Here is a 55,940-nt window from a genome sequence, read left to right as displayed (position 1 = left end):
CGTGTCTTTCACCGAACGCCTGGTTCACGCCGTCGGTTATGAAGTGTTCGCCGTGTTGCTGTGTGCGCCGTTGTTGTCCTGGATCATGGGCAAGTCGCTGGCGACAGCAGGGACGCTGGCGGTGACCCTGTCGGTGATCGCGATGCTGTGGAACATGGTCTACAACGCGCTGGTCGATCGCTATGTGCAGACCGAGCGGATCCACTGGAAGGCCCGCGCACGCTTCGTGCACGGCCTGGGCTTCGAGGCCGGGCTGGTGGTGTGGTGCCTGCCGGTGGCGGCGTGGATGCTGGATATTTCGTTGCTGCAGGCGCTCATGGTGGAACTGGGCTTCTTCGTGATCATCTTGCCCTACACCGTGCTGTATAACTGGGCCTTCGACAAAGCCCGACACCTGCTGATACAGCGTCGCTTTGCATAAGCCCGTCCCTGTGGGAGCGGGCATGCCGGCGAACACCGGCGGAGCCGGTGCCACCCACCGAGTCGCCTGATTCGCGGGCGCGCCCGCTCCCACAGGGACATGTTTGGAGCATAAGTCCGCAAAAAAAGGGCATGCCATCGCTGGCATGCCCCTTATTTCAAACCGCTATATCGTCTCAGGCGACTTTGACGATCCAGCCTGCCGGTGCTTCCACATCACCGCTCTGGATACCGGTGAGCTCGTTGTAGAGCTTCTGGGTAACCGGGCCGACCTTTTCCAGGTCGTGGAACACGTGCAGCTTGCCGTTGTACTCGATGCCGCCGATCGGAGTGATCACCGCAGCGGTACCGCAGGCGCCGGCTTCGATGAAGCGGTCCAGCTTGTTGATTTCCACATCGCCTTCGATCACGGTCAGGCCCAGGCGCGATTGCGCCAGTTCCATCAGCGACAGGCGGGTGATGCCTGGCAGCACCGAGGCCGATTTCGGGGTGACGAACTCGTTGTTGCCGGTGATGCCGAAGAAGTTGGCCGAGCCGACTTCCTCGATCTTGGTGTGGGTCAGCGGGTCGAGGTAGATGGCGTCGGCGAAGTTGGCTTTCTTCGCTTCAGCGCCCGGCTGCAGGCTGGCGGCGTAGTTGCCACCCACCTTGGCCGCACCAGTGCCTTGCGGGGCGGCGCGGTCGAAGCTGGAGATCTGGAAGTTGTGCGGCTTCATGCCGCCCTTGAAGTACGAGCCAACCGGGATGGCGAAGATCGAGAAGATGAACTCGGGCGCGGTGCGCACGCCAATGTTGTCACCGGTGCCGATCACGAAGGGGCGCAGGTAGAGGGCGCCTTTGCCATGCGGTGGTACGAACTTCTCGTTGGCCTTGACCACTTGCTTGCACGCCTCGATGAACACATCGGTCGGCACCTGCGGCATCAGCAGGCGGGCGCAGCTGCGCTGCATGCGGGCAGCGTTCTGGTCCGGGCGGAACAGGTTGATCGAACCGTCCTTGCAACGGTAGGCCTTGAGGCCTTCGAAGCACTGCTGGCCGTAGTGCAGGGCCGTGGAGCCTTCACTGATGTGCAGTACGTTGTCTTCGGTCAGGGTGCCTTTGTCCCACTCGCCATTGCGCCATACGGACAGGTAGCGTTTGTCGGTCTTGATGTAGTCGAAACCAAGCTTGTCCCAATTAATGCTTTCGTTGCTCATGACACCCTCATTGTCTTGCAAGTGCCCGATTGCTCGGGCTGCTGTTATATGCGCACCACGCCACCATAATACATCCGTGGCGGATCGGGAACGGCCAGTCACGAATTCCGTGAGCGCGCCGCGGACCCTGTGGGAGCGGGTTCACCCGCGAAACAGGCGACGCGGTGGATGGCACGGGCTTCGCCGCTTCGCCCAGTCGCCGCGGTGGCTCTGCCAGCAGGCTTCTTCACTGTCGAACCGCACATCCCAGGCGCAGTACCGGTATGACGGGGGCGAGGGGCATGGGGCGTCCTTTACTGGGGCTGAGGCCACTACTGTAACCCAGTTGTACCGCTTGTGGTCGCCCAGCCCGGCAGCAATGGTTGACCACCCGCCAGCCACTGCGTAGCCTTGCCACTTCGAGGTTCTTCGGCCAGGCCGAAGCTAAGACGGGAACGCGGTACAAGCCGCGGCTGCCCCCGCAACTGTAAGCACCGATAACGGATCGACACAGCCACTGCGCCTGCGCGCGGGAAGGCGTCATCCCGCCAGCCTGCTGCACCAGCGGGCACCTGGAACGGTGCGAGCCAGGAGACCTGCCTCGTCACGTTTTCGACTTTCAACCGGGCGGGGTGATCCGGTGGCGAACAAGCCCGGCCGGCCTGGCCTGCGGCTGTCGTCCTGCATGCCCGCGCCAATCTGCCAAGGGCAATGCGACATGAAAACACTGGCCAAGCTTCCCGTCACCATCGTCACCGGCTTCCTCGGCTCGGGCAAGACTACCTTGCTGCGCCACATGCTCGACAACGCCCAGGGCCGCCGCATTGCGGTGATCGTCAACGAGTTCGGCGAACTGGGCATCGACGGCGAAATCCTCAAGCAGTGCAGCATCGGTTGCACCGAGGAAGAAGCCAGCGGTCGGGTCTACGAACTGGCCAATGGCTGTCTGTGCTGCACCGTGCAGGAAGAGTTCTTCCCGGTGATGCGCGAGCTGGTGGCACGCCGTGGCGACCTGGACCATATCCTCATCGAAACCAGTGGCCTGGCCCTGCCGAAACCGCTGGTGCAAGCCTTCCAGTGGCCGGAAATCCGCAATGCCTGCACCGTCGACGCGGTGATTACGGTGGTCGACAGCCCGGCCGTGGCCGCCGGCACCTTCGCCGCCTACCCGGACCAGGTCGATGCCCAGCGCAAGCTCGACCCCAACCTGGACCACGAATCGCCGCTGCACGAACTGTTCGCCGACCAGCTGGCCAGCGCCGACCTGGTGGTGCTGAACAAGGCCGACCTGATCGACGCCGAAGGCCTGGCCAAGGTCCGCGCCGAGGTGGCCGAAGAGCTGCCGCCGGCGGTCAAGGTGGTCGAGGCCAGCAGCGGCAAGCTGCCGCTGGAAGTACTGCTGGGCATGGACGCCGAGTCCGAGGCACACATCGATGGTCGCCGTACCCACCATGACTCGCACCATGATGGCGATGACCATGACGATCATGACCACGATGCCTTCGACTCCATCTCCATCGACCTGCCCGAAGCCGACGAAAGCCTGCTGCTCGACGCCCTGACCCAGCTGGTGGTGGAGTTCGGCATCCTGCGCGCCAAAGGCTTCGCTGCCATCCCGGGCAAGCCGATGCGCCTGCTGGTGCAAGGCGTGGGCAGCCGTTTCGACAAGCACTTCGACCGCGCCTGGCGCGCCGACGAACCGCGCATCACCCGCCTGGTGCTGATCGGCCAGGACCTCGACGCTGCCCAGCTGGAAGCGCGCCTGCGCCAGGCCCTGGGCGCCTGACCCATGCACCTGCTGCGGACCCAGCCCGGCGGTTTCGTGCCGGATGACAGCATTGCCGACCTCGGCCAGACTCCCGCCGAGCTGGTGATTCTCTGCAGCGGCGATTCGCACCTGGCGTTGCTCGCCGATACCGCCGAGCAATTGCCCGAGGACTACCCCAGCCTGCGCCTGGCCAACCCGATGCAGGTGCAGAACCATGCCTCGGTCGACCTGTACGTTGACCAGGTGCTGCGCCATGCCAAGGTCATCCTGGTGTCGCTGCACGGTGGCGTCGGCTACTGGCGCTATGGCATCGAGCAACTGGTCGGGCTGGCCGGCCGTGGCGTGCAACTGATCCTGGTGCCGGGCGACGACCGCCCGGACCCGGAGCTGACCAGCCTGGGCAGCGTCAGCGGCGCGCAGGCCGAGCGCCTCTGGCACTACTTGCGCCAGGGCGGCAAGGCCAACGCCATCAACCTGTTCAACTGCCTGGCGAGCCAGTGGCTGGGCCGCGACTACGCCTGGGACGAGCCGCAGCCTTTGCCGCGCACCGCCGTGTATCACCCGGCCAAGGGCAACGCCACGCTGGAGGACTGGTACCCGCAGTGGCACCCCGAGCAGCCGGTGGCGCCGCTGCTGTTCTACCGCTCGCACCTGCAGGCGGCCAATACCACGTTCATCGACGTGTTCTGCCAGCGCCTGCAGGCCGCCGGGCTCAACCCGTTGCCGATCGCCGTGGCCAGCCTCAAGGAAAGCGCCTGCCTGGAGCAGGTCGAAGCCTGGCTGGACGAGGTGGGTGCCGAGGTGCTGGTCAACACCACCGGCTTTGCCCTCTCCAGCCCCGAACGCCCCAACCTGCGCCCGTTCCGGCGTGACATCCCGGTGCTGCAGGCCATCTGCGCGCAAGACAACCAGCCCGGCTGGGAAGCCAGCGAGCAGGGCCTGGGGGCGCGTGACCTGGCCATGCACATTGCCTTGCCCGAACTGGACGGGCGCATCATCACCCGCCCGGTCAGTTTCAAGGACATGGCCTGGCGCAGCGAGCGCAGCCAGTCCGACGTGGTCTGCTACCGCGCCCACCCCGAGCGCATGGACTTTGTCGCCGAGCTGGCCCGCCGCTGGGTCGAGCTGGCGCGCCTGCCGAATGCCCAGAAGCGCGTGGCCCTGGTGCTGGCCAACTACCCGACCCGGGATGGCCGCATTGGCAACGGCGTTGGTCTGGACACCCCGGCGGCGGCGCTGAACATCCTCAAGGCCCTGCAGGCCGAGGGCTACCCGCTGGCCGACTTGCCGGGCAGCGGCACGCAACTGATCCGCCAGTTGCTCGGTGGCGTGACCAACGACCTCGACCAACTGGACCTGCGCCCCTGCGCGCAGAGCCTGAGCCTGGCCGATTACCAGGCCGCCTTCGAGCGCCTGCCCGAGGCCAACCGCCAGGCAGTGCTGGAGCGCTGGGGGCCACCGCAGCAGGACCCGATGTACCGCAGTGGCCGGCTGATGGTGGCCGGTCTGCGCTTTGGCCTGACCTTCGTCGGCATCCAGCCGGCGCGGGGCTACCAGGTGGACCCCAGCGCGGTGTACCACGACCCGGACCTGGTGCCGCCGCACGGTTACCTGGCGTTCCACTTCTGGCTGCGCCATGCCTTTGCCGCCGACGCGGTGATCCACGTCGGCAAGCACGGCAACCTCGAATGGCTGCCCGGCAAGGGCGTCGGGTTGTCGGCGCAGTGCTGGCCGGACGCCTTGCTCGGCCCGCTGCCGAACATCTACCCGTTCATCGTCAACGACCCGGGCGAGGGTGCCCAGGCCAAGCGCCGTACCCAGGCGGTGATCATCGACCACCTGATGCCACCGCTGACCCGTGCCGAAACCTATGGCCCGTTGCGCCACCTGGAGCAGCTGGCCGACGAGTTCTACGAAGCACAACTGCTCGATCCACGGCGGGCCCGCGAGTTGCAGCGCGACATTCTCGAGCTGGTCAAGGTCAACCACATCGACCGCGAACTGCAGCTGGAAGGCCAACTGGACGATGCCGCCGTGTGGCTGCCGCGCCTGGACACCTATCTGTGTGACCTGAAGGAGTCGCAGATTCGCGATGGCCTGCATGTGTTCGGTCAATCGCCTGAGGGCCGGCTGCGCCTGGATACCTTGCTGGCGCTGGTGCGGGTCGAGCGTGGCGACGGTCGCGGCGGCAATGCCAGCCTGCTGCGGGCCCTGGCCAGGGCGCTGGTGCCGGGTTTCGACCCGCTCGATTGCGAACTCGGGCAGCCGTGGCAGGGCGCGCGCCCTGAGCAGTTGCAGGCCATGAGCAGCGAGCCCTGGCGCACCTGTGGCGATACTCGCGAGCGCCTCGAACTGTTGGCGCTGCAGGTCATCGACCAGGCGCTGGGCGGAACCGTACCGTTACCTGCCCTGAGCGAATGGCAGCCGGTGCACGACGTGGTGCAGGCGCTGCGCGAAGCGGTGGCACCCAGCCTGGACGCCTGCGGCAGCGCCGAAATGAACGGCCTGCTGGCGGCGCTGGCCGGGCGCTTCGTGCCCGCCGGGCCCAGTGGCGCGCCAAGCCGTGGGCGCCTGGACGTGCTGCCCACCGGTCGCAACTTCTATACCGTGGACGTGCGCAACCTGCCCACCACCACCGCCTGGCGCCTGGGCTTCGCCTCGGCCAACCTGATCCTCGAGCGCCACCTGCAGGACCACGGCGATCACCTGCGTCAGCTCGGCCTGTCGGTGTGGGGCACGGCAACCATGCGTACCGGCGGCGATGACATCGCCCAGGCCATGGCGCTGATGGGGGTGCGACCGGTGTGGGCCACCGGCAGCCAGCGGGTCGACGATTTCGAAATCCTGCCGCTCAGCCTGCTCGACCGCCCGCGGGTGGACGTGACCTTGCGCGTTTCCGGTTTTTTCCGTGACGCCTTCGGCAACCTCATTCGCCTGTTCGATGCCGCCGTGCAGGCGGTGGCCGCACTGGACGAACCCGACGATCTCAACCCCCTGGCCGCCCGCGTGCGTAGCGAGCGTGCCGCGCTGCAGGCGCAGGGCGTGGACGCCGAGCAGGCCGCGCGCCAGGCCGGCTGGCGGGTGTTCGGTGCCAAGCCCGGGGCCTATGGCGCCGGGGTGCAGAACGCCATCGACGGGCGCCTGTGGCACAGCCGTGACGACCTGGCCGAGGTTTACCTCAACCACGGCGGCTATGCCTACGGCGCCAGCGACGACGGCACCCCGGCGCGCGCCCAGTTCGCCCAGCGCCTGGCCAAAGTGCAGGCGGTGCTGCAGAACCAGGACAACCACGAGCACGACCTGCTCGACTCCAACGACTACTACCAGTTCCAGGGTGGCATGCTGGCGGCGTCGGAAACCCTGTCCGGTGCGGCAGTGGCCAGCTACCACGGCGACCACAGCCAGGCCGATCGGCCGCGCATCCGTACCCTCAAGGAAGAGTTGAACCGGGTCATCCGCGCCCGGGCGCTTAACCCGAAGTGGATCGACGGGGTCAAGCGCCATGGCTACAAAGGCGCCTTCGAGATGGCCGCGACAGTCGACAACCTGTTCGCCTTCGACGCCACCACGCAGCTGATCGACGACCATCATTACCAGGCGCTGGCCGATGCCTACGTGCTCGACCCGGCGACCCGCGATTTCATGCGCGAGCACAACCCCGAGGCCCTGCGCGACCTTACCGAGCGTTTGCTGGAGGCCCAGCAGCGCGGCCTGTGGCAGGCGCCTGGCGACTACCGCGAAGCCCTCGAGGAACAACTGCTCGACGGCGAGGAACAGGCTTGAAATGAGTGAACCCGTGCAATTTCCGCTGGCCGCCGTGGTCGCTGCGGACGACCTGAAACTGGCACTGTGCCTGACCGCCATCGACCCGAAGATCGGCGGCGTGCTGATCGAGGGGCCGCGTGGCATGGCCAAGAGTACCCTGGCCCGAGGCTTGGCCGACCTGCTCGGTGAGGGCCCGTTCGTCACCCTGCCACTGGGCGCCAGCGAAGAACGGTTGGTCGGCACCCTCGACCTGGATGCCGCGCTGGGGCAGGGCAAGGCCCAGTTTTCCCCGGGGGTGCTGGCCCAGGCCGATGGCGGTGTGTTGTATGTCGATGAAGTCAACCTGCTGCCTGACACCTTGGTAGACCTGTTGCTCGACGTGGCCGCCAGCGGCACCAACCGCGTCGAGCGCGATGGTATCTCGCACCGGCACAGTGCCCGTTTCGTGCTGATCGGCACCATGAACCCGGAGGAGGGCGAACTGCGCCCGCAACTGCTCGACCGCTTTGGCCTGAACGTGGCGCTGGAAGGCTTGCCCGAGCCCGAGGCACGGCAACAGATCATTCGCCGTCGCCTGGCCTTCGACAGCGACCCGCAGGCCTTCTGCGCGCAATGGGCCGAGGCCCAGATGCAATTGCGCGAGCGCTGCCAGGTGGCGCGCCACGCCCTGGCCGGCATTGCCCTGGACGACCAGGCGCTGGCCTGGATCACCGAACGCTGCTACGCCGCCGGGGTCGACGGCCTGCGCGCCGACCTGGTCTGGCTGCGCGCCGCACGCGCCCACTGTGCCTGGCGCGGTGGCGCGGCCATCGAACAAGCCGATGTCGATGCAGTGGCCGAGTTCGCCTTGCGCCATCGCCGCCGCGTTACGCCCCAGGCCAACCCACCTTCGGCGCCGCAGCAGCCTGAGCAGCAGCCCGGTCAGCAAGGCGCAGGCAACCCTGGTGAACAGGGCGGGCAGGGTGACTGGGGCGCAATGCCGGCGCAGCCGGTGGCCAGCGGCGCCCGTCGTGAGGTGCCGAACTGGGCAAAAAAGCCCTGAGCATCCCCCAGCCACCAGCCAAACGGGCGGATGCCAAAGCGGGCGCAGGTAAGCAGTACGGTGCCAGCCGGGGCCGGGCGCGCAGTGCCGCGGCCGGTCGGGTGGCCTGGCTGCCGACCCTGCTCAAGGGCCGGCCAAGCCAGCGTCAGGACCTGTGCTGGCAGCAACGCCAGGCCAAGCCCGCAGAACTGTGGTTGGTTATCGTCGATGCTTCGGCCTCGACCCGCCGCCACCAGACGCTGGCGCAAACCAAAGGGCTGCTGGCGGCGCTGTTCGACCAGGCCTACCGCCAGCGTGCCCGGCTGGCGCTGCTTACCGCCAGCGGAAGCACGCCGCAGTGGCAGCGCCACGGCCTGAAGGCCTCGGCCGCTTTGCAACCTTGGCTGCAAGCCTTGGGTGCCGGTGGCGGAACGCCGTTGATCGCTGCACTGGAACAGGCTCGACACTGGTTACTGGTGCGGCAACGGGCCCACCCCGAAGAGGCGCTGCGCTGTCTGGTGTTTACCGATGGTCGCCTGCAGCACTGGAACGCCGTGCAGCCGATGCCGTGTGCCACTTTGCTGGTGGATATGGAACTGGCGCCGGTGCGCCTGGGCCGCGCGCAGCGTCTGGCGCAACAACTACAGGCTGATTACCAGCACCTGCAACAGTTCAGGCTGATGAATTGAAAAGTATCGATGCGACACTATGTCGCAATAAGAAAAGTTGCCAGAACAGCAACCCGGAAGTTGTACAAGTGCGTGGCTGCGCACGCACTTGGTTTGCCGGCCGATATTATTTCGGCATCGACCACGGTTGCAGGTCGTAACCTTTTTCGCACAGTTCGGCGCGCACTTCTTCGATCAGGCTGGCCCACCGGGCCGGGTCGGAGTAGATACGCGAGGATACTTGCTTGCTGCCGATGCGGGTGCTGGTCCGGTCGATCACTGCCAGGCTCAGCTCACCAGTACCGTTGGGTGCATCCCAGGCTACGCACTGGAAAGGTTCGAAGGCGTGGTCGGCAATCAGCAGTGCTTCGTTGACACGGAGCGGGGCATTCATGGTTCGGTCTCTCTATGGTCCCAAACAGCGAAGTGAGGTCCGCGTTGCTTCAAAGTCGCCTCGGTTATCGCGAAGTGCAGCGCGGGGTTATGTGTACTGATGCTCGTTGTCCGGGGGCAAGTCACACATTGGATGTAAAAAATTTTTGCAGGGTCAAATCCGTTCTTGCCTATGCCGCCATGTGATGTCGATAAAGTGCGAAAATTCCCGTCACGCATTGTAAAAAAATGATTCGGCAGACAGACGGTACTGGGAACCGTCAACTTCGTTGCTACTGTTAATCGGGCGCCACAACTTGCTGTTTTATTTCACAAAACCGAAAACTGGCGCCAAGGACTGGTCATGCAGCAACCTGCCGCCCAACGCCGTTTGCTCATCGTCGACCCCTGCGATGACTGCCACCGTTTGTTGCCTGGCTTGCGCAGCGCAGGCTGGGATGTTGACAGCTGCATGCTCGGTGCCGCGCTGGATCATCCTTGCGATGTGGGCCTGTTGCGCTTGCAGGCGTCGCACCTGAGGCGCCCGGACGGGGTCAGGGACTTGATCAAGCGCAGCAACACCGAATGGATTGCCGTGCTCAGCGCCGAACAGCTGCGCATGCCGGCTGTCGGCGATTTTGTTTGCGAATGGTTCTTCGATTTCCACACCTTGCCGTTCGACGTTTCCCGCGTGCAGGTCACCCTGGGCCGGGCCTTCGGCATGGCGCGCCTGCGTGGCAAAGGGGCGGCAAGGGTGGAAGAAGCGAGCCACGAGCTGCTCGGCGAGAGCCGCCCGATCCGCGAGCTGCGCAAGCTGCTGGGCAAGCTGGCGCCCACCGAATCGCCGGTGCTGATCCGCGGTGAAAGTGGCACCGGCAAGGAACTGGTGGCGCGCACCCTGCACCGCCAGTCGCAACGCAGCGAGCAGCCGTTCATTGCCATCAACTGTGGAGCGATCCCCGAGCACCTGATCCAGTCCGAACTGTTCGGTCATGAGAAGGGCGCTTTCACCGGTGCCCATCAGCGCAAAACCGGGCGCATCGAAGCGGCCCATGGTGGCACGTTGTTCCTTGACGAAGTTGGCGACCTGCCGTTGGAGTTGCAGGCCAATCTGTTGCGCTTTCTGCAGGAAAAACACATTGAGCGGGTGGGCGGCAGCCAGCCGATCCCGGTGGATGTGCGGGTACTGGCGGCTACCCACGTGGACCTGGAAAGGGCCATCGAGCAAGGGCGCTTTCGCGAAGACCTGTATTACCGCCTGAACGTATTGCAGGTAGTGACCGCGCCTTTGCGCGACCGGCATGGCGACCTGTCGATGCTGGCCAGTCATTTTGCCCATTTTTACAGCCTGGAAACCGGGCGCCGACCACGTTCGTTCAGCGACCATGCCCTGGCGGCCATGGGCCGGCATGACTGGCCGGGCAATGTCCGCGAACTGGCCAACCGGGTACGGCGCGGGCTGGTGCTGGCCGAAGGCCGGCAAATCGAGGCGCAGGACCTGGGGTTGCAAACCCTCGACCAGGTGCAGCAACCGCTGGGCACGCTGGAGGAGTACAAGCTTCGGGCCGAGCGCCAGGCGCTGTGCGATGTCCTTAGCCGGCACAGTGACAACCTGAGCGTGGCGGCCAAGATGCTGGGCATTTCCCGGCCGACTTTCTATCGGTTGCTGCACAAGCATCAGATGCGCTGACTGGCAGCGCAAAGGTCATGTATTGGTGCGCTCCCACAACGGCCGCGCAGGCTTCAAGGTCTTTGATTCAGGTCATTGCTTCTACAGGCCAGGGCCTTGCGCGATCCCTGTGCGAGCGGGTTCACCCGCGAATCAGGCACCGCGGTGGATGGCACCGGCTACGCCGGTGTTCGCGGGTAAACCCGCTCCCACAGGTACTGTACCGACCGTGAGGGTTGGCGCAGTTCCTGTGGGCGGCTTTAGCCGCGAAAGGGCCCTTACAGGCCAATGATCAGTGCGGCCCGCGTGGAATGGTCTTCAGCAGGTCTTCCGGGCTGATATGCCCCACTACCTGGGCCACCGCGCTGCCCGGGGTCGGCAGGTCGATGATGTGGCTTTTCATCTTGCCGATCACATGCATTTCGCACGGCTTGCAGTCGAACTTCAGGGTCAGCACTTCATCACCCTGAATCAGCTGCATCGGCGCCACCTTGGTGCGCACGCCGGTCACGCCCTTGGCCTGCTTGGGGCACAGGTTGAAGGAGAAGCGCAGGCAGTGCTTGGTGATCATCACCGGCACTTCGCCGTGCTCTTCATGGGCCTCGTAGGCCGCATCGATCAGCTGCACGCCGTGGCGGTGGTAGAAGTCGCGGGCCTTCTGGTTGTACACGTTGGCCAGGAACGACAGGTGCGACTCGGGGTATACCGGTGGCGGCGTGCTCTCGGCCTTGCGCCCGCCACGCGGGTGCGCCTGCAGCCGTGCTTCAGTCAGCGCCTCGATGGCTTCGCGGCGCAAGGCCTTGAGCTGCGAGTTGGGGATGAAATACGCCTGCGGGGCGTCCAGCTCGATGCTGTCGGCGTGGTACAGGGTGGTACCCAACTGGCCGAGCAGGTCGTGCAACTGGTCCAGCGCCTGCTGCGGCTTGTTGGCCGGGCCGAACGGGCCGTCCAGTGCCACTTGCGCGCTCACGCCTTCCTCGCTGGTGACGGTCAGCGCCAGGCGTTGCTCGCGCAGTACCGCGTGCCATTGCACGCCGACGCGGCGCTCGGCCGAGGTGCGTTGCAGGGCCTGCTGCCAGTTGTGGTCAAGGTTGCGCGACAGCGGGTGGTTGGGCCGCAGCTTGTGCAGGCCTTCGGGCATTTCGTTGGGCTCGACGCGATAGCGGTAGCGCTTCTCGCCGTCTTCCTCGAACTCGCCACGCGGTTCGGCGATGTTGGCGCGGAAGCCCACTACTTCACGCTTGACCAGCACATTGAGGCCGTCGCCGTTGGTCAGCGGCGCCTTGGTGACCACTTGCATGTCACGCTTGCCGACCTTTTCCACTACGCCCACCGGCAGGCCGGTGAAGGTTGGCGAGTCGAAGGCGCCAATATCGACCTTGCGGTCGGTGACGAAATAGTCGGTGCTGCCGCGGTGGAACGTCTTGTCCGGGTCGGGTACGAAGAAGTGCTCGGTGCGGCCGCTGGAGGCACGGGCCAGTTCCGGGCGCCCTTCGAGGATGGCGTCGAGCTCCTTGCGGTAGTGGGCGGTGATGTTCTTCACATAGGCCATGTCCTTGTAGCGGCCTTCGATCTTGAACGAGCGCACGCCGGCATCGACCAGGTCAGCCAGGTTGGCGGTCTGGTTGTTGTCCTTCATCGACAGCAGGTGCTTCTCGAACGCGACCACGCGGCCCTGGTCATCCTTCAGGGTGTAGGGCAGGCGGCAGGCTTGCGAGCAGTCGCCACGGTTGGCGCTGCGGCCGGTCTGCGCATGGGAGATGTTGCACTGGCCGGAGAACGCCACGCACAGCGCACCGTGAATGAAAAACTCGATTGCGGCGTCGGTTTCGGCGGCGATGGTACGGATTTGCTGCAGGTTCAGCTCACGGGCCAGTACCAGCTGGGAAAAGCCGGCCTGGTCGAGGAACCTGGCCCGTTCCAGGGTGCGGATGTCGGTCTGGGTGCTGGCGTGCAGTTCGATCGGCGGGATGTCCAGTTCCATCACCCCCAGGTCCTGCACGATCAGCGCGTCGACACCGGCGTCGTAGAGCTGGTGGATCAGCTTGCGCGCGGGTTCCAGCTCGTTGTCGTGAAGGATGGTGTTGATGGTGGTGAACACGCGTGCATGGTGGCGATGGGCGAACGCGACCAGTTCGGCGATATCGCTGACTTCGTTGCAGGCGTTATGGCGCGCGCCGAAGCTCGGGCCACCGATGTAGATGGCGTCAGCGCCATGCAGGATCGCTTCACGGGCGATGGCCACGTCACGGGCAGGGCTGAGCAGTTCCAGGTGATTCTTTGGAAGGGACATGTCGTTATAGGTTCGGGCTGTCACGGTTTAGGCGGGCATTGTAGCGGCGAAACGGGCTGGCGGCATCATTGGGGTGCCGAGAGGTGTACTGCCGGCAGCGGCCTCATCACCGGCAAGCCAGCTCCCACAGGGAGAGCATATGGCTGGCTGATGCGGTCGAGGTGGGAGCTGGCTTGCCGGCGATAGGGCCCGTGAAGGTGAATCAGCGCTTGGCGGCCATTGCGGTCACTTCCACGCGCATGCCTTCGAACGCCAGTGCAGCCACACCCACGGCGGCGCGTACCGGCCAGGGCTTGCTGAAGAAGCGCTGGTACACCTCGTTGAACGCGGCGCGGTCGGCCATGTCGGTGAGGTAGATGGTCAGGTGCAGCACCCGGTCCATGCCGCTGCCGGCCTTCTCCAGCGCCACTTTCAGCGCCTGCAGGGTGCACTCGCTCTGCGCGACGATGCCGCCCAGTTCCAGGCTGCCATCGGCGTGGGTCGGAATCTGCGTGGTAACCAGCACGCCGTTGAATTCGGCGACGTCGGAGGAGATCGACTCGGCGTCCGGGTCCGGGGTGTAGATGATGTCTGCATGTGCCATGGTGTGTTTTGCCTTGCTACGGAAGGATTGTTATTCGCCTAACTTTCAGTGACCATCTGTCAGGCCCAGCATTTACAGTGCTTTCGTCCTGATATGGCTTCACTATACCCCCACTATTGGGGAGTGTATATAGCGTTTTCTGGTGGTATGATGCCAGTCTATCGTACCCCTATGTCGCAGTGGATACCCCCAGTGTCAGAACAGCCATCGCCAGAGAAGCCTCGCGCCAACAGCGACGCCGCCGCCCGCAGTATCGACAAGCCGGGCAAGTATCCCTCGGGGTCGATCCCTAGCATGTACCTGCATGTGAAAAAGGCCTCAAAAGTCTGGTTCCTCAAATACCGGCTTCATGGTGTCGAAGGCACCTATACCATCGGCGGGTTCCCTGATATCAGTCACGCCAGAGCTTGTGAGCTGGGGCAGGAGGCCCGTACATGGGTTGCCGAAGGGCACAAGCCGAAAGATATGAGGGATGCGCGGATTGCGGTCGAACTTGCCCAGCAGGGTGAGACGTTTGAGAAGGTGTGCGGCGAGTGGTTGGCTAGCAGGGGGGATCTGGCTCACAAGACGCTGCTGAACTACCGCAGTACGCTGGACCTCCACGTACTGCCCGCGCTGGGTGCATTGCCAGTCCATCTGGTGCAGTACCGTCATGTGAAGAAGGTCTTGGTCGATCTTGGTCAGCACCCTGCAGCCGCCAATCACGCGCTTGTCACCATCCGTGCCGTGCTGGACTACGCGGTGGAGGCGGAACTGATCGACGACAACGTGGTGGCGCGGCGCGGCAAGGGGCTGATCCGAAAACGCAAGACCGTCCACCACGCAGCCATCGAGCGTCCAGACGACCTCAAGGAATTCTTGCGACGCCTCGAACAGCAGGCCCCCGCCGGCAGTCCGACCACCTGGGCGCTGTGGATGCTGGTTCTATTGCCTGTACGGCCCAGCGAGCTGGCGAAGATGCGCTGGGAGGATATCGACATGGATGGAGCTGAATGGCGTTACACGGTGCCCAAGACCGGCAAGCAGCATGTCGTGCCGCTACCCGGCCGGGCTATCAGCATGCTTGCCATGATCCGGGAGCATCGTGCACAGGCGGTGGCTGCAACTGTGCCGTCACCCTTCGGGAGTATTGCCAAGCCAGAAGTGGCGACAGGTTGGGTGTTTGCTTCTACCCGTGGTGCCGGCAAGTCCATCTGTTCTACCACAATGCTCAACGGGATTCGGGCGCTGGGATATGAAAAGGGCGAACTGACTTCACACGGGTTCAGGTCGACATTCCGCAGTCTGGCTCACGAAAAGCTGGGTATTGAGGCTATCGTCCTGGAGCTTTGCCTAGGGCACAGGATGCCAGGGACATTGGGTGATACCTACGCCAGGGCGCACCTGCTGCCGCAACGGCGGGAGGCGATGGAGAAGTGGGCGGCGTATGTGGAAGACCTGTGGTTCGAGGTCGTGCACGGCGTTTCCAGGTCGCAGGCCGAGGCTGCGCTTACGGGGCTGTAGGCGGGTAGGGTGGGGCGGTTTTATCGGGATTCTTGGGTCTTCGGCATGATGGTGCAGCGGGATTTTATTAGGTTTGCGGGCTGCTTTATTAGGTTTGCGGGCACAGGTAATAACGCTGAAAGGCCCAGCACAGAGCGGTCGCTTATTACCTTTATTACTTTTATTAGGTTTTCTATTAGAGAGAGAGAGAGAGAGAGAGAGAGTACAGGTGTGCACTGAAAAGCGCATAAGCGTAATAGCGCTGTGCTGATAGCTGGGCGACGGCGCCGGGTGGTGCTAGTTCGGTAATAAAGCTAATAAACTAATAAAACCCCCCTCTAGCACGCGGGTTTGAGCCTTATTAGGTTGCTTTATTAGTCTGTTTATTAGGTTTGTGCCATCCATGGCCCGAGAACCATTCTCACAGCTCGAACTGGTCGTAGGTATCTGCCACATCCTGTGCAGTGAGTCCGATGTAGGTCATGGTCACAGCCGGGCTTGAATGGTTCAGCACCTTGCAGATCAGCTCAATCGACAGACCCGCCTTGTGCATCATCCATCCCCGTGTCTTGCGCATGCTGTGGGTACCCAGCGCAATGCCCAGCTCATCACCCACGGCCTTGAACGCCTTGGCCACGGCCACGCGGCTTACGGGCTTGCCCTTGGCGCGGTTGCTGTCCACTTCGAACAGGTACACCGCCCCGGGCTTTGACCTGGCCTTCACAACGGCCATGGCTGACTCGTTCAGCTTGATTGTGCGTGGCTTGCCGGTCTTGCCCTCCACCACCCTCAGCTGCCCCGTCTGTGCCTCCTGCAGCGTGATTTCCAGCAGGTCGCTGATGCGCAGCGCTACCTGGATACCGAACTTCCAAATGTCCGCGTACAGCGTGTTGTCTCGGGCGTTGAGGGTCAGCTTGCGCTGGACCAGATCGATGTCCGCTTGTGTCTTCACCGCTTCGACTAGTTGCATGGCTGACCCTCTGATTTTGCTGGCTTCGCTAGTTAACACAATATTTAGGCAAGGCCAGAATGCGCCCGCCTTTGGTGGAAGTCAATAGCAACAGGGGCTGGCTAGTTAACAGAATTGTATTGTGTCAATTAGAGGGATCACCCCCTCAGCGCCCGAATACCCTGCTCGATGCCCTCAGCATTCGCATCCAGGGTCTGCAGGGCGACCATCACGCTATCGCAAGTGGGGATAGATCCACGCTGTTTGATCCATAGCGATAGCTCTTCAATGCCTGCGCGCAAGGCTTGCTGGTTGAGCAGGATCAGTTCAAGGGTGTCTGCGGTCACTGTCGCTTTGTCCATGGTCGCTCCAGGTGAATGGCTGTCGACCGAGCGTAGCGCCTGGCTGGTAGCCAGGAAAAGTGCCCGGGGTGGGGGATTCGACCCGTACGGCGGGTATGCAGGTCTTTTGGCTTCACGCAAATACGTATACGAGGGGTGAGACCCTACAAAATTTTTCCAAAATTTCTGACCAAAAATCCAAGCCCCGCGCTTCCATCCCGCCACCTAAACCCCCATAAAAAATAAATTTAACGTTCCGTTCGTAATCCCAAATTAATCGCAAAGTTAAAATTCCTGTGCTGTTTCAGCAACTTACATAAACCCTTACTTAAAATAAACGCAACGGTATCGGGATAATTGTCCCGGTAACTGTGCCGCTCGCAATCGCAACTACCTGGAACTCTTACCCGCAACTAAAGCGCCAATATGCAAGAATCATACCGCTCGTCGGAAAGTTATTGTATATACAGGTATTCAATATTAAGTTGAATGCACTCAGCGAAACATCCGGGGGGGATGCGCCGATGAACTTCCAGCCAACTTCCAGTGCAACAGCCGCAGCCACCAGCCAACAACTGGCCGACCTGCTCGCCCTGACCCCCAGCGCACTGAGCCGCCACCCCGAACTGCCACAGGCCCACCTTGTGCACACCGGTCGCCAAGGCAAACCACAACACGCCTTCGGCTTGGACCTCTTAGCCGCATTCGCCTACGACCAGACCGCTCACCTCACGGAAGCCGAATGCCGCCTGCGCCTGGCCCTTGCCGGCCGCACTGAGCCTTCCCGCACGACCAAGCGCAGTCCGGCCAAGCCCGGCCGCTTCTACCTGCGCGACAACGGCGACGGCACCCACGAAATGGTGCCCATCCTCGAACCCAGCGAACTCAGCTTTGACGAACAGGTCGAGCTGCGCGCCGCCGTTACGGAGAAGCAACCATGAGCATCTACCACGACTATCGCCGCCTGAACGTAGGCGATACCCACCCCGGCACCGGGGAGGTTGTTACCCAGGACGCTATCGACCGCGACAACTTCGAGCGCCTGCTGCAGATGGCTGACGATGCCGAAGAGCGCGCCAAGCAACTGCGCCGTACCGCGTACGAACTCAAGTTCGCTGCGTACAACCGCACCCGCCAACAGGAGCAATCGAAATGAACGACTTCATCCCCGGCTCGATGGCCGAAGCCATTGCCAACGCGCCACTCGACTCGATGGCCACCCTGATGACCGTGTGCGACAACGCCCCGGCCCTGCCGCCTGAAATCCAGGCCGAGGCCGATGCCGCCCACGCCGCCACCATGGCGCTGGTCACAGCACTGTGCCGCTCGGTCTTGGCACCGGGTAACGACACCACCCACTGATAAACGCCTGGCCGTCGCGCCAGGGGAGCAAAGGAGCATGACCGGTTTCATCGACGCACTTAACCAAGGCGTTGGCGCCTTAACGGGCACGCAGCTCGGTCAACTGGGGCTGCAGATGCTCATGGCGTCCGGGCCACAGCAAGGCAACCCCGGATTCGGCGCACGCTTGGGTCAAGCCGCCGCTGGCATGAGTGAAATGCAACGTGTGCAGGCACTGGGCGAGTACCGCAACAACCTGGCGCGGATGCAGCAGGAACAGTTGCAGATGCAGCAACAAGCCGCCCAGACCAAGGCTGACCAGCAACGGCAGTACCAACAGCGCTTGCAAGACCCGAACTTCCTCAACTCCCTGTCGCCCATGGCCCGCCAGATGGCCCAACTCGGCGTCGACCCGGCTGACCTGATCCGAGCCACCAACGCCGACAACCTGGCCCAGCACCGGCAGGCCCAGCTGCAACAACAGCAAAGCCAGTTCGATACCCGCGAAAGCCGTATCGGTGTCAACGCCGGATCGTCCGGGCCGCGCATGCCGACCCAGCGCCAGGTGTTGGAAAAGCCCCTCGGTGGTGGGATGGTCCAGCGCTATGTGCTCGACCCGCAGACCGGCCAATACCAGGAATACGGCCAGCCCTACCCGCAATACAGCCCTGGCCGTAAAGCCGCGACCGGTGCTGATGCCGCCACTGAGGCGATCATGGGCGCCGAAGCCGAATCCGCAGCGGGCACCAGCAGCCTGCCGGGTACCGGTGGACTCGACAGCTACATGCCGAAGCCGCAACAGCCCGTAGGCGTCCTGCCGATGGCAGCCGCTGGTGGTAACGCTGCGCAGAAGCCCGCGCCCAAAGCTGGCATGCGTGTACCTGGACAAGCGCAGATCGCCCGCCCGATGACCAAGGCCGAGTACGACCAATTGCCTCCAGGCACTCAGTACATCGACCCCAAAAGTGGCAAGACCGCCACTAAGCGAGGTTAATGTGCAATGGCCATTAGTGCTTTCGGTGACGAAATCCCCGACGACCCAGTGGCGCCTGCTCCTGCAGCGCGCCAACCGCAGAGGCCGCCAGCGCAGCCACAGGTAAGCGCTTTCGGCGATCCCATCAGCGCATTCGGTGACGCTCTGGATGATGACAGCCCGGCGCCAGCTACCGCGCCTGTGCAGCCGGCTGCCCAGCAACCCGCGCAAGATGACGGCCTCGACCCGTGGGAGCTGTATCGAGGTGCAGCACGCGCTGTAGACCAGATGGGCCTGGCCGCTGGCCGCATCGTCGGTATCCCTGCCGCGCAGACCTTCGACGCCGCACGCGGATTGTTCACCGACGACGACCCGAACATGGCGCAGAATGCGCTTAATCAGCATGTGCTGACCCCACTACAGCAACGTGCTGACTCGCTGGCACCTGCGCCCGACGCATCGTTCGGTAACAAGCTGCTGAATGCAGGCGGTGGCTTTGCCGGGAACCTAGCAGCGATGCTGGCAACGGGTGGTTTGTCTCGCGCTACGGCTGCCCTTCCTGCAGTAACCCCCACATCAGCTTTGCCGGGCGTGGTAGGCCAACTTGGCCAAGCTGCCAAGACCATGGCCGTGCCCGCCACGACCAATGCAATCAACACCGGCCACGACGTAGCCGCCGAAACCGATAGCGTCTCCGAAGGCCTGAAAGCTGCAATCGCCGCCGGTGCGGGTGATGTGGCAATGGGGCTGATCCCCGCCAATCTGCCCGGCAATCTGGCAACGCGCCTGGCTAGCGGTGCTCCCCTTGGCGTAGCGACGGGCGAAGCATCGCGACAACTGCGCAACGCTGCCGTCCCGAGCAGCATGCAGACCCCATTCAACGCCCAAGACGCGATGGTTAACGCTGCCATGGGTTCGGTGCTGGGCGGTGTGCTGGGTCGTGCTCCTGACCCCGCTGCCATGCCGGCCCAGGCCCAGCAGCCCGTACAACCGCAGGTCGACCCGCGTATCGAAGCCGCCCGCGCAGCTGTGCCCGCTGCCATCCGCAACTACCTCAACCCCGAGCAGGCAGCCCCTGCGCCGGCAGTCCCGCCAGTTCCACCGCAGCCGCAACCTGCGCCCAAGGTGCCGTTTGCCGGCAGCCAAAATGTGCGCCCGTTGTTCGAGTCGATGGGCATGGATCAGCAGCAGATGGACAGCAGCCTGGCCCTGCTCGCTGATGACGAACCGGATATCGAAGCCGCACGCCGTGGCACGATCAGTTGGGAAGAAACCGGCCGCCTGGCTGCCCTGACCGGCACCACGGTGGAGAAGCTGCGCAAGCATCGCCTGGGCGTGGCGTTCAATGCCGAGGAACAGGTTGCCGCTACGCGCCTGCTCAAAGACCAGACCGTCAAGACCCTCGACCTGAGCCAGAAGATCAGCAGTGGCAACGCTACCGAACTGGAGCAGGCCAACTTCCTGCAGGCACTGAACGACCTGCGCACCACGCAGAAGGCTGTCATGTCCAGTCGTGCCGAGATTGGCCGGGCGATGTCCGCCATGCGCGCCGATGTGACCACCATGAAGCAGGCCGGCCACATGCTGGACTCGGTAGGCGGTGCACAAGGCGCCAAGGCCATTGCCGACGCCCTGAACAATGCCGCCCGTATCGGCGGTGTGGAAGCGGCCAACAAGCTGGCCCGCCAGGCTGGCAGCGACGGTTTCTGGACGTTCTACAAAAGCATGCTCTTGTCCTCGCCGGACACCCACTTCGTCAACGTGTTGTCGAACTTGGGGACCAGCCTGATGCAGCTTCCAGTACGCGGGTTGGCTGGCGGTATCGGTGCTGCTAAGCGCATGGTCGGCTTGAACGGTGAAACCTATATCGGCGAATCCGTCTACCAGCTGGGTGGAATGCTCGAAGGCGCTATCAACGGTGCCCGAGGTGCCGTCAGTTCGTGGAAGACTGGCGAAGACGCATTCGGCAACGAGAACAAGGCCGAGGTCTACCGCAACGATTACCCCGGCCAAAAGGTGTGGGGCATGCCACTGCGCGCCCTGCAGTCGGAAGACCAGTTCTTCAAGTACCTGAACGATGGCATGGCTCGTTATGCCATTGCCTACCGCATGGCCGTCAATGAGCTGAAAGGCCAAGGCCCTGCAGCGGTGCACAAGCGTGTACAGGAAATCATCGCCAACCCACCCGCAGAACTGCTGGAGGCAGGCGAGGACGCGGCCCTGTTCCACACGTTCAACAATCGTGCGGGTGAAATTACCCAGGCGGTGAACAACCTGCGCCACAAGCTGCCGTATGGCACGGGCAATCTCGCTGTGCCGTTCCTAAAAACTCCAGCAAATTTAATAGTTTACGCGGCGAAGCACAGCCCGGCCGCCCCTATCTTCAAGGAGGTTCGGGCAGACCTTAAAGCCGGTGGTGCTCGCCAGGAAGAAGCGCTGGCCCGTATGGGGATCGGTGGCCTACTGATGGCATTTGGCGCTGTCGGTGCTCTGAATGGCACCCTCAGTGGCGGCGGCCCCGAAGATCCCGACGAGCGCAAGGCCTGGCTTGCCGCTGGCAACCAGCCTTACAGCATCAAGATCAACGGGCAGTGGTACCAGTACAGCCGCATCGAGCCTATGGCGACTCTGGTCGGCATCGCCGCTGATATCGCGACCGGCGTTGAAAACCAGCAGCTCGGCTTCGCCAGCCTCATGAAAGCGATTGCCCGCAACTTCACCAGCAAGACCTGGCTCCAGGGCCTTTCCGGCGTGATGCAGGCGATGACCGATCCCGACCGCTACGGCGCCAGCTGGGTGAATCGCAGCGCCGCCACCCTGGCGCAACCCGCCACCGTGCTCAGCCATGTCGGCCGTTACATGGACCCGTACCAGCGCGAAACCGACCGCGACAGCTTCACCGACCAGCTCAAGTACCGCTTGCCATTCCTGCGCGAAAGCCTGCCGATCAAGCGTGACCAGTTCGGCGCACCGCTGATGGAGCCGCAACGGCAGATCGGCCGCGCCGGCCCTATCCCGTCCACTGTGCCAAGCGATGACCCGGTGCGCCAGGAGACTGCGCGCCTCGGTTGGGCACCCGGTGCCATGCAGAACCACTTCTCTGTCCCCGCAAGAAAGGGAATGCCGGCGCGGCGTTTCGACCTGACCGACGACCAGCACCGCGAACTCAACGAGCTGGCGAATAGCAGGATGCACGCAGCCGCCCGGAACCTGATGCGCAGCGCGTACTGGAAAACATTGGGCGACGACGAACGCACCGAACAGCTCGACAAGATCATGAGGCAGGCCCGAGGTTCCGCGAAGGTCGCCTTCGTGCCCTACCTGGTGAGCGGTAAACGCGGCCTGATCGACCTGTACCGCAAGCAAACCAGCAACTGGAAACGCGCCGATGGGGGCAAGAAATGAACGAATTGAAACAAGCCCAACAAGCTGTGCAGGCCGCCCGCGTCCGGGTAGACGACCTCGAACACGCGCACGCCATGCTGACCGAACAGCTGCCAAAGGCACGCCAGGAACTGGAAGCCGCACGCGCAAAACTGCGCAGGCTGAATCAGCTGGACGGCACCGCCGCAACTCTGTGCCAACAGGCCGAAATCGACCGACTCACCGCCGCCATCATCGCCGCTAACGGAGGCACCCAAAATGTATGACATCGAACACCTGAACCGCCTGCGCGCCGATGCCGACATGCACAACATCGACACCACCCGCGCCAAGCTGACCACTACCGTGGATGGTGAGTACGTCATCACCTTCGAGAGGCCGGTCGTGGACCTTGGACCGTGGGCTGAGTCCGCACCAGAGCGCACCGTCACCGCCCGCAGTGCCGAGAGCTGCGAGATTCGCATGCTCGACGGCCTGATCAAGTTGCATGTGTGCGAGCGTCGTCGTGTGCGTACCGGTGTCGTGGTCGGCTGGAGCGGCGCCGACATCAACCGCAAGCCGTTGACTGCCGAAGAAATCGCCGCGTTCAAGGCCAGGACCAACCCGGCCAGGAAGATCGAGAAATTGCAGGAAGAGCTGACCGAAGCCCTGGCCCGGCAAGCCGCCCGCGCTGCAGCCGCACAAGGCGCCGCCGACCTGGCAGAGCGCTACGGCCTGGCCGCAGCCGCACCTGTGCAAACCAGCAAGCCCACCGGCACCGTCAGCGGTCGCCCAAGCAAAGCCAAGCGCGCATCGCGCCCCGAGGTGAACCATGAGTGATACCAGCATCCAGGTCGAAGACTTCGACGGACCAGACGAACCAGTGCCGGTCGATAAACTTGCCGCGCTCCTGACCGACTCGGTGGGCATCCCCAACGATGCCGACGACAGCACAGCTGTGCCTAACGCTACCGCTGATGAGGTCGAGCAGTACCAGGAACACGTCCAGCAGCGGGACCAATACCTGAACGAGCAGCCAGACGATGGCGAAGGCGAGCAGGTCGACCAGCCGCACAACGGCCGCAAGCAGTATGTGCCACTCGGTGCCCTGCAGGAAGAACGCACCAAGCGGCAGGCCCAGCAGGAAGAAAACCGCGTACTGCAGGAGCAGTTGGCCGCGCATCAGGCACAGCTGCAGCAGTTCCAGCAGTGGCAACAGCAGCTGGCTGCCCAGCAGCAACAGGCTCAACAGGAGGCCGAAATCCCGGCGTTCGTCGATGACCCCGAAGGCCATGTCAAGGCGCTTACCAAGCAGTTCGAGCAGCGCCTGAACGACATGCAGGGACAGCAGCACCAGCGCCAGATGCTGGAACAGGCTGGCGCGCAGATCCAGCGTGATGCCCAGCAGATTGCCCCGTTCGTCAACGAGGTGGAGCCAAGGTTCAAGGCGGCGCACCCGGACTACGACGATGCCCGCGAATTCGTCTTGTCGAACGTGCGCAACCAACTGGTAGCACAGTACCCCGGCGCGACGGCTGCGCAGATCCAGGACATCGAGCAGATCGCCACCCTTGGTTTCCTGCGGCAGTGCCAGGCCAACGGGATCGACCCCTGTGCATACGTGTACCAGCGTGCGCAGGCACTGGGGTTCCAGACCCGAAGTCGCGTTGCTGTGCGCCAGGGGCCTACCAGCCTCAGCAGCCTGCCAGCTGACGGCAAGGCACCGGACCAGCGCGGGCGTCTCTCCGCCGCCAACGTGGCATCCCTCAGTAACGAGGAATTCGACCGGCTGTTTGAGCAGATGCGGGCCGCTGATGAACCACGATTCGGGTTCTGACCATGGGTGTCATATCGCGGGAACAGCAGATCAGCCAGCGGCTGGCACAGCTGCAGTTGCGCATTGAGCGCAGCAACTGTGCCGAGACCCGGCGCCACCACCGCGCATTCCTTCGGGGTGTGCGTGTGGCACTGTGGTGCGTGGCCATGCGGATGACGCCCACGCAGATCGAGCAGGAGCTACGCGCCGAGTTGTTCGGTGACGCACTGCCACCGGCTGAGCGCACAGCTCCAGGGCCTCGCCCACGCACAGAGGCCGGGCAAGGTATCGAGAGCCAAACGTGAACAGCGGGAGGGGTGACGATGTGCACAGGGTGGGCAGGGAAGCCTCTTCAATTAGTTGCGAGGGTTAGGCCCCGAACAAAATTCAGCCCAGTATCGGAAACCGTGTACGCAAACGTGTCTATTCTCCTATCACCCGCCAAATCTTCGTACTCAATCCAAATCTCGCCAGTTTTGGGATTCTCTAGCAGTAAGATACTGAACGTGATTTCCTCGGAATGACCCTCTGGGAAGGCGCCCAGGTTTATCACTTCACCTGCCTCGGCGGTTTGGTCCGAACCCAGTACCACTTTAAGGGCTTTATTACCTTCGTTTGTAATCCGGACGTTACTTTGGACCTTTCTTGGCCCGCCGCTGCCGTCTTCTGGCTCGTAGATGAGTGGGCTAGCCTCGAAAGTGAAAAGCGCTTTGATGGCCCTGTCGTGCTGCTCCCTAGTTACTCTAACCATCGCTTTATGTTGATCGACAGTGTTTTTCAGCTCTTCGCTCTGCATTAGGAAACCCAAGACCAGCCAGAGGAATGCCACCGGGCCGAATGCACCAGCTAGGAAGTCACCCACTTCGTTCAAGGGCATATCGCCAAGGGTGCCAATGCGATCCCCCGTCAACGCAGCGATGCCAGCCAGGTAGATCAGTGTGGCGGCGCTGCCAACCTCCACCATGTGCTGCCGCAGATGCCACTCCGGTTCATTGCGCTTTTGGGCGATGCGGACCGCTACCACCCCAATTGCGATAGCTGCGACTAGCAGCACAATGGTTGCTGGCCAATGCGGCCATACTTCATCCGGCACCACCACAGCTGGTGGCGCGCTCCAGAACACTCCGCCCACCGGCTCCCACAAATCCGCCATTGGAACCCCTTCGCTATATCCGTGGCACATGGCCGGCGATGATAGCGGCGTCGATGTGCATAGGGAACTCTTGCTAGGGTGGGGTGGATGTCTTTCTCTTAGCGGCTACGTCCAGAAGCTAGCTGCCTGTCATGGTGCATTTTGAAGTGAATGTGGCCGACCTCGCGTCACCACCGCCAATGGGGTTCAGATCGTGGAAAGTGAAGAACCCCAGCCCAACTACAGGGTAGATGGTGAAAACTGCTACCTGGTCGGTAAGGGTCTCAATTGCCGAGAGCATTGTACTTGAGATACTCACAATTTGAGCTGTCCGCGCCCCACGATTAGCTATCCCCAGGTCTATCGCTGGCCTCGTGTTGTTGAAAAAGTATGTGATGTGGGCCACGTCAGAATCATCCAATATGAAGGTTGGATGTACCCCGGTAAATGAGTCCTCGGCAACTTTAAACCACTTGGTAGCAGTTCTGTCGATGTCGATCCGAGAACCGGCGGGTTCTTCACAGATGATCGTCACAAGGGGTTTCCCGTGCACGAGACCGGCAGCTATCGTAAGCGCGGCGAGTAGCGCCCCCTCTAGTTTTCCGAGTCCCATATAGCTCTCCGCTTCAAGGCTAGCGTAGAGCGTAGTTCAGTCCACGCCTCGATGATGGTATGGTCGAGGCGACGGCACACTACTCGTCATCTGGTTCCGAGCAGTAGTTCCAGTAGGCACGCTTGGCCGCCGCGTACTCGTCACCTTCGCTGATATCCATGTGCGATTCGACCACATAGCACAGCTCATCACGCTTGGTGGTAGCCTGCTGCGCCCAGTGGTACAAACCAGCGACCACCAGGACGGCGAGTCCGATTTTCAGCGCATTGGCGTACCAGTCGATCCAGCCCCATTTCATACGTCACCTCCCACATCAAACTCGCTCAGGTCGATGTCCAGGTGGTGGCCCTGTTCAGGGGTCACGTCACGCTCGATCCTCGGCGAGGCCTTGCCTTCCATCTCCAGCGCGGCGTTTCTGGTGGACAATGCCGCCAGCACATCCAGCAGGTCACGGGCGCGTGCTTCCTTGCCTTGGGGATCGTCATCCGCCTCGACTTCACGTGGCTTGCCAACACCCCGGTTCATCACATCGTTGCGCAGGTCGCGTCGCAGCTTCGGGTCGGTCTTGTCGTCGAGCGCCTCGGCAATGTGCTTGTCGAGCATGATCAACGTGTACTCGGCTGCCTTCAATTCCGCTTCTTCCTTGAGACGGCGAATCTTGGCACGGTGGGCGGCGGCATCGTCTTTTGCCCGCGTGGTGGCGTCCCTCTCGATCCGACGCGCAGCGGAACCGTACACCTCCAAGCAGAACGACACGGGCGGCAGGGCCGGTGGATTCACCGACCCCGAAATGGATTCACTCATGGTTTTCCCCTCCGTAAGGTGGCATGCCCTCTGGCGCGACCTGCGTATTCAAATAGTCATTCCACACGCTCGCCAACTGGCCGTCCCACCAGTCGGTGTTGCAGAAACACCACACCTTGGTATCTGGGTTCGTCGATGGCTTACCGTCTTTGCCAGGCTTGAACAGCTGTTTGAAGCCCAATGCCTTGAGCATCTTCGGTAAGGTGCTGGGGGTGATCCCGTAGTCCCGCACCAGTTCGGGGTACTCCCCCTTGAGCTTGATGTAGATGTCGTTGCAGCGGCCGATCTGCAGCGCAAAGGCACCCTCGCGGGCGGCTGCGCGTTCCTCCAGGAAGTTAATGCCGTGTCCACGGGCAGCCAGCTGCATATCCCTGGCCGCTTCGGTTTCCGGCGCCGGTGCGTGTGGATTCCAGCCTTTGAAATCCCAGGTCGCCAGCACATTGGCGAACACGCCAGCGCCGGGGCCGTCGATCCAGGCCACCAGTTCTTCGTAGTACGCGTCCGGCTTGCGTGGCGCAAGGCAACGCATGACGTTGATGCGGCCTTCGTTTTCCGTCAGCGGTAGGGCGTCCTCATGGTTGCTGGTCAGGATGTAATGCACAGTGTTGCGGACCTCGCGGGCCGGCCGGCCTTTCGGCTCGATCACGACGCGCTCGGCCGACACCTTGTTCTTGAACACTTCGAAGTTCGTCCGTTCCTTACCAGTCAGGCGCACCTCATTGAGGAAGGCGATACGCCGATCAAGCAGCGCGTCATCGAACTTGCTGGTGAGCAGCTTGCCGTCACCATCGGTCAGGACCATCGACTTTCCGAACACCCGTGCCAGCAGTCGGCCGACCAGGTTCTTGCCGATACGTCGGTTCTCCGAATAGAGCAGCCAGGCGGTGGGGATCTTGTCATCAGGGTGCTGGTACAGCCACGCCAGCCAGGATACGAAGCGGACCACCGTTGGTACGTCGCCGTCGCTCAGGTAGAGCAGGTGACTCCACAGAACGGCCATGTCGTCGAAGGTGGCGGCGACGGTGCGTTCGGCCATTTCCAGCTTGCGGATGTGCCACAGATTGAATACGTCCGGGTCGTCTTCGCCCTCGGTCAAGGCGGTCGGCTCCATGACCAGGTACATTACAACCCGACGCTCGTGGCCCTTCCAATCCCACCAGATGTCACCAGCTGGAAGCGATTTCCACTCGACCCGACCGTCATCTATTTTCGCGACCTGCTCGATGGTGCCATGGCGCTTGGCGCACTGGTGACGCATGCCTTCCTTGGTCAGCCGGCAGCCGCGCTTGATGTAGTAGGCGTACACCGCGCCGTCCCCCGTCACCAGGATGAAATCCTCACTGATGTAACGCAGAATCTCGCGGGACTCGGGATCGATGTCACCGACCTTGAACGCCGAGTGACCTTCGGCCTTGGGTACCATCTTCACCACGTTGGCCGGCCTTTGTGCAGCTTGCGCGGCTTCTTGCTGGCTCTGCTGCATGCTGGCCAACAGGCTGCTGGGGTCGCCCGCCTGGAGCTGTACCTTGTCTACGCCAAACCTGATCGTTCCAGACGGCACAGGTTGCGCGACGGCCTCTGGTTCATTGATCGCAGCAGGGACGCACGACAGCGTAGCGGTGCCGGTGAAGGTCTTCGACGGCTCGACAGTGATGGCGGACTTCTGTGCCTGCCTGGCGGCTGCCGCGGCAGCCCTGTCGGCGTCATGCCGGGCGATCATTTCGAGGGCGGCCCTTGCAGCCTCGCCGCCGTCTGATAGTATATTTTTATCCATAGGAAACACCCCCTAGCCCTGGCCTGAACCGCCGGGGCTTTTTCTTTTCAGGCTGGCAGGTTTTCGGTGCGGGGCTTTTTTGCCGCGTCACGCTCGGCCTTGCGGGCGAGGATCCAGGCGTCTATTTCACTTCTCAGGAAAGCGACACGGGATACCTTGCCGCTGCCTCGCATCTGACCGATCACAATGGGAGGCGGGAAGTGGCCGGCCTGTACCCAATGATCGAGGGTCGCCCGGCTGATCCCCAGTGCCTGGCACAGGGGGGTAGGGTGCACCAGCGCGTCAGCTATCGGTGCAGGTACTTCAATTCTAGGGTTGCCCATCGTCGTCGCTCCCACAGGTGGCATATTTGGGGGTTTACGGTCGGATGGTCTTTTCTGAATGCCCTGAGTTAGCTGGGGCGGGGTAGGCGGGTTAACACTTGCTACGGAAGGAAAGCGGCAAGCCTACGCGAGCGCGCTGGCCCGGTCGAGGGCGCCCTGGTGTTTGAAATGCGCGGCGTTCGCCGTCAGAATCGCGCCCCATTGCAAAGCCAGGGGTTTACCTTGAACGAACAAACTTTGTCCAGGCGCCTGGAGCGTGTGGCAGCCCATGTGCCGCAGGGTGCGCGCCTGGCCGACATCGGCTCGGACCACGGCTACCTGCCGGTGGCCTTGATGCTGCGCGGGGGGCTGGAAGCGGCGGTAGCGGGCGAGGTGGCACAGACGCCGTTCGCCTCGGCCCAGCGCAACGTGCACAGGAACGGCCTGGAAGGCCGCGTCACCGTGCGCCTGGCCGATGGCCTGGCGGCGGTCGAGCCTGACGACCGTATTTCGGTGGTCAGCATCTGTGGCATGGGTGGCGACACCATGTGCGAAATCCTCGAAGCCGGCAAGCAGCGCCTGACTGGCGTCACGCGCCTGGTGCTGCAGCCCAATGGCGCCGAGTGCGAACTACGCCAGTGGCTAGTGGGCAATGGTTACCGGATCGTCAGCGAAGAACTGCTGCGGGAAAACCGTTTCGACTATGAGATCATCGTCGCCGAGCCGGGGGTGGCGGCGTACACCGCTGAACAGCTGTACTTCGGCCCGGTGCTGATGCAGGAGAAAAGTGAGGCGTTCCTGGTCAAGTGGCGGCGCATGCTGCGGCAGAAGCAGCAGACCCTGGCCAACTTCGAGCGAGCCCGTGATGCGGTGCCTCTGGCGAAAATCGACGATTTCAACCAGCAGGTCGGCTGGATCACCCAGGTGTTGGCCTGACTCACTGCTGCGAGCAGTTGCCCATTTCCCGGTAGTCGACTTCGCGCTTCTGGCCCTGGTGGTCGACATACACCATGTGCGCGGTGCCAACCTGGCAGTCGGCAGCGTTGCTGGCCGGGGTGATGGAGATGACTTTGGCCACGTCCAGTGGCATGCCGTATTCGTAGTTGCTGCTGCTGGCCGGCTGGTTGCTGCCGGTGTCGGCGAAGGCTCCGAACGAGGCGAGGGTAGCGGCAACGGCAAGCACAGCGATCGAACGTTTCATGGCAGGCTCCTTTTTCAATGGGTGACTTATGATCCATTCATTGGTCATCCACAATAAATGGGCTAACCCGTGATAGATTCCTGCCTGTAACGCAAGAATAAGACCGAACAAGGAGCAGACCTTCATGGACATGCTGCATGCCATGCGTACTTTCGCCCGTGTGGTGGAATGCGGCAGCTTCGCTGCGGCCGCCAATGCCCTGGACATTTCCGCGGCGCAGGTTTCGCGCATCGTTGCCGAGCTGGAAAACCAGCTGCAGACCCGCCTGCTGCACCGCACCACGCGGCGCTTGCGCATGAGCGAGGCGGGCGAGCGGTTTCTCGAGCGCTCGCGGCAGATCATGCTGCTGACCGAAGAAGCGGTGGACGAAGCCCGTGGCGCGCATCTCACGCCTCGTGGCCGCCTGCGTTTACATTGCCCACATGGGCTGGGCCTGCTGCTGATGCCCTTGGTGGCCGGCTACAACGCGTTGTGTCCGGAGGTGGTGATCGAGCTGACTCTGTCCCAGCGTAACCCTGACCCGCTGGCCGAGGGCCATGATGTGGTGATTACCATTGACGGAGCGTTGCCGGATTCGCAACTGATCGCCGTGCCGCTGGGCAACATTTTCAGCATCCCCTGCGCAGCGCCGAGCTACCTGGAGGCCCACGGCGTGCCAGAGCACCCGGAAGACCTGCACCAGCACCGTTGCCTGCGCATGGCTTATCCGATGTACGAAGGTGACTGGGTGTTCCCGCAAGGGGTGGACCAGTGTGTGATCGCGCCGAACGACAGTTTCTCCACCAACGTCGCCGACGCCATGCTGGTGGCCAGCGAACTGGGCATGGGCATCGGCCTGCTGCCGTTCTACACCGCCAGCCAGGCGATCGAGCAGGGGCATCTGTGCCGGTTGCTGGCACCGTATCGCCTGCGCGAGAATGCGCTGTATGCGATCTACCCGTCACGGCATTACCTGGATGCCAAGGTGCGCACCTGGATCGATTACCTCAAGGAGCAGCTGCCGGCGCTGTTCGAGGGGCATGCCAAGGTGGTGGATGATTCGCGCTATTGGCGGTAGGTGAGTAACGCTTTCGTAAGCGTGTCACTCACCCCTGTGGGAGCGGGTTTACCCGCGAAGAATGCGACGCGGTGTATGGCACCGGCTTCGCCGGTGTTCGCGGGTAAACCCGCTCCCACAAAGGGCCGCATTCTCAGCGAGATCGTGTTACAGCGGATAGTGCTTCAACTCCCGCGCAATCAGCATCCGCTGGATCTCGCTTGACCCTTCATAGATCTGCGTGATCCGCGCATCGCGGTAATAGCGCTCCACCGGGTAATCCTCCAGGTAGCCATACCCGCCATGCACCTGGATCGCCATCGAGCACACCCGCTCGGCCATTTCCGAGGCGAACAGCTTGGCCTGCGAGGCCTCCGACAGGCACGGCTTGCCGGCGCTGCGCAGGCGTGCGGCATGCAGGATCAGCAAGCGAGCGGCATTCACCTGCACCTGCATGTCGGCCAGCAGGTTGGCGATGCTCTGGTGCTCGTTGATCGGCTTGCCGAACTGCACCCGGTCACGCGAGTAGACCAATGCCGCCTCGAACGCGGCGCGAGCGATGCCCAACGCCTGGGCAGCAATGCCGATACGGCCGCCCTCGAGGTTGGACAGGGCGATGGCCAGGCCCTTGCCACGCTCACCGAGGATGTTGGCGGCAGGGATGCGGCAGTTGTCGAAGGTGACCGCGCAGGTGTCGGAGGCGCGGATGCCCATCTTGTGCTCGCTGCGGTCGACCTTGAAGCCCGGGTTGTCGGTGGGCACCAGGAACGCCGACAGGCCCTTTTTGCCCAGCTCCGGGTCGGTCACCGCGAAGACGATGGCCAATCCGGCGCGGCGCGCATTGCTGACGAACTGCTTGGCGCCGTTGATCACCCACTGGCCATCCACCAGCTCGGCGCGGGTGCGCAGGTTGTGTGCCTCGGAACCGGCCTGTGGCTCGGTCAGGCAGAAGCAACCGATTACCTCGCCGGTGGCCAGGCGTGGTAGCCACTGCTGTTGCTGTTCGGCCGTGCCGTAGGCCAGCAGCGGGCCACAGCCCACCGAGTTGTGGATGCTCATCATCGCTCCGGTGGCGCCGCAGCCGGCGGCAATCTCTTCGACCGCGAGGGCGTAGGCGACGTAGTCGGTGTAGCTGCCGCCGAAGTCTTCCGGCACTACCATGCCCAACAGGCCCAGTTCGCCCATCTTGCGCACTACGCCATCGTCAATCCAGCCGGCCTTTTCCCAGGCCTGGGCATGCGGGGCGATCTCGCCACGGGCAAAGTCCCGGGCCATATCGCGGATCATGATTTGTTCTTCGCTCAGTTCCAGGTCTTGCATCTGTGTACTCCCGGGCTCACAGGCCTTCGAAGAATTGGTCGACCCGCTGGCGTTGCAGTGCGGCCAGGGTCGGCGGGTTCCAGCGTGGCTGCTTGTCCTTGTCGATGATCAGCGCGCGCACGCCTTCGATGATGTCGCCGTGCCGGAACCACTGACGGTCCAGGTGCAGCTCCATGGCAAAGCAGTCGTCAAGGCCCAGCTGGCGACCACGGCGCAGCATCTCCAGAGTAACCGCCATGGCCAGCGGCGAGCGGCTTTCCAGCTGGTCGGCGGTGGCCACAGCCCAGGCGTGGCTGTCACCAATGCTTACCGCGCGCAGTTGCTCGACGATGGCAGGCACGTCGGGTAGGGCGAAGAAGTGGTCGATGGCCGGGCGCAGCTTTTCCAGCGGCGCATCGGCGAGTACCTGGGAGCCGAGTCTGGCCAGCAGGTTCTGCAGGTCCTTGAGTGGGTGGTCGCCAAAGTGCAACTGATCCAGCCCCTGGTCGAGGGCTGCCAGCTGGTCGCTGGCCAGGTACCAGTTGGCCAGGCCGCAGTACAGCGCATCGGCAGCCTGGATCTGGGTGCCACTGACGCCCAGGTAGGTGCCCAGTTCGCCGGGGATGCGCGACAGGAAGTAGCTGCCGCCCACATCCGGGAAGTAGCCGATGCCCACTTCGGGCATGCCCAGGCGGCTGCGCTCGGTGACCACGCGCAGGTCGCAGCCCTGGGCCAGGCCCATGCCGCCACCGAGGGTGAAGCCGTCCATCAGCACCAGCACCGGCTTGTGGTAGCGGTGGATGGCCAGGTCGAGGGCGTATTCCTCGACGAAGAAGGTTTCATGCAGCGTATCGCCGGCCTTGAAGCTGTCGTGCAGCGAGCGGATATCGCCACCGGCACAGAAGCCCTTGGGGCCCTCGCCACGCAGTACCACGGCGTGCACTTGCGGGTCTTCGGCCCACAGGTCGAGGTGCTGGCGCAGGCTGCGGACCATGTCCAGGGTCAGGGCATTGAGGCCGGCGGGGCGGTTCAGGGTCAGGTGGCCGACCTGGTTGCGGACCTCGGCCAGCACATGGGCGGTTGCCGAGGTATGAGCGTGCGCAGTCATTGCGTTCTCCCTGCTTTGTTATTGATTTTCCAAGTGAAGTCTGGAGTTCGCTGGAGGATCGCAGGATCCTGTCATGCGAATTTGCCTTGCACAATCGACAAATCTGCAGGGGGATTCTGCATTTTTGCCTTGGGCGGCGATATCGCCACTCTAGCAAGGTTTCAGGTTGGCCGGGCGGGCCCTATCGCCGGCAAGCCAGCTCCCACAGGTACAGCGCAGGCCTTGAAAGTTGTGCGGCACCTGTGGGAGCTGGCTTGCCGGCGATGAGGCCAGTCGACTCTACTTCAATGCCAGGTGATATCCCCGGCCTGCCGGTGGAACAGCAACTCTGTCAGGGCCTTGGTCATCTGCACATGATGCACCGCATTGACCAACATATTGATGCCGGGCTCGCCGGCGTTGGCACAGATGAATTCGTCCAGCGTGTCTTCGATGTCAGACAACAGCTGAAGGGCGTGGATCAGAGCGTCAACCGAGGGCATGTCCTGGTTGATGGTGTAGAAGGGGCGGGACGTCAGTTTGACGGGTGGGTCGGGGACGAGCTTTTTCATTATGTAATTCCAGCTTCTAGAGCAATGGAACTACCACCTGAATCTTCTCATGGATTGAAGGTGGCAGCCGTACGTGGGGTGAGAAAGCCGAGAAGAAGCTAGCAAAGACCCGGCCAGGCGAAAGCCCGCCCACGTACGGCCACCATAGAGGTGCTGCTAGCTTATCTGTCGGGTTCTCATGCCCGGTCGCCGGAGCGACCCGAAAACGTTATCCGTGAGGTGTTTCCCCGACAACAGCGATAGTTCGGCAGCGCGCGTAGGATAGTTCCTAAGCGGGTCGCTTCTGAAGTATTTGGTTTCATGTTCAGAAATGTCTTACAGGTGATGGCCTTGTTGGCTGTGGGGTGTAGGGCGAGAGGTTGGGGTCAGGGCTACCATGTGTCCGGCACTGAAAATCTTGTGACGAGCACCTGCAAGCCGCCCCCCGATTCGGGGAAAACCGCTGGGGGATCCTCCCCAATCTGTTTCGTTTGCAACTGCAACCAACTGAAAATAAAAGCAATCCGCTCCTGGCACACACCTTGCTCCAGCTCCACGCAGAGATCCTGTGTCCCGGAGGTGCGGCATGTCTACGCCACGCAAAGGCCCCATCCTGTCATCACTCGTTCTGGCCTTGCTCGGCTGGGAGTCGACCAGCGAAGCGGCCGTGCAGTGCCAACGCACCTTGGTTGCCAACGTAGTGGCGCTGGACCAGCCACTGATGTTCAACCGCCTTGGCGCGCAAAACGCCAACGGTATGATGTTCGCCCTGCGCGAGGATGTGGTGGACGACAAGTTGGTCCCCCTCGGCAGCGGCGGGGCGGCGGTACCGGGCAAGGTCACCCTGCGCCCGGACAAGCGCCCACGGCCGATCGTGCTGCGGGTGGCCGCCGGTGATTGCCTGACGGTCAACCTGACCAACCTGCTCGACTACAAGGCCAACCCCAACAAGCACGGCATCGAGGTACAAGGGCCCGAGGACGAGGAAACAGAAGTCGAGAATGAAGGCGCCGAAGGCTTCGTCGCCGACGAACAGGTGGCCGAGCGCATGGTCGGCTTCCAGGTCAACGGCATGCAGGCGGTCAACAGCATCGCCGACATTTCCGCCTACACCGGGCGCAACGGCAACTTCTTCGTCAGCCCCGGCAGCACCCGCAGCTATACCCTGTACGCCGAGCGCGAGGGCGCCTTCGCCGCCACCAGCAAGGCCGCCACCTTCGGCGGCGAGGGCACCGCGGGGAATGTTGCCAACGGTCTGTTCGGCCAGGTGGTGGTGGTGCCCAAGCTCGGTCGCACCTACCGCAATACCCTCAGCGAAGAAGAAATGCGCCTGGCCACCACCGGCCGTACCGCCACCGGCCAGCCGGTGATCGACTACGAGGCCCGCTACCCGCAAATGCAGCCATGGATCGCCGAGGGCAAGGCCGGCAAACCGATCATTGCCATGGTCGACGGCAACGAAATCATCAACAGCGAAACCGATGCCATCGTCATGGGCCCCAACCCGGATGGCAGCTTTCCCAAATCCACCTACCCGCTGGAAAGCCTGGGCAAGCGCAACCCGGCGCTACCCAACCGCCTGGAGGCGTTTCGTGACTTCGCCTCGCAGTTCGCCGACGAAGTCGCCGGCACCCAGGCGTTCCCCGGCTACTGGGCCGACCCGGTGATGGGCCATGTACTGGAACCCACCCGTGACTCGTTCATGATCAATTACGGTTCCGGTGGCATGGGCGCCGAAGTGGTGGCCAACCGCCTGGGCGTGGGCCCGATGCACGACTGCCTGTCGTGCGCCTATGAGGAGTTCTTCCTCAGTGCACACACCGTCGGCGACGTCGGTACCCTGGTGGACGTGCCGGCCAACGTCGGCCTGGAACAAATCCGCCCCGGCGAGGTGCCAGCGGCCAGCGCCGTGGGGGTCAAGGCCAGCATGGCCCTGTATCCGGCCGAACCGGCCAACGTGCACCACAGCTACATCGGTGACTTCACCAAGTTCCGCAACACTCACAACGGCCATGAACAGCACATCTTCCACCTGCATGGCCACCAGTGGCTGTTCAACCCCAATGACGACAATTCCGACTACATCGATGCCCAGGGCATCGGTGCGGGGGTCGGCTACACCTACGAAATCGCCAACGGCGGTGCGGGCAACCGCAACCGGGTGGCGGGCGATGCCATTTACCATTGCCACTTCTATCCGCACTTTGCCCAGGGCATGTGGGCCATGTGGCGCGTGCACGACGTGTTCGAGGAGGGCACCCGCCTGGAGGTGAGCGGGCAGGGCGAGAATGGCTTCCACAGCACCCCGTTCGCCCTGCGCAGCGGCAAGCCGGCGCTTGGCGCCCGGGCCCTGCCCGATGGCGAGATCGTTGCCGGCACGCCGATCCCGGCCATCGTGCCGCTGCCCGGCAAGGCCATGGCGCCGATGCCAGGCAAGGTGGTAGTGGTACCGAAGCTGTCCGAACAGCTGGTTGCCGCCAATGATGACGACGAGCCTGAAGAGCAAGAGGATGATGAGCCTGCCAACCAGGCACCGGTACGCAAGGCAATCGGCTCACTGGCGCTGGTCGACCGCAGCGACGCCAACCGCAACGCCGACGGCACTTTGAAGAACCCTGGCTACCCGTTCTGGATTGGCGGCATGGAAAGCAGCGTGGGCAACCGACCACCAACCCCGCCACTGGACATGCTCGACCCGGCCATGGCGCGCCAGCTCAAGGACAGCGGCAAGGCACTGTGGGCCAACCTCGACCCGAACCAGGTCGATGGCTGGGATGGCGGCCTGGGGCGCCATGCGCTGGACGGCGCATCCGCCGGCGGCGAAGCCGAAACCACCACCACCAAGCTCGATTTCACCAAGGTGGTCCACAAGGCCAAGCCGATCTACCTGCCAGAAGAGGGTACCGATGTCGAGCAGGCGGCCATGCAGTTCCACGCCCTGGCCGAACACCCCAGCTTTGCCCTGATCCCCGGCAGCGAGCCGGTGGCCAAGGCGTTCCGCACCAATGGCGCCTTGCCGACTGCCGGCGCACCGTTCTACGAGCCGTGCATGGATGACCGGGGCAAACGCCTGACCCAGTCTTCCGGGGTCGGTGAGTACTTCAGCGGCGAGAGCCTGTCGGGCCTGAACTTCCGTGGCTCCTCGGCCTTCACCGCCGACCGCCCACGCCTCTACAAGGGTGCCAACATCCAGTTCGACGCGGTGTACAACAAGGTCGGCTACCACTTCCCGCAAGCCCGTATCATTGCCCTGTGGGAAGACGCCTGGCCGGTGATCACCAAGCAACGCCCGCCAGAGCCGCTGGTGATGCGCATGAACACTTTCGACTGCACCATGTACCAGCACACCAACCTGATCCCGAACATCTATGAGATGGACGACTACCAGGTGCGCACCCCGACCGACGTGATCGGCCAGCATATCCACCTGCCCAAGTGGGACCTGACCGCTGCCGACGGCTCGGCCAACGGCTGGAACTACGAAGACGGCATTCTCTCGCCCGGCAGCGTGGTCGAGCGGGTGCAGGCCATTCGTGCCTACAACGGCTGCACCCAGGGCGATAGCCGCGACGGCACCGCCGCTTGCCCGCAAGCCCGGCAGCACCCGTACTTCGGCCGCTTCGGCCGGGCCGACTGGCTGGGTGCACGCACGGCCATGCAGCGCTGGTTCGCCGACCCGCTGGTCAACGTGTACAACGTCGACCGCGGTCTGGGCACCATCTTCACCCACGACCACCTTGGCCCATCGACCCACCAGCAGCTTGGGCTGTATGCCACCGTGCTGGCGGAACCTGCCAACTCCACCTGGTACCACGCCGAAACCGGCGAGAAGCTGTACAACCCGGCCACGCGCCAGGACGGTGGCCCGACCTCGTGGCAGGCGGTGATCCAGACCGGTGACCATGATGGCGACGGCAAGAACGACAGCTACCGCGAGTTCTTCCTGGAATACAGCGACTTCCAGCACGCCTATGAGGCCGGGGTGTACGTCGGCGCCGGGCCGGACGGTATTCCCAATGCTCAGTCGTACCCGGCTACTGCCGACAGCTTCCGCTACGCCATCAACCCGCCGGTGCGCGGCAAGGCGTCGACCCTGCTGGAGGCCATCGTCGAGGAACGCGGCGGCATCAAGCCGGGGTGCCCAAGCCGGCCCTGCCCGCAGGCAATCTCGGTGGATGACCCGGGCATGTTCGTCGTCAACTACCGCAACGAGCCCCTGGCCCTACGGGTGTTCGACCCGAACAAGGTCGGCCCGGATGGCAAGCGTGGCATGCAGGCCGCCGGCCTGGCCGGTGACCTCAGCTATGCCCTGCAAACCCGTACCGACCGCGCCATCCCGGCGCTGAACCTGGCGCCTTCGGCGATCACCTCGGCGGTCGGCCCCACCGGCGGCACCACGCTGTTCCCGCCGCACATCAACAAGGCCGGCAGCGAGCCGGGCGACCCGTTTACCCCGATGCTGCGCACCTACTCCGGTGACAACGTGCGCTTGCGCATGCACGCCGGTGGCCATGAAGAGGAGCACAACGTCACCTTGCATGGCGTGAAGTGGCTGCAGAACGGCACCGGCTATGGCAGCAGCACCAACTCGGGCTGGAAGTCATCGCAGATGATCGGCATTTCCGAGCAACTGGGCTTCATGGCGCCGGTGTCGATGATCTCCAGCTCGGCAGCTACCAACGGTGACTACCTGTATTCGCTGGATGCGGCCCTGGAAGGCTACTGGAACGGTATCTGGGGCATCATGCGCAACTACACCGCGCAGCGTGCCGACCTGTTCCCGCTGCCCAACAACCCGCAGCCAGTGGCCATGCGCAACACCGTGAACTTCGATGGCATCTGCCCGAAAACCACGGCCAACCCCAATGGCATCGGCAACCGCCCCACGGTCAAGCGTAGCTACGAGATCGTCGCGGCACTGGCCAACGACATCCTCGAGAACCGCAATGGGGTCAGCATCAACGACCCGGCCGGTGTCGGCCAGCATGTCGGCGGCCCGCTCAAGGCCAACGGCGGCACCCTGGTGTTCAACAGCCGCAAGACCGCCATCCCGCTGGTCAGTGGGGTAGACCCCGAAGATGGGGAAGCCTTCACCATCGGTGGCCACAGCGCGCCGCTGCACGACCCGACCGCAATCCTGTACGTGCGCAAGGCCGACCTGGACGCCACCACCGGCAAGCTCAAGGCGGGCGTGCCCGTGGAACCGCTGGTGCTGCGCGCCAACGCCGGCGAGTGCATCAGCATCACCCTGGAAAACCGCCTGCCACTGGTGATGCCGGACCTGGCCAGCACTGCGGTGATGCACAACGTGGTCAAGCGTGACCGCTTCGACAGCGAAGGCGCCACCGCCTTTGCCAACAACCTGATGCGCCCGTCCAGCCACGTGGGCCTGCATGCGCAGCTGCTGGCCTATGACATCACCAAGTCCGATGGCGCCAACGTCGGCCTCAACCCGGTGCAGACCGTGGCCCCGCGTGCCGGCACCAGTGGCGCCTGGCCGAGCCGCACCTATCAGTACTATGCCGGCCACCTGGAGCGCGAAGGCAAGCCGGTGTCGCAACTGGGCCGCAAGGTGGACAACATCGACGCCACCCCCATCGAATTCGGCGGCCTCAACCTGACCCCGTCGGACTTCATCAAGCAGCCGCAAAAAGGCTTGGTGGGTGCCATGAGCATCCTGCCGCAGACGGCCACCTGGACCGAGGACACCGCTACCCGTGCCCAGGCCACGGTCAAGGTCACCGGCCAACCGGACTACCGCGATTTCGTAACGGTCTGGCAGCGTGCGCTGAACATGCGCTGGGCCGATGGCCGCCCGGTGGAGGGCATCAATGCCGAAGGCAACGGCGCTGCCGGCGATCCGCAGGACAACGGCAACATGGCGGTCAACTACAAGACCGAGCCCCTGTGGCTGCGCTTCGGCATGGCCCCCGACTCGCCATTCGGCCGCGCCGCTGGCCTGGGCTTTGGCGATGTGCCCAACGCCCACATGGCCTACGCCAACGCCCTGGTCGGCGGTGACCCGCAAACCCCGGTGCTGTACGCCAAGCCTGGCCAGCCAGTGCGCAACCACATCGTGATGCCCAGTGGTGGCAGCCGCGGCATGGTCTACCAACTGGACGGTCACGTGTGGCCACTGCACAACTACCAGGCCGAGAAGAGTGACGTTGACGGCTACCCGCTGAACCTGCCCGGCATCGGCTCGGTGCGTTTCGGCTACAACCCGATGGCCATGTTCATCGGTGCCCAGGAAAGCGTGCTACCGGCGGCGCACTTCAGCTTCATGCTGCCCAGTGCCGGGGGCGCCAACGCGGTGACGGGTGACTACCTGTTCCGCGACTACGCCGCCTACGGCAACCTCTCGGGGCTGTGGGGGATTTTGCGGGTGACCAATGAAGCGCCACCGGCAACGGCCCCGGCGCAGTGACGGAAGGGGAGTGCGCGCATGAACAAGAAGACTCACCCTGCTTACTTGGGGGTAGCAATGGGGGGAGCGCTGATCGGCCTGGGCGTGGCGTATGAAAGCCTTTGGTGCGATCCGCGCGAGCTGTTGCAGGAGTCTGCCGACCCGCAGGCCCTGCACCGGCTCAGCCGGGACGGGGTGACCGTGGAGTTCGAGGCCCGGCCGCTGGCCGGGGGCGAGCTGCAGGAAGGCAGCTTTGCCAATATCCGTTTCAAGGTCAGCGACCAGGCCAGTGGCCAGCCACTGTCGGGTATGGCCCCGGGGGCGTGGATCGACCCGACGCAGTCGGCCCCGGAGGGCGACCGCGACCAGAGCTGCAAGGCCCGTGTCGCACTGTTCCTCAAAAGCAGCATCGGCGCCCGACCGTTGCTCGACCTGAACAGCTACTTCCTGTTGATGATGAACAAGGACGCCAGCCTGACGGTGATCGACCCGACCGTATCGGTGGGCGGCGTGACCAGCACCATGGCCCGCATCGACCTGCCTGGGCGGCCCATGGACTGGGTGGCCACCGCTGACGACAAGCAGGTGTTCGTGTCCATCCCGGAGCGCGACAAGATCTCGGTGATCGACACCGAAACCTTCACCCGCGTGGCCGACCTGGACGCTGGCGACCAGCCGCTGCGCGTGGCCCTGCAGCCGGACCAGCACCGGTTGTGGGTGGGCAACAACAGCAGCGACCCGGCCAAGGGCGGAGTAACGGTGATCGATGTGCCGGGTCGCAACACCCTGAAAACCTTCAACACCGGCAGCGGGCACCACGAAATAGCCTTCAGCGCCGACTCGCGCTATGCCTATGTCAGCAACCGTGACAGCGGCACCCTGAGCATCATCGACATCCCGCAAATGCGCCTGGCAAAGACCATCAAGGTTGGCCCGCACCCGCTGTCGGTCAGCTATTCGGCGCTGTCCCAGGCGGTGTACGTGGTCGATGGTGAAGAGGGCAGCGTGCGTGTGTTCGATGCCCGCAACCACCAGCTGCGCCACACGGTCCAGGCCGAGCAGGGCCTGGGGCCGATGCGCTTCAGCAGCGATGGCCGCTACGGCATCGTGCTCAACACCCTGGAGAACCAGGCCCTGGTGATCGACGCCAGTACCGACCAGCTGATCCACCATATCCCGGTAGCGGCCGAACCGTACCAGCTGACCTTCACCAAGGGCTATGCCTACGTGCGCGGCCTGGCTTCGCCGAAGGTGAGCATGATCAACCTGGCCAGCCTGGGCGAAGGGCGCTCACCGATCGTCCAGGACTTCGAGGCCGGCCCGGCGGCGCCACGCCAGGCCGGTGACCTGCCGCTGGCCCAGGGGCTGTCGGTGTCGCGCGACGACAATTCGGTGTTCGTGGTCAACCCGGTGGACAACACCACCTACTTCTACGCCGAAGGCATGAACGCGCCAATGTCCGGCTACAACAACCGTGGCCACCAGGCCCGCGCCGCCGTCGTCGTCGACCGCAGCCTGCGCGAACTGGCGCCGGGCGTGTACGGCTCGACGGTGAAGATGCCCGCCGCCGGCAAATTCGATGTGGCCTTCCTGCTCAACCAGCCGCAGATCATCCACTGCTTCAGCACCGACGTGGCCGCAGCGCCGAATGCCGGCAAGCGCAAGGGCGCGCACGCCGAGTTCATCGGCCTGGACCGGCCGTTGTCGCAGCACAGCGCGATTACCGCCCGGGTGCGCATCGTCGGCGACGACGGCCAGCCGCGCCTGGGCCTGAGTGACCTGAGCCTGCGCTACTTCCTGGCGCCTTCGTCGATACCGCGCAACCTGCAGCTGGAGGAGGTGGGCGAGGGCATCTATCAAGCGGCCCTGACCCTGCCCGAAGCCGGCGCCTGGTACCTGCATGTGCAGTCGCCGTCGCTGGGGCGCAAGTTCGCCGAAGAAAACTACACCAGCCTGCGCGTCCTGCCGGCCGCAACGTCCAACGCTTCCGAGACTGACGTGAGGAATCTGCGATGAACGCCAAGCATGCTTGCAAACTGTTGGCCCTGAGCCTGGCTTTTGCCAGCAACCTGGCGGTGGCCCATGGCGGCCACGACCACAACGGCCATGCCGAACAGCCGCCGGCGGCGCGCCAGGAAAAGGCCAGCGTGCGCTTTGCCGACGTCTCGCTGCTGAATCAGGACGGCATGCCGGTACGCCTGGAACAAGACCTGGTGGGCGACCACCTGGTGGTCATCGGCTTTATCTACACCAGTTGCACCACGGTGTGCCCGGTGGTGTCGTCGATCATGGGCAAGGTCCAGCAGCAGCTGGGTGGTCGGGTAGGGCAAGAGATTCAACTGGTGTCGATCAGCGTCGACCCGCAACGTGACGACGCCAAGCGCCTGCAAGACTACGCCAAGGCCTTCCAGAAGGGGCCGGGCTGGAGCTGGCTGACCGGCACGCCGTACGCCATCAGCGAAACCCTCAAGGGCCTGGGCAGCTTCAGCGCCGACCTCAGCCAGCACCCGCCGCTGATCCTGGTGGGTGACGGGCGCACCGGGCACTGGACGCGCTACTACGGGTTCACCGACCCGGCGGTGCTGATCGACGAAATCAACCGCCTTGGCGCCCGGCGGGTGCATGCCAAGAGCACGGCCATTGCCGACCATCACGAGGTGCAACCATGAGCCAGGTAAGCTCCCGCCGCGTCGGCATGCGCGGTTTTGACTGGCTGGTGCTGGGTGGTTGCCTGTGGATCCTCGCCTCGGTGGCGTTCGCCCATGAAGGCCATGCCCCGCAGGTGCCCGAACCGCAACCGGCACCGCAGGCGATGACCAGCGGTGGCGGCACCCGCGATGCCCGCACCTGGTTTACCGACACTGTGGTCAAGGACCAGAACGGCCGCGAGCTGCGTTTCTACAGCGATGTGCTCAAGGGCAAGGTGGTGATGCTCAACGTGATCTTCACCCACTGCACCGACGCCTGCCCGCTGATTACCCGAAAATTGCGCGAAGTGCGCGAAGCCATGGGGCCAGAACTGGCCAGCCAGGTGACCTTCGTGTCGATCAGCAGCGACCCGCTCAACGACACCCCGCAGGTGCTCAAGGCGTTTGCCGGGAAGCAAGGGGTGGATGGGCCCAACTGGTTGTTCCTGACCGGTGACAAGGCCAATGTCGACCTGGTGCTCGGCCGCATCGGCCAGTTCCTGCCCAGCCCCGAGCAGCATTCGACACAGCTGATTGCCGGCGATGTGGTTGGCAAGCGCTGGAGCAAGATCCGCCCGGATGCGCCACCCGCAGCCATTGCCCAGCGTATGCAACTGCTGGCTCAGCCCTTGGCCGGTCGGTGAGCATCATGAATGCCTGGGCGGCCTTGCGCTGTTGCTGCCGGCCTCATCGCCGGCAAGCCGGCTCCCACAGGGATGACACTGCCTTCAGGGGCGCTACGATCCCTGTGGGAGCTGGCTTGCCGGCGATGAGGCCAGAACAGGCCAGAAGAGCCATGAGCACAATCCTGGCGCTGCTTGTTAGTCTGTTGTTTGGTACACCGACTTTTGCCCTCGATCTCACCGCCAACGAACAAGCCGGCAAACGCCTCTACCGCGAGGGCGTCTCCAGCAGCGACGCGCAACTGCAAGCCCGGGTCGGCGCCAGCGACATGACGGTTCCCGCCAGCGTGCTGCCCTGCGCCAGCTGCCACGGCAACGACGGCCGTGGCCGTGCCGAAGGCGGCGTGCGCCCGCCGAGCCTCGACTGGCAACGCCTGGCACTCGGCCAGGGCACGCGTGAGGCCAACGGCCGCCGCTACCCCGCATACACCGACAGCAGCCTGGCCCGGGCCATTCAGCACGGCGTCGACCCGGCAGGCAACCGCCTGGACCCGGCCATGCCGCGCTTCGAGCTGACCTTGGCCGACCAGCGCAACCTCACGGCCTACCTCAAGCGTCTGGCCCAGGAGCGTGACCCCGGCGTGGAGGAGGGCGTGCTGCGCCTGGGCACCTTGCTGCCGGCGTCCGGCCCGCTGGCCGAGGTCGGGCAGGTGGTGCGTGCGGTGCTGGAAGACGGCCTGGCGCAGCTCAACCAGCAAGGCGGCATCCACGGGCGACGCCTGGAATTGGTGGTGCTCGACCCGGGTTCCGACCCGGCCAGCGCCGAACGGGCGCTGCAGCGGTTGCTGGAGCAGGAGCGGGTGTTCGCCCTGATCGCGCCATTGGCACCCATGCTCGACCAGCGCCTGGCGATCTTGCTGGCGCCACAGAATGTACCGCTGATCGGCAGCACCCCACGCAGCGGCGGCAGCGTGCAGATTTTCGACCCGTTACCCGGTTTGCCCGCGCAATTGCTGAGCCTGGCAGGCCACGCCCGCACGGCGCTGGGCCTGGCAGCGGGCGACCTGCGTGTGGTGTATGCCGGCAATGAACAAGCGGCGTTGGCCGAGCAAGTGCGCGAACGCCTGCAGCAGCAGGGTTGGGCAGCAACCGCTGTCCAGGCCTTTGCTGGCCAGGCTGTGGACGGGCACGGCATTGTCTTCCTTGGCCGTGCCCAGGCCTTTGCCGAATTGGCTGCGGCGCTGCAGGCAGCTGGCCGCCAGCCATACCTGTTTGCCGCCTCCAGCCAGGTGACCGACGCCGTGGCGCGCCTGCCCGAGACGTGGTCGCGACGGGTGTTCCTGGCCTATCCCTACGTGCCCGAGGACTGGACTGAGCAGGGCCTGGCGACACTGGCCGGCCTGCAGCAGCGCCAGGGCCTCGACCCACGCCAGGCGTCGTTGCAGGTCAACACCCTGTGCGCCCTGCGCCTGTTGAGCGAAGCGTTGAAGCAGACTGGCCGTGACACCAGCCGCGAGCTGCTGATTGCCGCGCTGGAAGGCCTGCATGATGTGTCCACCGGCCTGACCCCGGCCTTGGGCTTCGGCCCCGGTCGCCGCCAAGGCATGGCCGGTGCCCATGTGGTGGCGGTGGCCCTGCCCGGGCCGCGGTTCACCGCGGTCACCCCGTACCGGCCACTGCCGGACGGCCCTTGAGCGGAGGTTGCCATGCGTGTTCTGTTGTTGTGCCTTTTGCAGGTGTTGGCCAAGGCAAGCTGGGCCGATGTGGTGGCGGCGCAGGTCAATGGTGTGGAGATCGAAATGGCGCGCCTGGAGCGCTATTTCAGCGAGTACCTGGACGCCCAGGGTCGCGCGGTGACCAGCATCCGCAACCCGACCCTGTACCAGCGCCTGCGCGACCAGGCTCTGGGTGAGCTGATCGACAAGGAGCTGTTGTGGCAGGAGGCCCAGCGCCGCGGCATAGTCATCAGCGACGAGCAGGTGTCGGCGCATGTCGGCGAGGTCGAGGCGGCGTTTGGCAGCCCGGCAGTTTTTGAGCGGCGGCTGGCAGAAGCGGGCTTCGATAGGGCACAGTACAATGACTACACCCGGCACGAGCTGGCCGCGCAGCAGGTGTATGCCCAGCTCAGTGCGGTCGCCGCGCCCAGCCAGGCTGAAGTGGAGGCATTCTATGAAGCCAACCGGGAAACCTTGCAAGGAGCGCAACAAAGTGACAAGCCTTCAGTCATACGCGAACAGGGTCTGGTCCTGGCCAGGACCACGCTCATCGGGCAGCGGGAGGCGCAGGTGCGGCAGTCCGTGCGCCAACGTTTGCGTGCGTCCGCTACCGTGGAGATCGCCGACTGAGGTCCCTGATGGCGTTTCCCCAATGCTGGGGAATAACGAGATGGCATTGCGCCATCGTTTTCCCCGTATATGGGGAACAGGGCGGGTGCGCCTGCCTGCCGCGTTACGGGTGTTGATTTACGCCTTTGGCAAATCAATGACTTACAGTGGTGCAGCATGACTATTCACGCCTGGCACGAAGCCTGCTCAAGCCTGTACAGGGGCGCACTTCGCAGACCGGGTTACCGGGCAGTTCTTGGGAGTCGACCTTGGTGAACAGAGTATTGGTAGTCGATGACGAACAGACTCTTGCGCAGAACCTGCAAGCGTACCTGCAGGCGCAAGGCCTGGAAGTTCATGTTGCCCACGATGGCGCCAGTGGTATCGAACAGGCTGCAAGTCTGGCACCGCAAGTGATCGTGCTGGATTACCGCTTGCCCGACATGGAGGGGTTTCAGGTTCTGGAGAGCGTACGCAGGAACAGGCAGTGCCACTTCGTGCTGATTACCGCCCACCCCACCGTCGAAGTGCGTGAGCGGGCCGCCGAAATGGGTGTGAGTCATGTCCTGTTCAAGCCGTTCCCGCTGGTGGAACTGGCCCGTGCAATCTTCGACCTGATGGGCATCGAGCACCGACGCAGGGCCACGGACAATCCGGCTGAAGGGTTCGTCGAACGACGCCAGAACAGCAACGAATCGTTCCCCCTGCAGTTGTACGATGGAAGCTGGGTTTTGGCCGATCGCCGGCGTAACGGCGCCAAGCCCCCAGGGCCCGACGACGATCAACTGCTCACAGGGGAATAGCGGCGCCCGCACCCCTGGCCGAGCCAGCCTGCGACGCGCCCCTGAGCGGAGTCGCAGGCCATGCCAGAAGCATTCGATGCAACACAGGAAGCTCTACCGCCTGCACCGGCCTCTTCGCGGGTGAACCCGCTCCCACAGGTACAGCGTAATCCTGAAGACACCGGTAATCCTGTGGGAGCGGGTTCACCCGCGAAAGGGCCGGTACAGGCAAAAGAATATTCAGCCTACCCCCGCGACCTGCTGGCCCAGGCCCGCCTGCAAACCAGCGACGAACGCCTGCTCACCCGTCTGGAACAGTTGGCCAGCGACACCCCCGATACCTTCACCCAGCGCCTGGGCCTGACCCTGCATTACCCGGTGCTGGACAGCCAATCGCTACTGGCCAGCACCCCACGCTTCGACAAGGTCAGCCTGGCGATGTGCCTGAAGCGTGAGTTCGTGCTGATCGAGCAGGGCGGTCAACTGCTGGGCGTGTTCGCCGACCCCTTCGACCACGCCCGCCTGGCCTGGATCGACGATGTGCTGCAAGGTGCACCGCTGTACCTGGCCCACGCCGCAGACCTGGCCACTTTCCTGGCTCGCCACGAAGAAAGCTTCCACGCCGTGGACGCCCTTGACCACGACGCCGAAGCCAGCAGCGAAAGTGACCCGCTGCAACGTCTGTCGCTGGCCAGCATCAGCGAAGACCAGAGCCGCGTAGTCAAGCTGGTCAACTCCACCCTGTACGACGCCCTCAAGCTGCACGCCAGCGACATCCACCTGGGTATGACCGGCCAGGGCCTGACTATCAAGTACCGCATCGACGGCGTGCTCAACGGCGCTGGCAAGGCCAGCGGCAGCGCCTTCGCCGACCAGGTGATCTCGCGCATCAAGGTAATGGCCGAGCTGGACATTGGCGAAAAACGCGTGCCCCAGGACGGCCGTTTCAAGGTCGCCGTGGGCGACCGGCAAATCGACTTCCGGGTATCGATCATGCCCAGCATCTTCGGCGAAGACGCGGTGCTGCGGGTGCTCGACAAGCAGGACCTGTCCGACCGGGTCAGCGGCGTGCAGCTGCAGGCCCTGGGCTTTGCCGAGGAAACCCTGCGCGCCCTACGCCGGCTGGCCGCCGAACCCTACGGCATGATCCTGGTCACCGGCCCCACCGGCAGCGGCAAGACCACCACCCTGTATGCCATGATCAGCGAGATCAACCACGGCGTGGACAAGATCATCACCATTGAGGACCCGGTCGAATACCAGTTGCCCGGGGTGCTGCAGATCCCGGTCAACGAGAAGAAGGGCCTGACGTTCGCCCGCGGCCTGCGCTCGATCCTGCGCCACGACCCGGACAAGATCCTGGTCGGCGAAATCCGCGATCCGGACACCGCGCAGATTGCCGTGCAGTCGGCGCTCACCGGCCACCTGGTGTTCACCACCATCCACGCCAACAACGTGTTCGATGTGATCGGCCGTTTCAGCCAGATGCAGGTCGACCCCTACAGCTTCGTTTCCGCGCTCAATGCGGTGCTGGCCCAGCGCCTGATCCGCCTGGCCTGCCCGCACTGCGCCACACCGTGCGAAATCGACGACGACACCCTGTTTGGCGCGGGCCTGACCCGCGAGGGCGTGGCCGGCTGGAAGTTCATTCGTGCCCAGGGCTGCGGCCAGTGCCGCGGCAGTGGCTACCGCGGCCGCAGCGCCATCGCCGAACTGCTGCACCTGGACGACGACCTGCGGCAGATGATCGTCGAACGCCGCCCCCTGTCGCAAATCAAGACCCTCGCCTGCCAGCGCGGCCTGCGCCTGCTGCGGGCCTCGGCCCTGGACCTGGTCCGTGATGGCCGTACCACACTCGAGGAGATCAACCGTGTCACATTCATCTGATCATGGTGCTTACAGATACAGTGCCGTACTCGGCGCCGAAGGTGTGGGCCTGGGTAGCTGGCACGCCAACCACCACCAATGGCTGGGCAGTCGCGACTTCACCTGCGATGCCGCCCAACCGGCCTGGGAAGCCGCCGTTGACGCCCTGGCCACGCTGCTGGCCGAGCATGCCGTGCGCGGTGCCCAGTTGCGGGTGCTGCTGTCGGCCCGTTACAGCCGGTTCTGCCTGGTGCCCTGGAGTGATGCCATCAGCCACCCGCGCGAACTGGACGCCTACGCCCGGGCCTGCTTCGAAAACCTCTACGGGCAACCGCTGGACGACTGGCGCATCGTGCTCTCGCCCGAGCCGGCCGGTGCCGCGCGCATCGCCACGGCGTTGCCTGAAGCCCTGCTGCAGCGGCTGCAGGCGCTGGGCCGGGAAAGCCACCTGAGCCTGCGCTCGGTGCAGCCGTACCTGATGGCTGCCTACAACCGCTGCTCGGCACAGCTGGAGCAGGGCGACTTCCTGTTCGTCCTGGCCGAGCCGCGCCGCAGCGTGCTGCTGCTGGCTGCCGGGGGGGCCTGGCAGCAAGTGCTGGCGCAAGGCTGCGCCGATAGCGACCAGGCCCTGCAAGCACTGATCGAGCGCACTTGCGAGCTGTACGGCGAGCACCTGCCACGGGTCTACCTGCATGCCCCGGGCCGGGGCGACGTGCCGCAACTGGCGGCGGTGCAACTGTGCCAGCCGGCCAGCGACGCCGACCCGCTGTGCGCCATGTGGCGGGCGGTGGCCTGACATGCGCCGCCTCGACCTGGAATTCCAGCCCCGGCGCAGCAGCCCGTTGGCCTGGTCGCTGCTCGCCGTGGCGAGTGCCTTGGTCGCCGGCCTGGTGCTGCTGCAACACAGTTTGCAGGTCGAGCAGGTCGAACTGGAGGCGAGCGTGCACAGCCTGGAGCAGCGGCTGGGCCGCCGTCCGGCCACTGTCGCACCGCTGAGCAGCGCCGCCAGCCGCGAACAGGCCGAGCGCCTGGCGCAGATGCAAAGCGTCTCGCAGCAGCTGCAACGGCCCTGGCAACAACTGTTCACCATGCTCGAAGCGCAGCCGCAGGACGACGTGGCGCTGCTCAGCCTGGCCCCCGACGCGCGCAAAGGCCAGCTGCGCATCACTGCCGAGGCGCGCAACCTGGAAGCGATGCTGCAGTACCACCAGCGCCTGGAAGCCAGTGCCGAGCTCAGCGATGTGTCGCTGCTCAACCACGAAGTGCTGGCCGCGCAGCCCGAGCACCCGGTGCGCTTCACCCTCACCGCCACCTGGGAGACCGGTCATGCGCGCCCGTGAACCGCTGCACAGCCTGATCCTCCAGGAGCGCCTGCGCCGGGTCGGCCCGGTTGGCCTGGCTGCGGTTGCGGTGAGCCTGCTGGCCGTGGGCGTGCTGTGTGCCGGGGTGTTGCCGCAATGGCAGAACCTGCGCGAACTGCGCGCCACTGAAGCGGATGCCAGCGTGCAGGTCGAGCGGGTCAGGCGTGGCGAGCTGAAGATCGCCATCAAACCCGAGCAGCAGGCCCTCGACAGCCTGCGCCAGCAATTGCCGGGGCAGCCTCAGGCCAGCGAGCTGATCGAGCGCCTGTACCACCTGGCCAGCGCCGAGCATATCAGCCTGGCGCGTGGTGAATACGCCCTCGGAATCGACCCCAAGACGCAACTGGCGCGCTACCAGATCGTGCTACCGGTGCGCGGCAGCTACCCGCAGATTCGCGGGTTTCTCAAGGGCCTGCTCAAGCAGTTGCCGACCCTGGTGCTGGAAGACCTCGAGCTGCAACGCAAACGCATTGGCGACAGCGAGCTCAACGCCCGCCTGCGCATGACCCTTTACCTGTCGAGGTCGTGATGAACACACAACGTGCGGTCATCTGGGTTGGTTTCCTCGGCGTGAGCGCGGTACTGGCCTGGGCCCCCGGGCATTGGTTTGGCCAGGACGACAGCGCCGCGGCCTTCGCGGGTAAACCCGCTCCCACAGGACCTGTGAGCGCCGCCGAACCTGTGGGAGCGGGTTTACCCGCGAATAGGCCAGAACAGGCTTCCGGCGACCTGTTCCCAACCCAGCAATGGACCAAACCCCAAGCCCTGGCCAGCGTCACCGAACAACCTGTGAACGCCGCCCCGGTCGCACCCGCAGCGCCAACCGCCCCCGAACTGCCATTCCAGTTCATTGGCCGTATCGGCGACCGCGACGACCTGCAGATCTTCCTGCAGAGCGGCGAAAAACTCTACGTCGTGCGCCAGGGCGACGTGATCGAAGACACCTACCGCCTCGATCGGGTATCGGCCAACGAGCTGCACCTGGTCTACCTGCCTTTGCATCAGTCGCAGACTTTGTCTGTAGGGAGCGCACCATGAAGTCGTCAAAGCTGTGCAAGCCTGCTCCGTTCCTGCTTGTGGCGTTGTGTGTGGCCATTGCCGGCTGCGGCTCCAGTGCGGTACGCAAGGACAGCGACCAGCTGATGAAGGAGGGCCAGTACGAAGCCGGTATCGCCAGCCTGGAAGAAGCCCTGCGCGAGGACCCGCGTGACACCGAGCTGAACATCGCCCTGGCCCACAGCCGCCAGGCCGCGGTCGAGGCGCTGCTGACCCAGGCCGACGCCGACCGTATCCGCCATGACTTCGCCGGCGCCCGCATGGGCTATGGCCGGGTGCTGACCCTGGAGCCGAACAACCGCCGCGCCCAGGAAGGCATCCGCCAGCTGGAGCTGATCCGCACCCTCGACGAGCGCGTGGCGCTGGGCCAGGCGGCGCTGCGCCAGGGCGACCTGTTCGGTGCCGAGCGCTACATGCGCGAAGTGCTGCGCCTGGACCCGCAGAACCAGAAGGGCGCGGTGCTGCGCAGCGACATCGAGAACGTCCAGGCGCGCACCGCGCAACCGTTCCCGCAGCTGCGCAGCAAGCTGGAACGGCCGGTGACCCTGGAGTTTCGCGATGCCAACCTGAAGACCATTTTCGAGGTGCTGTCCCAGGTCGCCGGCATCAACTTCATCTTCGACAAGGACATGCGCCCGGACATGAAGGCCACCATCTTCGTGCGCGACTTGCGCATCGAGGATGCCGTGGCGCTGCTGCTGGAGCAGAACCAGCTGCGGCAGAAGATCGTCAATGAAAACACCCTCATGATCTACCCCGATTCGCCGCAGAAGACCAAGGACTACCAGGAACTGGTCATGCGCACCTTCTACCTGACCAGCATCGACGCCAACACCGCGCTGAACATGGTCAAGACCATGCTCAAGACCCGCGACGTGTTCGTCGACGAACGCCTCAACACCCTGACCATGCGCGACACCCCCGATGCCGTGCGCATGGCCGAGAAGCTGCTGCAGTCGCAGGACCAGTCCAACCCCGAGGTGGTGCTGGAAGTGGAGGTGATGGAAGTGGCCACCTCGCGCATCCTCGACCTCGGCCTGCAATGGCCCAACACCTTCGGCGTGCTGAGTTCCGACGGCCAGCCGGTGAGCGTGCTCGACCAGCTCAAGGGCATCGACTCCAGCCGCATCAGCATCGCGCCGGCGCCACAGGCCAAGATCAACGCCCAGGACAAGGACATCAACACCCTGGCCAGCCCGGTGATCCGCGTCAGCAACCGCGAGCAGGCGCGCATCCACATCGGTCAGCGGGTACCGATCATCAGCGCCACCTCGGTGCCGTCCACCCAGGGCCCGGTGATCACCGAAAGCGTCACCTACCTGGACGTGGGTCTGAAGCTTGAAGTGCAGCCCACCGTGCACCTGAACAACGAAGTGGCGATCAAGGTAGCCCTGGAGGTGAGCAACGCCACCCCGCTGGAAGCCACGCGTCAGGGCACCATTCCGGTTCAGGTCGACACCCGCAACGCCCAGACCACCCTGCGCCTGCACGATGGTGAAACCCAGGTGCTGGCCGGCCTGGTGCGCAACGACCACAACGCCAGCGGCAACAAGATCCCGGGCCTTGGCGACATCCCCGGCCTGGGCCGGTTGTTCGGCAGCAACAAGGACGACATGAGCAAGTCGGAGCTGGTGCTGGCGATCACCCCGCGCATTGTGCGCAACCTGCCGTACCAGAGCCCGTCGGACATGGAGTTCGCCACCGGTACCGAGTCGGCCATGCAGGTGCGGCAGATGGCACCGCTGCCGCCGGCAGATGTGCCTGGCAATGCCCCGGCCACCGATACCCCGGTGGCAGGCAGCCAGATGGCGGTCGCCCCGGCCAAAGGGAGCCCACGGCCATGATCGCGCAGCGCCGCATGCAGGGGTTCAGCCTGATCGAAGTGGTGCTGACCCTGGCACTGCTCGGGCTGCTCGCCAGCATGGCCGCGCCGCTGACCGAAACCGTGGTGCGCCGCGGCAAGGAACAGCAACTGCGCGAGGCGCTGTACCAGATTCGCGACGCCATCGATGCCTACAAGCGCGCGTTCGATGCCGGCTACATCGAGAGGCGCCTGGACGCCAGTGGCTACCCGCCGAACCTGCAGGTGCTGGTAGACGGCGTACGCGATGTGCGCAGCGCCAAGGGCGGCAAGTTCTACTTCCTGCGGCGCATCCCGCACGACCCGCTGGTAGCGGCCAAGGGGGAGGACGAAGGCGGTTGGGGGCTGCGCGCCTACGACAGCAGCGCCGACAACCCGCGTGAGGGCGAAGACGTGTTTGACGTGTATTCCAAGGCCCGCGGCAAAGGCCTCAACAACATCCCCTACGGGCAATGGTGACAGCCATGAAACGCAGCCAAGGCTTCACCCTGATCGAACTGCTGGTGGTGCTGGCGATTATCGCCACGCTGATGACCATCGCCATGCCGCGCTATTTCAACAGCCTGGAAAGCTCCCGCGAAGCCACCCTGCGCCAGAGCCTGGCGGTGCTGCGCGAGGCGTTGGACCACTATTACGGCGACACCGGCCACTACCCGGACTCGCTGGAGCAGTTGGTGGAACAGCGTTACCTGCGCAACACCCCGGTCGACCCGATCACCGAGCGCAGCGATGCCTGGCAGCTGGTACCACCGCCCGAAGGCGTGGCCGGCGGTGTGGCCGATATCAGGAGCGGTGCCACAGGGAGGGCTCGGGATGGCAGCCTGTTCGCGGAATGGTAAGGCCAACGCGGGCTTCACCTACCTGGGCGTGCTGCTGCTGATTGCGGTCAGCAGCGTGGCCCTGGCCGCCACCGGTACGCTCTGGGCCAGTGCTGCCCAGCGCGACCGCGAACGCCAGCTGTTGTGGGTGGGCAGCCAGTATGCCCAGGCCCTGCGCAGCTACTACCGCGCCTCGCCGGGGCTTGCCCAGTATCCGCAGGAGCTGGCCGACCTGCTGCAGGACAACCGCTTCCCGCAGGCCAGGCGGCACATCCGCCGGCTGTACCCCGACCCCATCACCAACAGTGACGAATGGGGCCTGCTGCGCTCGATCGACGGCCGCATCACCGGCGTGCACAGCCGCTCGGACGCCACCCCGTTCAAGCGCAGTGGCTTCAGCGCCGAATGGAGCGGTTTCGAAGGGCTGGAGCACTACAGCGACTGGCAGTTCGTCGCCGAGCAGGCCTTTACCGAAAGTACCGGTGGCGTGCAGCCCCATGCCGGCCCGGGAGACACGCCATGAGCCGCCTCTTCGCGCGATGCCTGGGCCTGCTGCTGGTGGCAGTGCTGGCCACCTCGGCCAGGGCCGAGGACGAGATGCAGGGTTTCATCGTCGACAACACCATCTCGCACATCGGCCACGACTTTTACTACTACTTCGCCGACCGCCTGCGCGCCACCAGCCGCCTGGACTTCAACCTGGTGGTGCGCGAACGGCCGGATGCCCGCTGGGGCAGCCTGGTCACCGTGGAATTCGAGCGCGAGGTGATGTACCGCCGCTTCCTGCCACCGAACACCACCGAGCTCAAGGACGAGGCCGTTGCCGCAGCCGACCTGGTCAAGCAGCAAATCATTCAACGCAAGCTGCAACGCCTGCTGCAGGACACCACCGATCTGGAGAGGGACGAGCTATGAAGCACCCCATACCCCGTTGCATCGCCGCCTGCCTGTTGGCCAGCGCATGTGCCGCCCAGGCCACTGAACTGGTGTATACCCCGATCAACCCGGCCTTTGGTGGCAACCCGCTCAATGGCACCTGGCTGCTGAACAATGCCCAGGCGCAGAACGACTACGACGACCCCGACCTCAAGGACCGTGCCTCGGCCTTTACCGGCACCACGGCCCTGGAGCGCTTCAGCAACCAGCTGGAGTCGCGGATGTTGTCGCAGTTGCTGGACAACATCAGTAACGGCAACACCGGCAGCATGGCGACCGATGCGTTTCTCATCGACGTCATCGACGATTCCGGGGCCTTGAGTATCAAGGTCACCGATCGCGCCACAGGAGAAATTTCGATCATTGAGGTCAGCGGCCTGAATCCCTGAAAGGGAAAGGCTTTTTGTTGGGGAGTGAACACCATGAAACGTCTGCTGAGCACGCTGCTGATCCTCACCGCCCTAGGGTTGCACGGGTGTGGCCTGCGCGAACCGATGCCTGCCGAACAGGACTCGGAAACCCCGACCCTGACCCCACGGGCCTCGACCTACTACGACCTGATCAACATGCCACGGCCCAAGGGTCGGTTGATGGCGGTGGTGTACGGCTTCCGCGACCAGACCGGGCAGTACAAACCGACCCCGGCCAGCTCGTTTTCCACCAGCGTCACCCAGGGCGCGGCCAGCATGCTGATGGACGCCCTGAACGCCAGTGGCTGGTTCGTGGTGCTGGAGCGTGAAGGCCTGCAGAACCTGCTGACCGAGCGCAAGATCATCCGTGCTTCGCAGAAAAAGCCCGACGTACCGCAAAACATCATGGGCGAGCTGCCACCGCTGCAGGCCGCCAACCTGATGCTGGAGGGTGGCATCATCGCCTATGACACCAACGTGCGCAGCGGCGGCGAGGGTGCCCGTTACCTGGGCATAGACATCTCCCGCGAGTACCGCGTCGACCAGGTGACCGTCAACCTGCGGGCGGTTGACGTGCGCACCGGGCAGGTACTGGCCAATGTGATGACCAGCAAGACCATCTACTCGGTTGGCCGCAGCGCCGGGGTGTTCAAGTTCATCGAGTTCAAGAAGCTGCTGGAGGCCGAGGTGGGGTACACCACCAACGAACCGGCGCAGCTGTGCGTGCTGTCGGCGATCGAAGCGGCAGTGGGGCATTTGCTGGCGCAGGGGATTGAACGGCGGCTGTGGCAGGTGGCGGGGGATGCGGGGGAGGGCAAGGCTACGGTGGACAAATTCTTGAGTCAGAATCAGCAACCGTGATTGGCTTTGAGGGCCTCTTCGCGGGTAAACCCGCTCCCACAGGTACCGCGTGATCTCAAGTGCGACGCCGTCCCTGTGGGAGATTCTATGGTTTTCAGCAAGCCAGTTTCCCGCCTTTGGTGACATATTCGTCCTGATTTTTCATCAGGGC

53 protein-coding genes and 1 riboswitch (1 of these 54 running past the window's edge) are annotated in these 55,940 nt (G+C 64.1%); of the genes, 37 read left to right on the top strand and 16 right to left on the bottom strand.

Features of this window, described 5'->3' with window-relative positions:
- Nucleotides 1-421, top strand: partial view of a multidrug/biocide efflux PACE transporter gene (locus FQ664_RS17295; RefSeq protein ID WP_144173617.1) — the 3' portion only. It extends 8 nt beyond the left edge of the window; 421 of the gene's 429 nt are visible here — the last part of the coding sequence; its start codon lies beyond the left edge, outside the window; its stop codon occupies nucleotides 419-421.
- A 175-nt stretch (nucleotides 422-596) separates the two neighbouring features.
- Here the strand turns inward: FQ664_RS17295 and FQ664_RS17290 are convergent, their stop codons facing one another.
- Entirely contained in the window at nucleotides 597-1,616 is a 1,020-nt protein-coding gene (locus tag FQ664_RS17290) for a branched-chain amino acid aminotransferase (RefSeq protein ID WP_144173615.1), read from the bottom strand.
- Between the two features lie 384 nt (nucleotides 1,617-2,000).
- Nucleotides 2,001-2,213: riboswitch (cobalamin riboswitch) on the top strand.
- A gap of 100 nt (nucleotides 2,214-2,313) precedes the next feature.
- Here FQ664_RS17290 and cobW point away from each other — a divergent pair.
- From cobW to FQ664_RS17265, 4 genes are all read left to right on the top strand, one after another.
- Nucleotides 2,314-3,381 carry a cobalamin biosynthesis protein CobW gene (gene cobW, locus FQ664_RS17280; protein ID WP_144173611.1) on the top strand — a complete coding sequence of 356 codons (1,068 nt, stop codon included), beginning with the start codon at nucleotides 2,314-2,316 and terminating at the stop codon, nucleotides 3,379-3,381.
- A gap of 3 nt (nucleotides 3,382-3,384) precedes the next feature.
- Nucleotides 3,385-7,146 carry a cobaltochelatase subunit CobN gene (gene cobN / locus FQ664_RS17275; RefSeq protein ID WP_144173609.1) on the top strand — a complete coding sequence of 1,254 codons (3,762 nt, stop codon included), beginning with the start codon at nucleotides 3,385-3,387 and terminating at the stop codon, nucleotides 7,144-7,146.
- A gap of 1 nt (nucleotide 7,147) precedes the next feature.
- A complete protein-coding gene (locus FQ664_RS17270) occupies nucleotides 7,148-8,170 on the top strand; it encodes a magnesium chelatase ATPase subunit I (RefSeq protein WP_144173607.1) in 1,023 nt (340 codons plus the stop codon).
- A 101-nt stretch (nucleotides 8,171-8,271) separates the two neighbouring features.
- A complete protein-coding gene (locus FQ664_RS17265) occupies nucleotides 8,272-8,838 on the top strand; it encodes a vWA domain-containing protein (protein ID WP_144173605.1) in 567 nt (188 codons plus the stop codon).
- A 106-nt stretch (nucleotides 8,839-8,944) separates the two neighbouring features.
- On the opposite strand, the gene FQ664_RS17260 is transcribed toward FQ664_RS17265, so the two are convergent.
- Nucleotides 8,945-9,211: a hypothetical protein gene (locus FQ664_RS17260; protein ID WP_144173603.1), complete on the bottom strand. Its 267-nt coding sequence runs from the start codon at nucleotides 9,209-9,211 to the stop codon at nucleotides 8,945-8,947.
- Between the two features lie 342 nt (nucleotides 9,212-9,553).
- Here FQ664_RS17260 and FQ664_RS17255 point away from each other — a divergent pair, with 342 nt between their 5' ends.
- Complete coding sequence (locus FQ664_RS17255) at nucleotides 9,554-10,879, top strand: sigma-54 dependent transcriptional regulator (RefSeq protein ID WP_144173601.1); 1,326 nt, start codon at nucleotides 9,554-9,556, stop codon at nucleotides 10,877-10,879.
- A gap of 271 nt (nucleotides 10,880-11,150) precedes the next feature.
- Here the strand turns inward: FQ664_RS17255 and FQ664_RS17245 are convergent, their stop codons facing one another.
- Nucleotides 11,151-13,151 (bottom strand): peptidase U32 family protein, encoded by a 2,001-nt coding sequence (locus FQ664_RS17245; RefSeq protein ID WP_144173597.1) that lies wholly within the window; start codon nucleotides 13,149-13,151, stop codon nucleotides 11,151-11,153.
- 202 nt (nucleotides 13,152-13,353) lie between these two features.
- Nucleotides 13,354-13,734, bottom strand: coding sequence for a RidA family protein (locus FQ664_RS17240; protein ID WP_144173595.1), 381 nt, complete (start codon nucleotides 13,732-13,734; stop codon nucleotides 13,354-13,356).
- Between the two features lie 192 nt (nucleotides 13,735-13,926).
- On the opposite strand from FQ664_RS17240, the gene FQ664_RS17235 reads away from it, so the two are divergent.
- Nucleotides 13,927-15,237: a tyrosine-type recombinase/integrase gene (locus tag FQ664_RS17235; protein WP_256675997.1), complete on the top strand. Its 1,311-nt coding sequence runs from the start codon at nucleotides 13,927-13,929 to the stop codon at nucleotides 15,235-15,237.
- A gap of 400 nt (nucleotides 15,238-15,637) precedes the next feature.
- Here the strand turns inward: FQ664_RS17235 and FQ664_RS17230 are convergent, their stop codons facing one another.
- The gene (locus FQ664_RS17230; protein ID WP_144173593.1) at nucleotides 15,638-16,186 is read right to left on the bottom strand and encodes a tyrosine-type recombinase/integrase; all 549 of its coding nucleotides are present in this window, start codon (nucleotides 16,184-16,186) and stop codon (nucleotides 15,638-15,640) included.
- A 137-nt stretch (nucleotides 16,187-16,323) separates the two neighbouring features.
- Complete coding sequence (locus FQ664_RS17225; RefSeq protein ID WP_144173591.1) at nucleotides 16,324-16,527, bottom strand: hypothetical protein; 204 nt, start codon at nucleotides 16,525-16,527, stop codon at nucleotides 16,324-16,326.
- A 503-nt stretch (nucleotides 16,528-17,030) separates the two neighbouring features.
- On the opposite strand from FQ664_RS17225, the gene FQ664_RS17220 reads away from it, so the two are divergent.
- The 9 genes from FQ664_RS17220 to FQ664_RS17180 are packed head-to-tail and all read left to right on the top strand — an operon-like array spanning nucleotide 17,031 to nucleotide 24,304.
- Nucleotides 17,031-17,447, top strand: a complete 417-nt coding sequence (locus tag FQ664_RS17220; protein WP_144173589.1) for a hypothetical protein — start codon at nucleotides 17,031-17,033, stop codon at nucleotides 17,445-17,447.
- Nucleotides 17,444-17,662: a hypothetical protein gene (locus FQ664_RS17215; protein WP_144173587.1), complete on the top strand. Its 219-nt coding sequence runs from the start codon at nucleotides 17,444-17,446 to the stop codon at nucleotides 17,660-17,662. The genes FQ664_RS17220 and FQ664_RS17215 overlap by 4 nt, the downstream gene beginning before the upstream one ends.
- Nucleotides 17,659-17,868: a hypothetical protein gene (locus FQ664_RS17210; RefSeq protein WP_144173585.1), complete on the top strand. Its 210-nt coding sequence runs from the start codon at nucleotides 17,659-17,661 to the stop codon at nucleotides 17,866-17,868. Before FQ664_RS17215 ends, FQ664_RS17210 begins: the two co-directional genes overlap by 4 nt.
- 37 nt (nucleotides 17,869-17,905) lie before the next feature.
- Nucleotides 17,906-18,841, top strand: a complete 936-nt coding sequence (locus tag FQ664_RS17205; protein WP_144173583.1) for a hypothetical protein — start codon at nucleotides 17,906-17,908, stop codon at nucleotides 18,839-18,841.
- Between the two features lie 6 nt (nucleotides 18,842-18,847).
- Nucleotides 18,848-22,225 carry a hypothetical protein gene (locus FQ664_RS17200; RefSeq protein ID WP_178091013.1) on the top strand — a complete coding sequence of 1,126 codons (3,378 nt, stop codon included), beginning with the start codon at nucleotides 18,848-18,850 and terminating at the stop codon, nucleotides 22,223-22,225.
- Entirely contained in the window at nucleotides 22,222-22,470 is a 249-nt protein-coding gene (locus tag FQ664_RS17195) for a hypothetical protein (protein ID WP_144173581.1), read from the top strand. The genes FQ664_RS17200 and FQ664_RS17195 overlap by 4 nt, the downstream gene beginning before the upstream one ends.
- Nucleotides 22,463-23,023: a hypothetical protein gene (locus FQ664_RS17190; RefSeq protein ID WP_144173579.1), complete on the top strand. Its 561-nt coding sequence runs from the start codon at nucleotides 22,463-22,465 to the stop codon at nucleotides 23,021-23,023. The genes FQ664_RS17195 and FQ664_RS17190 overlap by 8 nt, the downstream gene beginning before the upstream one ends.
- Nucleotides 23,016-24,020, top strand: coding sequence for a hypothetical protein (locus FQ664_RS17185; protein WP_144173562.1), 1,005 nt, complete (start codon nucleotides 23,016-23,018; stop codon nucleotides 24,018-24,020). The genes FQ664_RS17190 and FQ664_RS17185 overlap by 8 nt, the downstream gene beginning before the upstream one ends.
- 2 nt (nucleotides 24,021-24,022) lie before the next feature.
- Nucleotides 24,023-24,304 carry a hypothetical protein gene (locus FQ664_RS17180; protein WP_144173561.1) on the top strand — a complete coding sequence of 94 codons (282 nt, stop codon included), beginning with the start codon at nucleotides 24,023-24,025 and terminating at the stop codon, nucleotides 24,302-24,304.
- 47 nt (nucleotides 24,305-24,351) lie between these two features.
- Here FQ664_RS17180 and FQ664_RS17175 read toward each other — a convergent pair whose 3' ends face one another.
- The 6 genes from FQ664_RS17175 to FQ664_RS28110 all read right to left on the bottom strand — a co-directional run bounded on the left by FQ664_RS17175 (nucleotide 24,352) and on the right by FQ664_RS28110 (nucleotide 28,645).
- Nucleotides 24,352-25,152 carry a hypothetical protein gene (locus FQ664_RS17175; protein WP_144173559.1) on the bottom strand — a complete coding sequence of 267 codons (801 nt, stop codon included), beginning with the start codon at nucleotides 25,150-25,152 and terminating at the stop codon, nucleotides 24,352-24,354.
- A gap of 118 nt (nucleotides 25,153-25,270) precedes the next feature.
- Nucleotides 25,271-25,744, bottom strand: a complete 474-nt coding sequence (locus FQ664_RS17170; protein ID WP_144173558.1) for a hypothetical protein — start codon at nucleotides 25,742-25,744, stop codon at nucleotides 25,271-25,273.
- 79 nt (nucleotides 25,745-25,823) lie between these two features.
- A complete protein-coding gene (locus tag FQ664_RS17165; protein WP_144173556.1) occupies nucleotides 25,824-26,042 on the bottom strand; it encodes a hypothetical protein in 219 nt (72 codons plus the stop codon).
- Nucleotides 26,039-26,548, bottom strand: coding sequence for a hypothetical protein (locus FQ664_RS17160; protein ID WP_144173554.1), 510 nt, complete (start codon nucleotides 26,546-26,548; stop codon nucleotides 26,039-26,041). The genes FQ664_RS17165 and FQ664_RS17160 overlap by 4 nt, the downstream gene beginning before the upstream one ends.
- Entirely contained in the window at nucleotides 26,541-28,268 is a 1,728-nt protein-coding gene (locus FQ664_RS17155) for a primase-helicase family protein (RefSeq protein WP_144173552.1), read from the bottom strand. The genes FQ664_RS17160 and FQ664_RS17155 overlap by 8 nt, the downstream gene beginning before the upstream one ends.
- Before the next feature lie 101 nt (nucleotides 28,269-28,369).
- Nucleotides 28,370-28,645, bottom strand: a complete 276-nt coding sequence (locus FQ664_RS28110; RefSeq protein WP_178091012.1) for a helix-turn-helix transcriptional regulator — start codon at nucleotides 28,643-28,645, stop codon at nucleotides 28,370-28,372.
- Nucleotides 28,646-28,867: 222 nt separating this feature from the next.
- On the opposite strand from FQ664_RS28110, the gene FQ664_RS17145 reads away from it, so the two are divergent.
- Nucleotides 28,868-29,560: a tRNA (adenine(22)-N(1))-methyltransferase gene (locus FQ664_RS17145; protein WP_144173549.1), complete on the top strand. Its 693-nt coding sequence runs from the start codon at nucleotides 28,868-28,870 to the stop codon at nucleotides 29,558-29,560.
- Between the two features lies 1 nt (nucleotide 29,561).
- Here the strand turns inward: FQ664_RS17145 and FQ664_RS17140 are convergent, their stop codons facing one another.
- Nucleotides 29,562-29,825, bottom strand: coding sequence for a DUF2790 domain-containing protein (locus FQ664_RS17140; RefSeq protein ID WP_144173547.1), 264 nt, complete (start codon nucleotides 29,823-29,825; stop codon nucleotides 29,562-29,564).
- A 124-nt stretch (nucleotides 29,826-29,949) separates the two neighbouring features.
- Between FQ664_RS17140 and FQ664_RS17135 the strand changes: the two genes are divergently transcribed.
- Nucleotides 29,950-30,882 (top strand): LysR family transcriptional regulator, encoded by a 933-nt coding sequence (locus FQ664_RS17135; RefSeq protein ID WP_144173545.1) that lies wholly within the window; start codon nucleotides 29,950-29,952, stop codon nucleotides 30,880-30,882.
- 147 nt (nucleotides 30,883-31,029) lie between these two features.
- Here the strand turns inward: FQ664_RS17135 and FQ664_RS17125 are convergent, their stop codons facing one another.
- The 3 genes from FQ664_RS17125 to FQ664_RS17115 form a co-directional block, all read right to left on the bottom strand.
- Nucleotides 31,030-32,181 carry an acyl-CoA dehydrogenase family protein gene (locus FQ664_RS17125; protein WP_075045375.1) on the bottom strand — a complete coding sequence of 384 codons (1,152 nt, stop codon included), beginning with the start codon at nucleotides 32,179-32,181 and terminating at the stop codon, nucleotides 31,030-31,032.
- Nucleotides 32,182-32,197: 16 nt separating this feature from the next.
- Entirely contained in the window at nucleotides 32,198-33,268 is a 1,071-nt protein-coding gene (locus FQ664_RS17120; RefSeq protein ID WP_144173541.1) for an enoyl-CoA hydratase/isomerase family protein, read from the bottom strand.
- A gap of 284 nt (nucleotides 33,269-33,552) precedes the next feature.
- A complete protein-coding gene (locus FQ664_RS17115) occupies nucleotides 33,553-33,819 on the bottom strand; it encodes a hypothetical protein (protein ID WP_144173539.1) in 267 nt (88 codons plus the stop codon).
- 565 nt (nucleotides 33,820-34,384) lie between these two features.
- Between FQ664_RS17115 and mnxG the strand changes: the two genes are divergently transcribed.
- The 19 genes from mnxG to FQ664_RS17020 all read left to right on the top strand — a co-directional run bounded on the left by mnxG (nucleotide 34,385) and on the right by FQ664_RS17020 (nucleotide 55,789).
- On the top strand, nucleotides 34,385-40,225 hold the full coding sequence (mnxG, locus tag FQ664_RS17110; protein WP_144173537.1) for a manganese-oxidizing multicopper oxidase MnxG: 5,841 nt from the start codon (nucleotides 34,385-34,387) through the stop codon (nucleotides 40,223-40,225).
- Between the two features lie 18 nt (nucleotides 40,226-40,243).
- The gene (locus FQ664_RS17105) at nucleotides 40,244-42,220 is read left to right on the top strand and encodes a cytochrome D1 domain-containing protein (RefSeq protein WP_144173535.1); all 1,977 of its coding nucleotides are present in this window, start codon (nucleotides 40,244-40,246) and stop codon (nucleotides 42,218-42,220) included.
- The gene (locus FQ664_RS17100; protein ID WP_144173533.1) at nucleotides 42,217-42,873 is read left to right on the top strand and encodes an SCO family protein; all 657 of its coding nucleotides are present in this window, start codon (nucleotides 42,217-42,219) and stop codon (nucleotides 42,871-42,873) included. The genes FQ664_RS17105 and FQ664_RS17100 overlap by 4 nt, the downstream gene beginning before the upstream one ends.
- Entirely contained in the window at nucleotides 42,870-43,535 is a 666-nt protein-coding gene (locus FQ664_RS17095; protein ID WP_144173531.1) for an SCO family protein, read from the top strand. Before FQ664_RS17100 ends, FQ664_RS17095 begins: the two co-directional genes overlap by 4 nt.
- Nucleotides 43,536-43,687: 152 nt before the next feature.
- Nucleotides 43,688-45,208, top strand: a complete 1,521-nt coding sequence (locus tag FQ664_RS17090; protein WP_144173529.1) for a cytochrome c/ABC transporter substrate-binding protein — start codon at nucleotides 43,688-43,690, stop codon at nucleotides 45,206-45,208.
- Between the two features lie 12 nt (nucleotides 45,209-45,220).
- A complete protein-coding gene (locus FQ664_RS17085) occupies nucleotides 45,221-45,859 on the top strand; it encodes a SurA N-terminal domain-containing protein (RefSeq protein WP_144173528.1) in 639 nt (212 codons plus the stop codon).
- A gap of 248 nt (nucleotides 45,860-46,107) precedes the next feature.
- On the top strand, nucleotides 46,108-46,641 hold the full coding sequence (locus tag FQ664_RS17080) for a response regulator (protein ID WP_178091011.1): 534 nt from the start codon (nucleotides 46,108-46,110) through the stop codon (nucleotides 46,639-46,641).
- A 60-nt stretch (nucleotides 46,642-46,701) separates the two neighbouring features.
- On the top strand, nucleotides 46,702-48,507 hold the full coding sequence (locus tag FQ664_RS17075) for a GspE/PulE family protein (RefSeq protein WP_256675994.1): 1,806 nt from the start codon (nucleotides 46,702-46,704) through the stop codon (nucleotides 48,505-48,507).
- A complete protein-coding gene (locus tag FQ664_RS17070; protein ID WP_144173524.1) occupies nucleotides 48,491-49,282 on the top strand; it encodes a hypothetical protein in 792 nt (263 codons plus the stop codon). Before FQ664_RS17075 ends, FQ664_RS17070 begins: the two co-directional genes overlap by 17 nt.
- Nucleotide 49,283: 1 nt before the next feature.
- Nucleotides 49,284-49,826: a PilN domain-containing protein gene (locus tag FQ664_RS17065; protein ID WP_144173522.1), complete on the top strand. Its 543-nt coding sequence runs from the start codon at nucleotides 49,284-49,286 to the stop codon at nucleotides 49,824-49,826.
- Nucleotides 49,813-50,376, top strand: a complete 564-nt coding sequence (gene pilO, locus FQ664_RS17060; protein ID WP_144173520.1) for a type 4a pilus biogenesis protein PilO — start codon at nucleotides 49,813-49,815, stop codon at nucleotides 50,374-50,376. Before FQ664_RS17065 ends, pilO begins: the two co-directional genes overlap by 14 nt.
- Entirely contained in the window at nucleotides 50,376-50,885 is a 510-nt protein-coding gene (locus FQ664_RS17055; protein ID WP_144173518.1) for a hypothetical protein, read from the top strand. Before pilO ends, FQ664_RS17055 begins: the two co-directional genes overlap by 1 nt.
- Nucleotides 50,882-52,747 (top strand): secretin N-terminal domain-containing protein, encoded by a 1,866-nt coding sequence (locus tag FQ664_RS17050; protein WP_144173516.1) that lies wholly within the window; start codon nucleotides 50,882-50,884, stop codon nucleotides 52,745-52,747. Before FQ664_RS17055 ends, FQ664_RS17050 begins: the two co-directional genes overlap by 4 nt.
- Entirely contained in the window at nucleotides 52,744-53,223 is a 480-nt protein-coding gene (locus tag FQ664_RS17045) for a type II secretion system protein (protein ID WP_144173514.1), read from the top strand. The genes FQ664_RS17050 and FQ664_RS17045 overlap by 4 nt, the downstream gene beginning before the upstream one ends.
- 5 nt (nucleotides 53,224-53,228) lie before the next feature.
- On the top strand, nucleotides 53,229-53,603 hold the full coding sequence (locus FQ664_RS17040; RefSeq protein ID WP_144173512.1) for a type II secretion system protein: 375 nt from the start codon (nucleotides 53,229-53,231) through the stop codon (nucleotides 53,601-53,603).
- Nucleotides 53,578-54,105: a type II secretion system protein gene (locus tag FQ664_RS17035; RefSeq protein ID WP_144173510.1), complete on the top strand. Its 528-nt coding sequence runs from the start codon at nucleotides 53,578-53,580 to the stop codon at nucleotides 54,103-54,105. The genes FQ664_RS17040 and FQ664_RS17035 overlap by 26 nt, the downstream gene beginning before the upstream one ends.
- On the top strand, nucleotides 54,102-54,497 hold the full coding sequence (csgE, locus tag FQ664_RS17030; RefSeq protein WP_144173508.1) for a curli production assembly/transport protein CsgE: 396 nt from the start codon (nucleotides 54,102-54,104) through the stop codon (nucleotides 54,495-54,497). Before FQ664_RS17035 ends, csgE begins: the two co-directional genes overlap by 4 nt.
- Nucleotides 54,494-54,907 carry a curli assembly protein CsgF gene (locus FQ664_RS17025; protein ID WP_144173506.1) on the top strand — a complete coding sequence of 138 codons (414 nt, stop codon included), beginning with the start codon at nucleotides 54,494-54,496 and terminating at the stop codon, nucleotides 54,905-54,907. Before csgE ends, FQ664_RS17025 begins: the two co-directional genes overlap by 4 nt.
- Nucleotides 54,908-54,940: 33 nt before the next feature.
- Nucleotides 54,941-55,789: a CsgG/HfaB family protein gene (locus FQ664_RS17020; RefSeq protein ID WP_144173504.1), complete on the top strand. Its 849-nt coding sequence runs from the start codon at nucleotides 54,941-54,943 to the stop codon at nucleotides 55,787-55,789.
- The last annotated feature ends 151 nt before the right edge of the window (nucleotides 55,790-55,940 follow it).

Origin of the sequence: Pseudomonas persica (assembly GCF_900291015.1) — a bacterium.
Lineage (GTDB): Bacteria > Pseudomonadota > Gammaproteobacteria > Pseudomonadales > Pseudomonadaceae > Aquipseudomonas.
This window is presented reverse-complemented; position numbering and strand designations above follow the sequence as displayed.

What these genes read in the sequence shown, in the direction of transcription:
- FQ664_RS17255 (WP_144173601.1), top strand. Translation starts at nt 9,554, where the DNA reads ATGCAGCAACCTGCCGCCCAACGCCGTTTGCTCATCGTCGACCCCTGC.
- FQ664_RS17290 (WP_144173615.1), bottom strand. Translation starts at nt 1,616, where the DNA reads ATGAGCAACGAAAGCATTAATTGGGACAAGCTTGGTTTCGACTACATC.
- FQ664_RS17085 (WP_144173528.1), top strand. Translation starts at nt 45,221, where the DNA reads ATGCGTGTTCTGTTGTTGTGCCTTTTGCAGGTGTTGGCCAAGGCAAGC.
- FQ664_RS17190 (WP_144173579.1), top strand. Translation starts at nt 22,463, where the DNA reads ATGTATGACATCGAACACCTGAACCGCCTGCGCGCCGATGCCGACATG.
- cobN (WP_144173609.1), top strand. Translation starts at nt 3,385, where the DNA reads ATGCACCTGCTGCGGACCCAGCCCGGCGGTTTCGTGCCGGATGACAGC.
- FQ664_RS17065 (WP_144173522.1), top strand. Translation starts at nt 49,284, where the DNA reads ATGCGCCGCCTCGACCTGGAATTCCAGCCCCGGCGCAGCAGCCCGTTG.
- FQ664_RS17095 (WP_144173531.1), top strand. Translation starts at nt 42,870, where the DNA reads ATGAGCCAGGTAAGCTCCCGCCGCGTCGGCATGCGCGGTTTTGACTGG.
- FQ664_RS17045 (WP_144173514.1), top strand. Translation starts at nt 52,744, where the DNA reads ATGATCGCGCAGCGCCGCATGCAGGGGTTCAGCCTGATCGAAGTGGTG.
- FQ664_RS17140 (WP_144173547.1), bottom strand. Translation starts at nt 29,825, where the DNA reads ATGAAACGTTCGATCGCTGTGCTTGCCGTTGCCGCTACCCTCGCCTCG.
- FQ664_RS17205 (WP_144173583.1), top strand. Translation starts at nt 17,906, where the DNA reads ATGACCGGTTTCATCGACGCACTTAACCAAGGCGTTGGCGCCTTAACG.
- FQ664_RS17175 (WP_144173559.1), bottom strand. Translation starts at nt 25,152, where the DNA reads ATGGCGGATTTGTGGGAGCCGGTGGGCGGAGTGTTCTGGAGCGCGCCA.
- FQ664_RS17135 (WP_144173545.1), top strand. Translation starts at nt 29,950, where the DNA reads ATGGACATGCTGCATGCCATGCGTACTTTCGCCCGTGTGGTGGAATGC.
- FQ664_RS17020 (WP_144173504.1), top strand. Translation starts at nt 54,941, where the DNA reads ATGAAACGTCTGCTGAGCACGCTGCTGATCCTCACCGCCCTAGGGTTG.
- FQ664_RS17270 (WP_144173607.1), top strand. Translation starts at nt 7,148, where the DNA reads ATGAGTGAACCCGTGCAATTTCCGCTGGCCGCCGTGGTCGCTGCGGAC.
- FQ664_RS17240 (WP_144173595.1), bottom strand. Translation starts at nt 13,734, where the DNA reads ATGGCACATGCAGACATCATCTACACCCCGGACCCGGACGCCGAGTCG.
- FQ664_RS17225 (WP_144173591.1), bottom strand. Translation starts at nt 16,527, where the DNA reads ATGGACAAAGCGACAGTGACCGCAGACACCCTTGAACTGATCCTGCTC.
- FQ664_RS17120 (WP_144173541.1), bottom strand. Translation starts at nt 33,268, where the DNA reads ATGACTGCGCACGCTCATACCTCGGCAACCGCCCATGTGCTGGCCGAG.
- FQ664_RS17170 (WP_144173558.1), bottom strand. Translation starts at nt 25,744, where the DNA reads ATGGGACTCGGAAAACTAGAGGGGGCGCTACTCGCCGCGCTTACGATA.
- FQ664_RS17055 (WP_144173518.1), top strand. Translation starts at nt 50,376, where the DNA reads ATGAACACACAACGTGCGGTCATCTGGGTTGGTTTCCTCGGCGTGAGC.
- FQ664_RS17215 (WP_144173587.1), top strand. Translation starts at nt 17,444, where the DNA reads ATGAGCATCTACCACGACTATCGCCGCCTGAACGTAGGCGATACCCAC.
- FQ664_RS17125 (WP_075045375.1), bottom strand. Translation starts at nt 32,181, where the DNA reads ATGCAAGACCTGGAACTGAGCGAAGAACAAATCATGATCCGCGATATG.
- FQ664_RS17165 (WP_144173556.1), bottom strand. Translation starts at nt 26,042, where the DNA reads ATGAAATGGGGCTGGATCGACTGGTACGCCAATGCGCTGAAAATCGGA.
- FQ664_RS17220 (WP_144173589.1), top strand. Translation starts at nt 17,031, where the DNA reads ATGAACTTCCAGCCAACTTCCAGTGCAACAGCCGCAGCCACCAGCCAA.
- mnxG (WP_144173537.1), top strand. Translation starts at nt 34,385, where the DNA reads ATGTCTACGCCACGCAAAGGCCCCATCCTGTCATCACTCGTTCTGGCC.
- FQ664_RS17050 (WP_144173516.1), top strand. Translation starts at nt 50,882, where the DNA reads ATGAAGTCGTCAAAGCTGTGCAAGCCTGCTCCGTTCCTGCTTGTGGCG.
- FQ664_RS17260 (WP_144173603.1), bottom strand. Translation starts at nt 9,211, where the DNA reads ATGAATGCCCCGCTCCGTGTCAACGAAGCACTGCTGATTGCCGACCAC.
- FQ664_RS17100 (WP_144173533.1), top strand. Translation starts at nt 42,217, where the DNA reads ATGAACGCCAAGCATGCTTGCAAACTGTTGGCCCTGAGCCTGGCTTTT.
- FQ664_RS17040 (WP_144173512.1), top strand. Translation starts at nt 53,229, where the DNA reads ATGAAACGCAGCCAAGGCTTCACCCTGATCGAACTGCTGGTGGTGCTG.
- cobW (WP_144173611.1), top strand. Translation starts at nt 2,314, where the DNA reads ATGAAAACACTGGCCAAGCTTCCCGTCACCATCGTCACCGGCTTCCTC.
- FQ664_RS17105 (WP_144173535.1), top strand. Translation starts at nt 40,244, where the DNA reads ATGAACAAGAAGACTCACCCTGCTTACTTGGGGGTAGCAATGGGGGGA.
- FQ664_RS17230 (WP_144173593.1), bottom strand. Translation starts at nt 16,186, where the DNA reads ATGCAACTAGTCGAAGCGGTGAAGACACAAGCGGACATCGATCTGGTC.
- FQ664_RS17035 (WP_144173510.1), top strand. Translation starts at nt 53,578, where the DNA reads ATGGCAGCCTGTTCGCGGAATGGTAAGGCCAACGCGGGCTTCACCTAC.
- FQ664_RS17025 (WP_144173506.1), top strand. Translation starts at nt 54,494, where the DNA reads ATGAAGCACCCCATACCCCGTTGCATCGCCGCCTGCCTGTTGGCCAGC.
- FQ664_RS17180 (WP_144173561.1), top strand. Translation starts at nt 24,023, where the DNA reads ATGGGTGTCATATCGCGGGAACAGCAGATCAGCCAGCGGCTGGCACAG.
- FQ664_RS17090 (WP_144173529.1), top strand. Translation starts at nt 43,688, where the DNA reads ATGAGCACAATCCTGGCGCTGCTTGTTAGTCTGTTGTTTGGTACACCG.
- FQ664_RS17210 (WP_144173585.1), top strand. Translation starts at nt 17,659, where the DNA reads ATGAACGACTTCATCCCCGGCTCGATGGCCGAAGCCATTGCCAACGCG.
- FQ664_RS17155 (WP_144173552.1), bottom strand. Translation starts at nt 28,268, where the DNA reads ATGATCGCCCGGCATGACGCCGACAGGGCTGCCGCGGCAGCCGCCAGG.
- FQ664_RS17200 (WP_178091013.1), top strand. Translation starts at nt 18,848, where the DNA reads ATGGCCATTAGTGCTTTCGGTGACGAAATCCCCGACGACCCAGTGGCG.
- FQ664_RS17115 (WP_144173539.1), bottom strand. Translation starts at nt 33,819, where the DNA reads ATGAAAAAGCTCGTCCCCGACCCACCCGTCAAACTGACGTCCCGCCCC.
- FQ664_RS17160 (WP_144173554.1), bottom strand. Translation starts at nt 26,548, where the DNA reads ATGAGTGAATCCATTTCGGGGTCGGTGAATCCACCGGCCCTGCCGCCC.
- FQ664_RS17195 (WP_144173581.1), top strand. Translation starts at nt 22,222, where the DNA reads ATGAACGAATTGAAACAAGCCCAACAAGCTGTGCAGGCCGCCCGCGTC.
- csgE (WP_144173508.1), top strand. Translation starts at nt 54,102, where the DNA reads ATGAGCCGCCTCTTCGCGCGATGCCTGGGCCTGCTGCTGGTGGCAGTG.
- pilO (WP_144173520.1), top strand. Translation starts at nt 49,813, where the DNA reads ATGCGCGCCCGTGAACCGCTGCACAGCCTGATCCTCCAGGAGCGCCTG.
- FQ664_RS28110 (WP_178091012.1), bottom strand. Translation starts at nt 28,645, where the DNA reads ATGGGCAACCCTAGAATTGAAGTACCTGCACCGATAGCTGACGCGCTG.
- FQ664_RS17185 (WP_144173562.1), top strand. Translation starts at nt 23,016, where the DNA reads ATGAGTGATACCAGCATCCAGGTCGAAGACTTCGACGGACCAGACGAA.
- FQ664_RS17075 (WP_256675994.1), top strand. Translation starts at nt 46,702, where the DNA reads ATGCCAGAAGCATTCGATGCAACACAGGAAGCTCTACCGCCTGCACCG.
- FQ664_RS17245 (WP_144173597.1), bottom strand. Translation starts at nt 13,151, where the DNA reads ATGTCCCTTCCAAAGAATCACCTGGAACTGCTCAGCCCTGCCCGTGAC.